The 55,598-nt window shown below is 66.8% G+C and carries 55 protein-coding genes (1 of these 55 running past the window's edge); 21 read left to right on the top strand and 34 right to left on the bottom strand.

What is annotated here, in order from left to right:
* The 18 genes from AC1DW0_RS15695 to AC1DW0_RS15610 form a co-directional block, all read right to left on the bottom strand.
* Positions 1-118, bottom strand: partial view of a pilus assembly protein gene (locus AC1DW0_RS15695; RefSeq protein ID WP_477946778.1) — the beginning only. The gene continues 3,398 nt to the left of window position 1, outside the view; the window shows 118 of its 3,516 coding nt (coding positions 1-118); it begins with the start codon at positions 116-118; the stop codon falls past the left edge of the window.
* Between the two features lie 19 nt (positions 119-137).
* Entirely contained in the window at positions 138-737 is a 600-nt protein-coding gene (locus tag AC1DW0_RS15690) for a hypothetical protein (RefSeq protein WP_056203330.1), read from the bottom strand.
* Positions 738-806: 69 nt separating this feature from the next.
* Positions 807-1,898, bottom strand: a complete 1,092-nt coding sequence (locus AC1DW0_RS15685) for a PilW family protein (RefSeq protein WP_477946997.1) — start codon at positions 1,896-1,898, stop codon at positions 807-809.
* Positions 1,899-1,912: 14 nt separating this feature from the next.
* A complete protein-coding gene (pilV, locus tag AC1DW0_RS15680; RefSeq protein ID WP_056203324.1) occupies positions 1,913-2,320 on the bottom strand; it encodes a type IV pilus modification protein PilV in 408 nt (135 codons plus the stop codon).
* 25 nt (positions 2,321-2,345) lie between these two features.
* Positions 2,346-2,957, bottom strand: a complete 612-nt coding sequence (locus AC1DW0_RS15675) for a GspH/FimT family pseudopilin (protein ID WP_157282067.1) — start codon at positions 2,955-2,957, stop codon at positions 2,346-2,348.
* A gap of 7 nt (positions 2,958-2,964) precedes the next feature.
* Entirely contained in the window at positions 2,965-3,432 is a 468-nt protein-coding gene (locus AC1DW0_RS15670) for a type IV pilin protein (RefSeq protein WP_056203319.1), read from the bottom strand.
* 242 nt (positions 3,433-3,674) lie between these two features.
* Positions 3,675-5,150, bottom strand: a complete 1,476-nt coding sequence (locus tag AC1DW0_RS15665; protein WP_457443061.1) for a glutamate synthase subunit beta — start codon at positions 5,148-5,150, stop codon at positions 3,675-3,677.
* An 11-nt stretch (positions 5,151-5,161) separates the two neighbouring features.
* A complete protein-coding gene (locus AC1DW0_RS15660; protein ID WP_056203634.1) occupies positions 5,162-9,925 on the bottom strand; it encodes a glutamate synthase-related protein in 4,764 nt (1,587 codons plus the stop codon).
* A gap of 129 nt (positions 9,926-10,054) precedes the next feature.
* Positions 10,055-10,780, bottom strand: a complete 726-nt coding sequence (locus tag AC1DW0_RS15655) for an REP-associated tyrosine transposase (protein ID WP_056203306.1) — start codon at positions 10,778-10,780, stop codon at positions 10,055-10,057.
* A gap of 79 nt (positions 10,781-10,859) precedes the next feature.
* Positions 10,860-11,996, bottom strand: coding sequence for a deoxyguanosinetriphosphate triphosphohydrolase (locus tag AC1DW0_RS15650; protein ID WP_457389094.1), 1,137 nt, complete (start codon positions 11,994-11,996; stop codon positions 10,860-10,862).
* A gap of 1 nt (position 11,997) precedes the next feature.
* Positions 11,998-13,092, bottom strand: coding sequence for a 3-dehydroquinate synthase (gene aroB / locus AC1DW0_RS15645; RefSeq protein WP_457443057.1), 1,095 nt, complete (start codon positions 13,090-13,092; stop codon positions 11,998-12,000).
* 57 nt (positions 13,093-13,149) lie between these two features.
* A complete protein-coding gene (locus AC1DW0_RS15640) occupies positions 13,150-13,743 on the bottom strand; it encodes a shikimate kinase (protein WP_056203298.1) in 594 nt (197 codons plus the stop codon).
* The gene (locus tag AC1DW0_RS15635; RefSeq protein WP_157282031.1) at positions 13,709-15,880 is read right to left on the bottom strand and encodes a beta strand repeat-containing protein; all 2,172 of its coding nucleotides are present in this window, start codon (positions 15,878-15,880) and stop codon (positions 13,709-13,711) included. Before AC1DW0_RS15635 ends, AC1DW0_RS15640 begins: the two co-directional genes overlap by 35 nt.
* A gap of 58 nt (positions 15,881-15,938) precedes the next feature.
* Positions 15,939-18,155 (bottom strand): type IV pilus secretin PilQ, encoded by a 2,217-nt coding sequence (locus AC1DW0_RS15630; RefSeq protein ID WP_457350041.1) that lies wholly within the window; start codon positions 18,153-18,155, stop codon positions 15,939-15,941.
* The gene (locus AC1DW0_RS15625) at positions 18,152-18,676 is read right to left on the bottom strand and encodes a pilus assembly protein PilP (RefSeq protein ID WP_457325321.1); all 525 of its coding nucleotides are present in this window, start codon (positions 18,674-18,676) and stop codon (positions 18,152-18,154) included. The genes AC1DW0_RS15630 and AC1DW0_RS15625 overlap by 4 nt, the downstream gene beginning before the upstream one ends.
* On the bottom strand, positions 18,673-19,362 hold the full coding sequence (locus AC1DW0_RS15620) for a type IV pilus inner membrane component PilO (protein ID WP_056203289.1): 690 nt from the start codon (positions 19,360-19,362) through the stop codon (positions 18,673-18,675). The genes AC1DW0_RS15625 and AC1DW0_RS15620 overlap by 4 nt, the downstream gene beginning before the upstream one ends.
* Positions 19,363-19,368: 6 nt before the next feature.
* Complete coding sequence (locus tag AC1DW0_RS15615; RefSeq protein WP_056203287.1) at positions 19,369-19,971, bottom strand: PilN domain-containing protein; 603 nt, start codon at positions 19,969-19,971, stop codon at positions 19,369-19,371.
* Positions 19,968-21,047 carry a pilus assembly protein PilM gene (locus AC1DW0_RS15610; protein ID WP_056203284.1) on the bottom strand — a complete coding sequence of 360 codons (1,080 nt, stop codon included), beginning with the start codon at positions 21,045-21,047 and terminating at the stop codon, positions 19,968-19,970. The genes AC1DW0_RS15615 and AC1DW0_RS15610 overlap by 4 nt, the downstream gene beginning before the upstream one ends.
* Positions 21,048-21,331: 284 nt before the next feature.
* Between AC1DW0_RS15610 and AC1DW0_RS15605 the strand changes: the two genes are divergently transcribed.
* Positions 21,332-23,725 carry a penicillin-binding protein 1A gene (locus AC1DW0_RS15605; protein ID WP_477946771.1) on the top strand — a complete coding sequence of 798 codons (2,394 nt, stop codon included), beginning with the start codon at positions 21,332-21,334 and terminating at the stop codon, positions 23,723-23,725.
* A gap of 4 nt (positions 23,726-23,729) precedes the next feature.
* Here AC1DW0_RS15605 and cyaY read toward each other — a convergent pair whose 3' ends face one another.
* Positions 23,730-24,062: an iron donor protein CyaY gene (gene cyaY / locus AC1DW0_RS15600; protein WP_082532973.1), complete on the bottom strand. Its 333-nt coding sequence runs from the start codon at positions 24,060-24,062 to the stop codon at positions 23,730-23,732.
* 11 nt (positions 24,063-24,073) lie between these two features.
* Between cyaY and lptM the strand changes: the two genes are divergently transcribed.
* The gene (gene lptM, locus AC1DW0_RS15595; protein ID WP_082532972.1) at positions 24,074-24,211 is read left to right on the top strand and encodes an LPS translocon maturation chaperone LptM; all 138 of its coding nucleotides are present in this window, start codon (positions 24,074-24,076) and stop codon (positions 24,209-24,211) included.
* Here the strand turns inward: lptM and AC1DW0_RS15590 are convergent.
* The 6 genes from AC1DW0_RS15590 to AC1DW0_RS15565 form a co-directional block, all read right to left on the bottom strand.
* On the bottom strand, positions 24,208-25,203 hold the full coding sequence (locus tag AC1DW0_RS15590; protein WP_477946769.1) for an ABC transporter ATP-binding protein: 996 nt from the start codon (positions 25,201-25,203) through the stop codon (positions 24,208-24,210). The two genes, lptM and AC1DW0_RS15590, sit on opposite strands and share 4 nt — an antisense overlap.
* The gene (locus AC1DW0_RS15585; protein ID WP_477946767.1) at positions 25,200-26,180 is read right to left on the bottom strand and encodes an ABC transporter ATP-binding protein; all 981 of its coding nucleotides are present in this window, start codon (positions 26,178-26,180) and stop codon (positions 25,200-25,202) included. Before AC1DW0_RS15585 ends, AC1DW0_RS15590 begins: the two co-directional genes overlap by 4 nt.
* Complete coding sequence (locus AC1DW0_RS15580; protein ID WP_056203273.1) at positions 26,177-27,121, bottom strand: ABC transporter permease; 945 nt, start codon at positions 27,119-27,121, stop codon at positions 26,177-26,179. Before AC1DW0_RS15580 ends, AC1DW0_RS15585 begins: the two co-directional genes overlap by 4 nt.
* A 2-nt stretch (positions 27,122-27,123) precedes the next feature.
* The gene (locus tag AC1DW0_RS15575) at positions 27,124-28,101 is read right to left on the bottom strand and encodes an ABC transporter permease (protein ID WP_056203270.1); all 978 of its coding nucleotides are present in this window, start codon (positions 28,099-28,101) and stop codon (positions 27,124-27,126) included.
* 174 nt (positions 28,102-28,275) lie between these two features.
* A complete protein-coding gene (locus AC1DW0_RS15570; protein WP_457350408.1) occupies positions 28,276-29,493 on the bottom strand; it encodes a porin in 1,218 nt (405 codons plus the stop codon).
* 176 nt (positions 29,494-29,669) lie between these two features.
* Positions 29,670-30,707, bottom strand: coding sequence for a porin (locus tag AC1DW0_RS15565; protein WP_056203264.1), 1,038 nt, complete (start codon positions 30,705-30,707; stop codon positions 29,670-29,672).
* A 196-nt stretch (positions 30,708-30,903) separates the two neighbouring features.
* On the opposite strand from AC1DW0_RS15565, the gene coq7 reads away from it, so the two are divergent.
* Entirely contained in the window at positions 30,904-31,566 is a 663-nt protein-coding gene (coq7, locus tag AC1DW0_RS15560) for a 2-polyprenyl-3-methyl-6-methoxy-1,4-benzoquinone monooxygenase (RefSeq protein WP_056203261.1), read from the top strand.
* A gap of 11 nt (positions 31,567-31,577) precedes the next feature.
* Here the strand turns inward: coq7 and AC1DW0_RS15555 are convergent, their stop codons facing one another.
* Positions 31,578-32,009 carry an OsmC family protein gene (locus AC1DW0_RS15555; RefSeq protein WP_477946764.1) on the bottom strand — a complete coding sequence of 144 codons (432 nt, stop codon included), beginning with the start codon at positions 32,007-32,009 and terminating at the stop codon, positions 31,578-31,580.
* 12 nt (positions 32,010-32,021) lie between these two features.
* Positions 32,022-32,201: a hypothetical protein gene (locus AC1DW0_RS15550; protein WP_457326441.1), complete on the bottom strand. Its 180-nt coding sequence runs from the start codon at positions 32,199-32,201 to the stop codon at positions 32,022-32,024.
* A 122-nt stretch (positions 32,202-32,323) separates the two neighbouring features.
* Here AC1DW0_RS15550 and ilvA point away from each other — a divergent pair, with 122 nt between their 5' ends.
* Together ilvA and AC1DW0_RS15540 are read left to right on the top strand one after the other, a co-directional pair.
* A complete protein-coding gene (ilvA, locus tag AC1DW0_RS15545; RefSeq protein WP_157282065.1) occupies positions 32,324-33,844 on the top strand; it encodes a threonine ammonia-lyase, biosynthetic in 1,521 nt (506 codons plus the stop codon).
* A 32-nt stretch (positions 33,845-33,876) separates the two neighbouring features.
* Complete coding sequence (locus AC1DW0_RS15540) at positions 33,877-34,950, top strand: nicotinate-nucleotide--dimethylbenzimidazole phosphoribosyltransferase (RefSeq protein ID WP_457350050.1); 1,074 nt, start codon at positions 33,877-33,879, stop codon at positions 34,948-34,950.
* A 7-nt stretch (positions 34,951-34,957) separates the two neighbouring features.
* On the opposite strand, the gene AC1DW0_RS15535 is transcribed toward AC1DW0_RS15540, so the two are convergent.
* The gene (locus AC1DW0_RS15535; RefSeq protein ID WP_457322911.1) at positions 34,958-35,587 is read right to left on the bottom strand and encodes a hypothetical protein; all 630 of its coding nucleotides are present in this window, start codon (positions 35,585-35,587) and stop codon (positions 34,958-34,960) included.
* A gap of 53 nt (positions 35,588-35,640) precedes the next feature.
* Between AC1DW0_RS15535 and gspG the strand changes: the two genes are divergently transcribed.
* The 11 genes from gspG (at position 35,641) to gspF (ending at position 46,156) form a co-directional block, all read left to right on the top strand.
* A complete protein-coding gene (gene gspG / locus AC1DW0_RS15530) occupies positions 35,641-36,075 on the top strand; it encodes a type II secretion system major pseudopilin GspG (protein ID WP_457322910.1) in 435 nt (144 codons plus the stop codon).
* On the top strand, positions 36,047-36,514 hold the full coding sequence (locus AC1DW0_RS15525) for a pilus assembly FimT family protein (protein ID WP_056203240.1): 468 nt from the start codon (positions 36,047-36,049) through the stop codon (positions 36,512-36,514). Before gspG ends, AC1DW0_RS15525 begins: the two co-directional genes overlap by 29 nt.
* Positions 36,511-36,879 (top strand): type II secretion system minor pseudopilin GspI, encoded by a 369-nt coding sequence (gspI, locus tag AC1DW0_RS15520; protein ID WP_056203235.1) that lies wholly within the window; start codon positions 36,511-36,513, stop codon positions 36,877-36,879. Before AC1DW0_RS15525 ends, gspI begins: the two co-directional genes overlap by 4 nt.
* Entirely contained in the window at positions 36,879-37,502 is a 624-nt protein-coding gene (locus AC1DW0_RS15515) for a PulJ/GspJ family protein (protein WP_056203230.1), read from the top strand. Before gspI ends, AC1DW0_RS15515 begins: the two co-directional genes overlap by 1 nt.
* Positions 37,499-38,488: a type II secretion system minor pseudopilin GspK gene (gene gspK, locus AC1DW0_RS15510; protein WP_056203228.1), complete on the top strand. Its 990-nt coding sequence runs from the start codon at positions 37,499-37,501 to the stop codon at positions 38,486-38,488. The genes AC1DW0_RS15515 and gspK overlap by 4 nt, the downstream gene beginning before the upstream one ends.
* Positions 38,489-38,589: 101 nt before the next feature.
* Entirely contained in the window at positions 38,590-39,837 is a 1,248-nt protein-coding gene (gspL, locus tag AC1DW0_RS15505; RefSeq protein WP_056203225.1) for a type II secretion system protein GspL, read from the top strand.
* Positions 39,837-40,361, top strand: coding sequence for a type II secretion system protein GspM (gene gspM, locus AC1DW0_RS15500; RefSeq protein ID WP_477946761.1), 525 nt, complete (start codon positions 39,837-39,839; stop codon positions 40,359-40,361). Before gspL ends, gspM begins: the two co-directional genes overlap by 1 nt.
* Positions 40,361-41,245: a type II secretion system protein N gene (gene gspN, locus AC1DW0_RS15495; protein ID WP_477946759.1), complete on the top strand. Its 885-nt coding sequence runs from the start codon at positions 40,361-40,363 to the stop codon at positions 41,243-41,245. Before gspM ends, gspN begins: the two co-directional genes overlap by 1 nt.
* Positions 41,246-41,247: 2 nt before the next feature.
* The gene (gene gspD / locus AC1DW0_RS15490) at positions 41,248-43,497 is read left to right on the top strand and encodes a type II secretion system secretin GspD (RefSeq protein WP_457350059.1); all 2,250 of its coding nucleotides are present in this window, start codon (positions 41,248-41,250) and stop codon (positions 43,495-43,497) included.
* Between the two features lie 11 nt (positions 43,498-43,508).
* Positions 43,509-44,933 carry a type II secretion system ATPase GspE gene (gene gspE / locus AC1DW0_RS15485; RefSeq protein WP_056203217.1) on the top strand — a complete coding sequence of 475 codons (1,425 nt, stop codon included), beginning with the start codon at positions 43,509-43,511 and terminating at the stop codon, positions 44,931-44,933.
* An 11-nt stretch (positions 44,934-44,944) separates the two neighbouring features.
* The gene (gspF, locus tag AC1DW0_RS15480) at positions 44,945-46,156 is read left to right on the top strand and encodes a type II secretion system inner membrane protein GspF (RefSeq protein WP_477946757.1); all 1,212 of its coding nucleotides are present in this window, start codon (positions 44,945-44,947) and stop codon (positions 46,154-46,156) included.
* A 163-nt stretch (positions 46,157-46,319) separates the two neighbouring features.
* Here the strand turns inward: gspF and AC1DW0_RS15475 are convergent, their stop codons facing one another.
* The 3 genes from AC1DW0_RS15475 to AC1DW0_RS15465 all read right to left on the bottom strand — a co-directional run bounded on the left by AC1DW0_RS15475 (position 46,320) and on the right by AC1DW0_RS15465 (position 48,605).
* Positions 46,320-46,997: an amino acid ABC transporter permease gene (locus AC1DW0_RS15475; RefSeq protein WP_477946755.1), complete on the bottom strand. Its 678-nt coding sequence runs from the start codon at positions 46,995-46,997 to the stop codon at positions 46,320-46,322.
* Entirely contained in the window at positions 46,994-47,695 is a 702-nt protein-coding gene (locus AC1DW0_RS15470) for an amino acid ABC transporter permease (protein ID WP_457325241.1), read from the bottom strand. The genes AC1DW0_RS15475 and AC1DW0_RS15470 overlap by 4 nt, the downstream gene beginning before the upstream one ends.
* Positions 47,696-47,768: 73 nt before the next feature.
* Positions 47,769-48,605, bottom strand: a complete 837-nt coding sequence (locus AC1DW0_RS15465) for an ABC transporter substrate-binding protein (RefSeq protein ID WP_477946753.1) — start codon at positions 48,603-48,605, stop codon at positions 47,769-47,771.
* 204 nt (positions 48,606-48,809) lie between these two features.
* Here AC1DW0_RS15465 and AC1DW0_RS15460 point away from each other — a divergent pair, with 204 nt between their 5' ends.
* Together AC1DW0_RS15460 and AC1DW0_RS15455 are read left to right on the top strand one after the other, a co-directional pair.
* Complete coding sequence (locus AC1DW0_RS15460) at positions 48,810-50,198, top strand: pyridoxal-phosphate dependent enzyme (RefSeq protein ID WP_477946751.1); 1,389 nt, start codon at positions 48,810-48,812, stop codon at positions 50,196-50,198.
* Entirely contained in the window at positions 50,195-51,367 is a 1,173-nt protein-coding gene (locus AC1DW0_RS15455; protein ID WP_477946749.1) for a trans-sulfuration enzyme family protein, read from the top strand. Before AC1DW0_RS15460 ends, AC1DW0_RS15455 begins: the two co-directional genes overlap by 4 nt.
* Here AC1DW0_RS15455 and AC1DW0_RS15450 read toward each other — a convergent pair.
* Entirely contained in the window at positions 51,364-51,867 is a 504-nt protein-coding gene (locus tag AC1DW0_RS15450; protein ID WP_477946747.1) for a DUF3455 domain-containing protein, read from the bottom strand. The genes AC1DW0_RS15455 and AC1DW0_RS15450 overlap by 4 nt on opposite strands.
* Before the next feature lie 77 nt (positions 51,868-51,944).
* Between AC1DW0_RS15450 and AC1DW0_RS15445 the strand changes: the two genes are divergently transcribed.
* From AC1DW0_RS15445 to AC1DW0_RS15435, 3 genes are all read left to right on the top strand, one after another.
* The gene (locus tag AC1DW0_RS15445) at positions 51,945-52,841 is read left to right on the top strand and encodes a 5'-nucleotidase (protein WP_457325153.1); all 897 of its coding nucleotides are present in this window, start codon (positions 51,945-51,947) and stop codon (positions 52,839-52,841) included.
* 100 nt (positions 52,842-52,941) lie between these two features.
* Positions 52,942-53,181: a hypothetical protein gene (locus AC1DW0_RS15440; RefSeq protein WP_157282021.1), complete on the top strand. Its 240-nt coding sequence runs from the start codon at positions 52,942-52,944 to the stop codon at positions 53,179-53,181.
* Entirely contained in the window at positions 53,169-53,540 is a 372-nt protein-coding gene (locus AC1DW0_RS15435) for a hypothetical protein (protein WP_477946745.1), read from the top strand. Before AC1DW0_RS15440 ends, AC1DW0_RS15435 begins: the two co-directional genes overlap by 13 nt.
* Here the strand turns inward: AC1DW0_RS15435 and AC1DW0_RS15430 are convergent.
* Both AC1DW0_RS15430 and AC1DW0_RS15425 read right to left on the bottom strand, forming a co-directional pair.
* Entirely contained in the window at positions 53,524-54,630 is a 1,107-nt protein-coding gene (locus AC1DW0_RS15430) for a HupE/UreJ family protein (RefSeq protein ID WP_477946743.1), read from the bottom strand. The genes AC1DW0_RS15435 and AC1DW0_RS15430 overlap by 17 nt on opposite strands.
* On the bottom strand, positions 54,627-55,598 hold a 972-nt coding region (locus tag AC1DW0_RS15425), incomplete at its 5' end, for a hypothetical protein (RefSeq protein ID WP_477946741.1). The genes AC1DW0_RS15430 and AC1DW0_RS15425, both read right to left, overlap by 4 nt.

The following is a 55,598-nucleotide window of genomic DNA, read 5'->3' as shown; positions in this document are numbered from 1 at the left end:
CCAGCGGCCGGTCGGCCAGATCGGCGAGCCCGGCGGCGCTGGCCGTCAACGCGGCCAGGAGCAGGGGCAGGCCCCCAACCATCCATCGCAACCCAGGGAGAAAAGAGGTCGTTTTCATGCTTGATCTCCTGCGTGGCTTACAGCTGGACCATGGTTTCGGTGAACGAGACGGTGCCGCGCGCACTGGTGGCGCGCACGACGATGCGGTAGTACTGGGAATTCGTGACGATGGTCTGTGCCTTGCCATCCTTGTAGCTCTGCACGCCCTTGTTGCCCCCGCCCGTGAGCGCCGAACCGGTGGGCACTGCGCAGTCGACTGCCGACGGTGCACCTTCACCCGCGCACAGCCGCGTGATGATGTAGCGCGCCGTATTCGCGCCACCATTGAGGCTGATCTGGGCAGACGGGCTCACACAGGTGCCAAAGCTGCCCGCCGCGTAAAGCGAGCAGGCGCCGCCGCCGGTCCAATCCACCACCGCTCGCGCGTTGCTGGTGGAACCCTGACCAGTCATGTCCAGCGAGTCGCGACTGCTGGCGTAGTAGCCGGCGGCGGCCCGGTCGTTGTGCAGATTCGTGCCGGCATTGGCGTTCAGGTAGGCCACGGCCGATTCAGCGGCCTGGCTGGCCGCCGACGTTGCATCTTGCTTGAACCCGAGGTTGCCAATGACCAGCGAGCTGGTGTCCACCGACCGCACCAGCGCCACCGCGGCCAGAGAGATGACCACGAGGGCGATCAATGCAAATATCAGCGAGATCCCCCGCTGCCGGCGGGTCGCCGTTGTCCTGGTTGCGTGGCAGTCCGTCATTTAATTTTGTCCCCAGATCACGTTGCGCAGGGGTGCCGTCACCTCGAACACCGAGTAGCGGTAGTGCTTCCAGTCCGGCACGCCGCTGACCACCAGGTCCAGGCAATTGCTGCTGCCGCACGTGGTGGCACCGGTGACGGTGGTTGCCTTGCCTACATCCCACTTCGGCGCGGCCACGGTCACTTCGTCCTTCTGGTAGCTGCCGCTGCGAGCGACGAGTGCGAGCCGCACGGCCAGCACCTGCCGCCAGCCGGCGTTGGTGGTGGGCGTCACGTTGTCGTAGGTGTCCACGACGCGGTCGGCGTTGGTGTCCTTGCCATACAGGGCGCGCAGGTAGACGATCTGCGGGAACAGCTCCTGCGACTGCATCCCGCCCGAGGCCAGGTCCAGGGTCTGCTGTTGCAGGTTGTAGTTGGCATCCACCGCGAAGGTGCGCAGCACCAGTTGACCCGCGTTGATCAGCCGATCGCCCGCAAGATAGCCTGCAGCCGGCGCCACCTGCGCGCCGCTGTTCCAGGACGACGCGCCATGCACGACCTGGTTGCTGTTGGCGATCTGCGTCACCTGGTAGGCGCCGCACCAATTGGTGGCGGAGTTGCCGGCGGGCACGGCGATCACGATGTCGCTCACCGAGATCCCCACCGTCGACCGAAGGGTGAATCGATCCGCGGTGATCGGGTGGTTGACGCTCACGATCGCCGGCACGGCATAGGCACGGCTGGACGACATGACCGTGACGCTGTCCGGAGCGCCATTGGCCCCTGCGGCGATCACCACCGGCGTGAGCGTCCAGTTGAAGGCGCCCGTACTCGTATGGTTGGCAACGACCGGGCAGCCGAGCGCGGGCAGATCATCGATGAGGCCGTAGCCGGCCATCTGGATTTCGCGCTGCAGCGTGTACAGCCCCAGGGCGCCATTGACCTGGGCATCGGCACCACCGGTCGTCACGCGCTTCTGCCCTTCGGCGAAGGACAGCACCTGGGCGGTGACCAGCACGACGACCAGGCCCAGCAGCAGCCCGATCATCAGCTCGATGAGTGTCGCGCCGCGCACGGCCGCCCGGCAGGGGGGCAGTTTGGAATTCAAGACCATCACGACAGCGGCCCTCAGTTGATGGACGAGGCCATCGTGAATCGATTGGTCGACTCACCAGCCGCCGTCCAGCGGATCTCGATGGACACCGCCCCCGTGGCCGCCACGGTCACCGTGGACTCGCCGTTGGGGAGTCGGGCCGCCACGCGGGCCTGCCAGTCCTGACAGGCCGCCCCGCAACTGGCCGTGGCGTAGGCGTTGAGGCCGGTGCGGTCGGTCCACATCTCGCCGAGCAACTGCTGGGCGAGGAAGGCCGCCTCGGCCCGGAAGGTGGCGGACGTCTGGGCGCGCGTCATGGCCCCTTGCAGCCCGACGACGCCCAGCACGCCCATCGCGCAGATCAGCAGCGCGACCAGGGCTTCGAGCATCGCAAAGCCGGTGTGCTGGCCGCGGCCAGCCTTCAGGTTCGAGCTTGCTTTCATGCCTTGGACTCCATGGTGCAGCGGGTCAGCATTTGCGCGGATCACTGCTGGCGGTGACCTTGGGCTCGCACATGCGGATGGCGCCGCCGGTCCCGACGACGATGCGCAGCGCGCGGAAGTCATCGCCAGGGACGCTGTTGTCGATGTTCAGCGTGGTCAGCGTGGCCACAGGGGTAAGGTCTACGGGGCGGCCGAAGCCGTTGAACACGACGAACGCAGCGTCACCGCCGGCGGCATCGTCCCCCTGCACCACGACCGATTGGCTGCCGCTGCCGGTGGCATGCTTGTCCAGGATGCGGGGGGCTGTCGTGTCGCTGACCGCGGTCGCGCACTTGCCTGCCGGGTCGTCAAGGCTGACCACCCACGACATGCCGTCCTCTTTAACCGCGCAGCTGTTGTCCATCACCGCCGAGTTGCTCAGGGTGACGAGCGAGAAGCGCACATTGGTGTTGCGCCGCATCGCCTCTGCGCGGGCGCGCTGCAGGCCAGCCTGCAGGGACGTGGCCACGTTGCGGATCTGGGTGTTGCGTATCCAGGCGCTGGCGCTGGGCATCACGGCCATGAGCAGCAACGCCATCAAGGCGACCACCACCACCAGCTCGATCAAGGTAACGCCCCTCAGGGCCGGCCGCTTCATGTTCACCTCAGCACTCGCTGCCCTTGGCGAGCCAGCAGTTCTTGCCGGTCATCGCCGCGCCCTTGAAGGTGGTCGTGGCCTGCACGTTGGCTTCGTTGATGGTGTACACATGCCCCAGCGACACCGTGCCCGTCTTGCCGGTGGCCGTGAGGGTGTAGCCCTGCCCGGAGCTGGTCAGGCCGCAGGCATAGGTGAAGTTCTTGGCGCCGGTGGGAACGAAAGTCTTCCAGCTCGGGGCGGCCGCGGCGTCGACACAGGTCGTGGTCCCGTAGTTGCGGTTGTCCTGGTAGTACTGTTCCATCTTGACCCGGTAGTCCGCCAGCTGCGAGAAGCTTTCGGACAGGGAGCCGCGGCGCACGTAGTCCTTGTATTGCGGGACAGCCACCGCTGCCAGGATGCCCACAATGGCCACCGCGATCATGAGCTCGATCAGCGTGAAGCCACGTTGAACCTGAGGAGACGCGAATTGGGACATGGGCAGTTCCTGTGGAGCGGCGACGAGGCGATGAGCGCCGGGTAGAAGGACCATCAAGTGGTCGTTTCGGGGCATTCTGCGGCAGCGCCGGCGTGAATGTCGTGCAAAACTGCGCACCTCGACACTGCTTCTCGACGGGCGTCCATGCCGCCGCGACGAACGGCATGCCCCCGTAAGTAATTGCTACGGCGCCATGAAAAACGCGACCCGGAGGTCGCGTTGCAGGAGGCGAGGCGGCGTGCTCAGCGCGGCAGCGTCGTCGAACCCATCAGGTATTCATCCACCGCACGCGCGGCCTGGCGGCCTTCGCGGATGGCCCACACCACCAGGCTCTGGCCGCGGCGCATGTCGCCGGCGGCGAAGACCTTGTCGACATTGGTCTTGTAGGCGCTGGCACCTTCGGTCGAGGCCTTGCCGTTGCCACGCGCATCCTTGTCGACGCCGAAGGCCTCCAGGATGGTGGCGACCGGCGACACGAAGCCCATCGCCAGGAAGGCCATGTCGGCCTTGAGGATCTGCTCGCTGCCTTCGACCTCGGTCATCTTGCCGCCCTGCCATTGCAGGCGCACGGTCTTGACGCCGGTCAGCTTGCCCTTCTCACCGATGAATTCCTTGGTGGCGATGGCGAACTCGCGCTCGCAACCTTCTTCATGGCTGGACGAGGTGCGCAGCTTGATCGGCCAGTAGGGCCAGGTCAGCGGGCGGTCTTCCACTTCGGGCGGCTGGGGCAACAGCTCGAACTGCGTGACGCTCTTGGCGCCGTGGCGGTTGCTCGTTCCGACGCAATCGCTGCCGGTGTCGCCGCCACCGATGACGATGACGTGCTTGCCGTCGGCGCGCAACTGGTTCTTCAGCTTGTCGCCGGCGTTGATCTTGTTCTGCTGCGGCAGGAATTCCATCGCGAAGTGCACGCCGGACAGCTCCCGGCCCGGCACGGGCAGGTCGCGCGACTGCTCGGCGCCGCCGGTCAGCACGATGGCGTCGAACTGGCTCTTCAGCTCGTCGGCGCTGATCGTTTCCTTGGCCCAGTTGGTGACCTTGCTGCCTTCGGGCAGGGCGGCGACCATCACGCCCGTGCGGAACTCGACGCCCTCGGCCTTCATCTGCTCGACGCGGCGGTCGATGTGGGACTTCTCCATCTTGAAGTCCGGGATGCCGTAGCGCAGCAGGCCACCGACTCGGTCGTTCTTCTCGAAGACGGTGACGCTATGGCCGACGCGGGCCAGCTGCTGCGCCGCCGCGAGACCGGCCGGGCCGGCGCCGACGACGGCCACCTTCTTGCCGGTCCGCACCTTGGCCGGCTGGGCCGTGACCCAGCCCTCGGCCCAGGCGCGGTCAATGATGGCGTGCTCGATGGACTTGATGCCCACCGCGTCGTCATTGACGTTCAGCGTGCAGGCCGCCTCGCAGGGCGCGGGGCAGATGCGGCCGGTGAACTCGGGGAAGTTGTTGGTGCTGTGCAGCACGACGATGGCGTTCTTCCAGTCCTCCGGCCGGCCCTTGTAGACCAGGTCGTTGAAGTCCGGGATGACGTTGTTGACCGGGCAGCCGCTGTTGCAGAACGGCGTGCCGCAGTCCATGCAGCGCGCGCCCTGCTGCTTCGCCTGCTCGACGTTCAGGCCGATGACGAATTCCTTGTAGTTCTTGACGCGGGCGGGCGCGGGCTCGTAGCCCTCTTCCAGACGCTCGTATTCCATGAAGCCGGTGACTTTTCCCATGCTCCCTCTCCTCAGGCCTTGGCGGTGACGGCTTCAGGCGCCTTGGCCTGAGCGATGGTTTGTGCGGCTTCCTTGGCGGCGTTGATCTCGCCCAGCGCGCGGCGGTATTCGTTCGGGAACACCTTGATGAACTTGCCGCGCGACTCGGCCCAGTGGTCGAGGATGTCGCGGGCGCGCTGGCTGCCGGTCCAGCGGTGGTGGTCTTCCAGCAGCTTCTTCAGGATGGCCTCGTCGGTCTGGGCCTCGCGGTCCACGCCGTCGACACCCTTGGTGCGGTGCCAGATGGCCTTGTCGACGCTGGCTTCCTGCTCCTGCGCCGTAGCGAGCTTCTCCAGCGACACCATGCTGGTGTTGCAGCGCTTGGCGAAGTGGCCGTCCTCATCAAACACGTAGGCGATGCCGCCGCTCATGCCGGCGGCGAAGTTGCGGCCGGTCTTGCCGAGCACGGCGACGGTGCCGCCGGTCATGTACTCGCAGCCATGGTCGCCCGTGCCCTCGACGACGGCCGTGGCGCCCGACAGGCGCACCGCGAAGCGCTCTCCGGCGACGCCACGGAAGAAGGCCTCGCCGCGCGTCGCGCCATACAGCGCGGTGTTGCCGACGATGATGTTCTTGGTCGCGTCGCCGCGGAAGTCGATGCTGGGGCGCACGACGATGCGGCCGCCCGACATGCCCTTGCCGGTGTAGTCGTTGGCGTCACCGATCAGGTAGAAGGTGATGCCATGCGCCAGGAAGGCGCCGAAGCTCTGGCCGCCGGTGCCTTCCATCTGGATGAAGATGGTGTGGTCGGGCAGGCCCTCGGGCTTGCGGCGGATCAGCTCGCCGGACAGGCGTGCACCCACCGAGCGGCGCACGTTGCTGACCTCCTGCATGAACTGCACCTTCTCGCCCTTCTCGAAGGCGGGCAGGCACTTCTCGATCAGCTTGACGTCCAGTGCGCGCTCCAGGCCATGGTCCTGCACATCGTTGTGGATGCGGGCCACGTCAGCGGGCACATTGGGACGGTGGAAGATGCGGGCGAAATCCAGGCCCTTGGCCTTCCAGTGCGAGACGGCCTTCTTGGTGTCCAGCCAATCACTGCGACCAATCAGTTCGTCGAACTTGCGCACGCCCAGCTGGGCCATGATCTGGCGCGCTTCCTCGGCAACGAAGAAGAAGTAGTTGACGACGTGCTCGGGGCGGCCGGTGAACTTCTTGCGCAGCACCGGGTCCTGCGTGGCCACACCTACAGGGCAGGTGTTCAGGTGGCACTTGCGCATCATGATGCAGCCCTCGGCCACCAGCGGTGCGGTGGCGAAGCCGAACTCGTCGGCGCCCAGCAGCGCGCCGATGACGACGTCGCGGCCGGTCTTCATCTGGCCGTCGGCCTGCACGCGCACGCGGCCACGCAGGCGGTTCAGCACCAGGGTCTGCTGCGCTTCGGCCAGGCCCAGCTCCCAGGGCGTGCCGCAGTGCTTGATGGAACTCCACGGCGACGCGCCCGTGCCACCGTCATGGCCGGCGATGACGATGTGGTCGGCCTTGCACTTGGCCACGCCGGTGGCCACCGTGCCCACGCCGACTTCGGACACCAGCTTGACCGACACGTCCGCCTTGGGGTTGACGTTCTTCAGGTCGTGGATGAGCTGGGCCAGGTCCTCGATGGAATAGATGTCGTGGTGGGGCGGCGGGCTGATGAGGCCCACGCCCGGCACCGAGTGGCGCAGCATGCCGATGTACTCGGACACCTTGCCGCCGGGCAGCTGGCCGCCCTCGCCGGGCTTGGCGCCCTGGGCCATCTTGATCTGGATCTGGTCGGCGCTGACCAGGTACTCGGTCGTCACGCCGAAGCGGCCCGAGGCCACCTGCTTGATCTTGGAGCGCAGGCTGTCGTTTTCCTTCAGCTCGTAGTCGACGGCGATGACCTTGCCGTCGATCACGTCGCTGATCTTGGTACCAGCGGTGATCTTGATGCCCTTGAGCTCGTTGCGGTAGCGGGCCGGGTCTTCGCCGCCCTCACCCGTGTTGCTCTTGCCGCCGATGCGGTTCATCGCCACGGCCAGCGTGGCGTGGGCCTCGGTGGAGATGGAGCCCAGCGACATGGCACCGGTGGCGAAGCGCTTGACGATGTCGGCAGCCGACTCGACCTCTTCCAGCGGCACGGCCTTGGTCGGGTCGAACTTGAACTCGAACAGGCCGCGCAGCGTCATGTGGCGCTTGCTCTGATCGTTGATGAGCTGGGCGTAGTCCTTGTAGGTTTCGAACTTGCCCGAGCGCGCCGCGTGCTGCAGCTTGGCGATGGCGTCGGGCGTCCACATATGCTCCTCGCCGCGGGTGCGCCAGGCGTACTCGCCACCGGTCTCCAGCATGCTGTCCAGCAGTGGGTCGTCGCTGAAGGCCGCCTCGTGCATGCGGATGGCCTCTTCGGCCACCTCGAACACGCCGATGCCGCCGACCTGCGTGGCGGTGCCGCGGAAGTACTTCTCGACGAAGTCAGGCTTCAGGCCGATGGCCTCGAAGATCTGCGCGCCGCAGTAGGACATATAGGTCGAGATGCCCATCTTGGACATGATCTTGGACAGACCCTTGCCCACGGCCTTGATGTAGTTGTAGCGGGCCTGTTCGGCGGTCAGCTTGGGCGGCAGCTCGTCCTTCATGGCCTCGAGCGTTTCCAGCGCGAGGTAGGGGTGGACGGCTTCGGCGCCATACCCGGCCAGCACGGCGAAGTGGTGCACCTCGCGGGCGGTGCCGGTCTCGACAACCAGGCCGGCCGTCGTGCGCAGGCCTTCACGCACCAGGTGGTGGTGGACGGCGGACAGGGCCAGCAGCGCTGGAATCGCGATGCGGTCCTGGCTCAGATGGCGGTCCGTGATGATGAGGATGTTGTGACCGGTCTTGATGGCGTCAACCGCCGAGGCGCACAGCGAGGCGAGCTGCGCTTCCACGCCGGCGCGGCCCCAGTCACGCGGGTAAGTGATGTCCAGCTCACTGGGCTTGAACTTGCCGTTGGTGGGTTTCTCGATGCCGCGCAGGCGCGCCATGTCGTCGAAGTCGAGGATGGGCTGGCTGACTTCCAGGCGCATCGGCGGGTTGATGGCGTTGATGTCCAGCAGGTTCGGCTTCGGGCCGATGAAGCTGTTCAGCGACATCACGATGTTCTCGCGGATCGGGTCGATCGGCGGGTTCGTGACCTGGGCAAAGAGCTGCTTGAAGTAGTTGTAGAGCGGCTTGTTCTTGCCCGACAGCACCGCGAGCGGCGAGTCGTTGCCCATGGAGCCGATGCCCTCCTCGCCATTGGCGGCCATGGGAGCGAGCAGGAACTTGATGTCTTCCTGCGTGGTGCCGAAGGCCTGCTGGCGGTCCAGCAACGTCGTCGTGAAGCCGGGGCGGGCCGTGTCGGGCACGGCGATGTCGTCCAGCTTGACGCGAACGTTCTCGATCCACTGGCGGTACGGGCGTGCGTTGGCGAACTGGTTCTTCAGTTCCTCGTCGTCGACGATGCGGCCCTGCTCCAGGTCGATGAGGAACATCTTGCCGGGCTGCAGGCGCCACTTCTTGACGATCTTGGCCTCGGGGATGGGCAGCACGCCGGACTCGGAGGCCATGACGACGAGGTCGTCGTCGGTGATGCAATAACGAGCAGGCCGCAGACCGTTTCTGTCCAGCGCGGCACAGACCTGGCGGCCGTCGGTGAAGGCCATAGCGGCAGGGCCGTCCCACGGCTCCATCATGGCGGCGTGGTATTCGTAGAAGGCACGGCGGCGCTCGTCCATGCCTTCGTGCTGCTCCCAGGCTTCCGGGATCATCATCATGGCCGCGTGGGCGAGCGGGTAGCCGCTCATCGTCAGCAGCTCGATGGCGTTGTCAAAGGTGGCCGTGTCGGACTGGTGCTCGAAGCTGATGGGGTAGAGCTTCTTCAGGTCGTCGCCCAGCACCGGCGACTTCATGACGCCTTCGCGGGCGCGCATCCAGTTGAAGTTGCCCTTGACCGTGTTGATCTCGCCGTTGTGGCAGACCATGCGGTAGGGGTGGGCCAGCGGCCACTCGGGGAAGGTGTTGGTCGAGAAGCGCTGGTGCACTAGCGCGATGGCCGAGACGACGCGCGGGTCGGCCAGGTCCAGGTAGTACTTGCCGACCTGGTCGGCCAGCAGCAGACCCTTGTAGATGACCGTGCGGCAGCTCATGCTGGGCACGTAGTACTCGCGGCTGTGCGTGAGCTTCAAGGCCTGGATGGCGCTGGAGGCCGTCTTGCGGATGACGTAGAGCTTCCGCTCCAGCGCGTCGGGGACGATGATGTCAGTGCCACGGCCGATGAAGATCTGGCGGATCACCGGCTCCTTCTCGCGCACCGTGGGCGACATGGGCATGTCACGGTCCACCGGCACGTCGCGCCAGCCGATCAGCACCTGGCCTTCGGCCTTGATGGCACGGGCCAATTCCTGTTCGCAGGCCAGGCGGGAGGCAGCTTCCTTGGGCAGGAAGATCATGCCGACGCCGTACTCGCCGGGCGGCGGCAGGTTGATGCCCTGCTTGGCCATCTCGGCGCGGTAGTACTCGTCCGGGATCTGGATCAGGATGCCGGCACCGTCGCCCATCAGCTTGTCGGCACCCACTGCACCGCGGTGGTCCAGGTTCTCGAGGATCTTCAGGCCCTGCTGGACGATGTGGTGCGCCTTGTGGCCTTTGATGTGTGCCACGAACCCGAGGCCGCAGGCGTCTTTCTCATTGCCCGGCCGGTAGAGCCCGTGCTCGGCTAGGTCTTGGATCTCGGCTTGAATCTGCGCGGCGTGGCTCATAGCGCCCTCCTGGAACACAACAGGGCGGGAGCGTAATGCAGTGCAGCATTTGCGGCAACTTGATTAAATTAGGGTCAGAGTCAATTAATTACCCATCGACGTGGTGAAGTTAAATAAATGGGGCCATAGTCACGCCACTCCGGTTGGCTTGGTTTCCGACGATGCCAGTGGCGTTTTGCGCGGCCGTCCGCGCGGCCGTTTGAGTGCGACTTTCGGGTGGGTGTCGCCCAGCGCCTTCAGGAATGTTGCGCCGCCCACTGGCCGCCCCCGCAACACGGCCTCAGTGAACTGCGCTTGCTCCTGCAGGGTGACACCCTGGTCCATCAACTCGCGATAGGCATGCTCGCGCTCGAAGGGTGTGTTGCCCAGTGACCAATACAGTTCATGCTCCGTGACCAGCGCGCTGCGGTTCAGGCCGAGGTGGTGAGCGGCGCTGGACCAGGGCCATTGCGCCGCGTCCTGGCACAGCCCTGCACGCACCGGATTCAATTCGATGTAGCGGATGCAGGCCAGCAGATGCCGTTCGCCCTCGACCAAGCCTGCCCTGAACCGACCTTCCCAGAGCGTGCCGCTGCGCTGATGACGGGTGTTGAACCAGGCCACGTAGCGGCGGCCGAGCGCTTGCATCATGCGACTGAGAGCGTCCGCAGCGGGCGGCGTCAGCAGCAGGTGAAGGTGGTTGTCCATCAGCACGTAGGCATGGACGGCCACCCCATACTGAGCCGCGACCTCGGTCAATGTGACCAGCATCTGCTGGCGGTCGTGATCGCTGAAGAAGATGGCCTGGCGGTTGTTGCCGCGCAGGATGACGTGGTGAGGCTGACCCGGCAGGATCAATCGAGGTAGACGGGCCATGAATGCATCCTTGTCGGCACAACGGCCTCGGCAGGAGCAGCCAGAATAATCGACTCCGACCCCATTTTGCGGAGTGACGTCAGAAGAGCGTCTTGCCCGTCAACCGCTGATGCTCGCGAATGGCGAACCGGTCGGTCATGCCGGCAATGTAGTCAGCACAGGCTCGTTCACGATCGGCGCGCTCGGCGAAGTCCGCCGGCATCTGCGTCGCATCGGACGAATAGGCCGCAAAGAGGTCGCGCAGCACCTGCTCGGCGCGGCTGCGCGTGGATTGCACCTGCGGGTGGCGGTAGAGGTTGGCGAAGAGGAAGCGCTTGAGCGCCGTGCTCTTGATGCGCATCTCCGGGCTGAAGCGCAGCAAGGGCTTTTCAGCCCGGCGCACAGCATCGACGTCGCTGGGTGCCGCTTCGTCCAGCGCCGCACGCGTGGCGTCGATGATGTCGTAGACCTGAGCCGACAGCATGCGGCGGATGGTCTCGAACAGCAGGCGCTTGCCGGCCAGGCCCGGATGCGCATCCAGCGACGCCCGCCAATGCTCCCGCACCAGCTCGACATCCAGCAGTTGCTCCAGCTCGATCAGGCCCGAGCGCACGCCATCGTCAACGTCGTGCGCGTTGTAGGCCACCTCGTCGGCCAGATTGCAGAGCTGGGCCTCCAGGCTGGGCTGGCCGCCATGCAGGAAGCGGGTCGCGATGCCGTCAGGTTCAACGGCCTCGATGAGTTCGGCATGCCGTCGCGAACAGTGCTTGAGGATGCCCTCGCGCGTCTCGAAGCACAGGTTGAGGCCGTCGAAATCCGGATAGCGCTGCTCCAACTGATCGACGACACGCAGTGATTGCAGGTTGTGCTCGAAGCCGCCATGGGCGCGCATGCACTCGTCCAGCACGTCCTGGCCCGCATGGCCGAACGGCGTGTGACCGAGGTCATGGGCCAGGGCCACGGCCTCGACCAGGTCTTCGTCCAGGCCCAGGCTGCGTGCGATGGACCGGCCGAGCTGGGCCACTTCCAGAGAATGTGTCAGCCGCGTCCGGAACAGATCGCCCTCGTGGTTGAGGAAGACCTGGGTCTTGTAGACGAGGCGGCGAAACGCCGTGCTGTGGATGATGCGGTCGCGGTCGCGCTGAAATTCGCTGCGCGTGGGTGCGGCTGGCTCGGGCAGGCGGCGGCCGCGGCTGCGCGCCGGGTCAGCGGCGTAGGCCGGACGCGGCGTCGACATCTCAGGCCGCTCCGTACGCTGCCAGTGTTTCCACGATGCGTGCGTCTGGCACCGAGTGCAGGCCGGCTCGGCCGAGCGCCTCGATGAGGACGAAGCGGATCTCACCCGCCTCGGCCTTCTTGTCCACGCGCATCAGCGACAGATAGCGTTCGGCGCCCAGCTTGGGTGGTTGCACCGGCAGCCCTGCCCTCTCGATCAGGCTGCGCAGGCGCTCGACGAAGCCGGCCGGCATCAGCCCCATGCGCTGCGACAGGTCGGCCGCCAGCACCATGCCGCAGGCGACGGCTTCGCCATGCAGCCACGCACCATAGCCGAGGCCCGCTTCGATGGCATGGCCGATGGTGTGGCCGAAGTTCAGGATGGCGCGCAGGCCCTGCTCGCGCTCGTCCTGGCCCACCACGTCGGCCTTGATCTCGCAACTGCGCCGCACCGCATAGCCGAGCACGGCCTTGTCACGCGCCAGCATCGCGTCGAGGTTGTCCTCGATCCAGCACAGGAAACCGGCGTCAGCGATCGGGCCGTACTTGATCACCTCGGCCAGGCCAGCGCGCAATTCGCGGTCCGGCAGGCTGTCCAGGGTGTCCAGGTCGGCGATGACGCGCGCGGGCTGGTAGAAGGCGCCGAGCATGTTCTTGCCCAACGGATGGTTGATCGCCGTCTTGCCGCCCACCGACGAGTCGACCTGAGCCAGCAATGTGGTGGGCACCTGTACGAAGGGCACGCCGCGCATGTAGATGGCCGCCGCGAAACCGGTCATGTCACCGATGACGCCGCCGCCCAGCGCGAACAACACGGTCTTGCGGTCCAGGGCCTGGCCGAGCAGGTGGTCGCAGATGCGGTTCAGGCTGTCCCAATCCTTGTGTTGCTCGCCATCCGACAATACGACCAGATCGACGCGACCGTAGACCGCCAGCAGGCGTTCACGCAGGCGAGCGGCGTACAGCGGCGCCACGGTCTCGTTGCTGACAATGACAGCCGTCGCTGCCTTGGGCAGTTGCTGCCAGCTGGCAGGCGCGTCCAGCAGGCCTGAACCGATGCGGATCTCGTAGTTGCGGTCGTCAGGGAGCTGAATGCGGACGGTATCGGTGGCAGGCATGCGGCCAAGTGTAAGAGGCACCTCGCAAGCGGCCCTCCGCCTCCCGTCAAGGCGCCGTCAAAGCGGTTCGGCCCCCACGGTGGCCGCGACGCGGGTCGGGTCCAGTAGGCCCGCCAGCTCCAGCTGCATCAGCGCCATGTTGACGAGGGCATGCACCGAAGGTCGCGCGCTTTCCAGCACATAGTGCGCGCAGCGGCGGTAGAGCGGGTCGCGCTGGTGGTGGAGTTCGCGCAGCTTGGCCAGCGGGTCGCGCACCTGTAGCAGCGGCCGCGTCGTGTCATGGCGCAGACGCCGGAACAGGTCCTCGGGCGTGGAGCGAAGGTAGAGCACCGTCGCACCGCCATGCAGCAGTTCGCGATTGCGCTCTCTCAGCACCGCGCCGCCGCCGGTGGCCAGCACGCGGTCGCCGGGACGTGCGATCAGCTCGGCGATGACCTCGGTCTCAAGGTCCCGAAAAGCGTCCTCACCATGGCGCTCGAAGAACAGCTTGATGCTGCCGCCGATGCGCTGCTCGATTTCATGGTCCGAATCGACAAAAGGCACGCCAATTTGGCGTGCCAGTTGTTTGCCGACGGTGGACTTGCCACCGCCAGGCATGCCCACAAGGGCGATCACGTCACTTCGCGCTGGCGCAGCTGTTGCTGGTGCCATAAGGGCTGACCACGAACGCCGGCGCCGATTCGCTGGAAAGGTCTGCTGCAGCGACCGGCAGTCGTGCGTAGGTGTACAGGTAGTCAACTACGCTTGCCGCGTAGGTCTTGCCTTGAGCGACGCCCTCGGCCACAAGCGCGGAGTAAGACTTGGACGACAGGGACACCGGCACACCAATCGGGTAGTAAGCAGGTGGGCTGAGGACACCCGCAGCCGTGACCGTGATCTTGTAGTCGACCCAAGTACCTAGACTCTTCGGATACTCGAGCTGAAGCACAGCGACGCCGTTTGCATCCGTCCTGGTGGCGCCCACCAGCGTGATCGCGACATCGGACTTGCGTGGATCCAACTGCTTGTTGCCATTCACGTCCTCACCGCCATCGACGACACCGTTCCGATTCAAATCCTCGTTGGGACAAATGGCGTTGAGCTGGCCCACGGTAAACCCCCCGGTACCAATGACGGCCACATAGTCGCCTTGAGGTGTCAGCTCCCAGCGCTTCTTCCCGGCGTTGTATTCCCAGAACCCCTTCGAATAGCTACCCAGATCCAACGACGGGGTGATCTGAACGTCGGCCTTGGGATTGCCAGCTGAATCTACAACGAGCACGACGTACTTTTTCACATACGTCAGACCACCGCCACCGTCACCGATCGAGTTGTCCGTGCCGATCGAGATCGACACCGGATTCGATACGATGGTCAGCGTCGTGGTCAGCAACTGGCCGCCCGCAGCGACGCAACTGCCAGCCGTGGCGCCGGGCGCGAAGTCGCTGACCTTCCAGCAGGCTTGAATGGTCACGCCGTTCGTCGGGCTGCTGACGGCGCCAGGGGCATAAGTCGTCGAAGCGGTACCCGAAGCATCTGACAGAACGGAGTTTGCCCCAGAGCCAATCTTGCCGGTCCCGTTGTCGCCCGCTGCCGCGAACAGCACGCGGACATTGGAGATGGGCGCATTGCTGCCATCGCGGAAGATGGCACTGACAGTCACCTGGTTGTTGGTGGAGGACGTGTTGACGGTGACGACATCGGCAGACAGGTTCAGTGCCGTCGCGACAGGCGTGGAGCCAGCCACTGGCACCGTCGTGCTGCCGCCTGCGACGGGAATCGTCACGAGCGACTCGCGCCCGCCGGCTACCGCCTTGATCGTCAGATTGGTTCCCGGGGCGTTGGGTGTGGTGTAGGTGAACGTATAGGCGCCATTCAAGTCCGTCGTCCCCGTGGCACTCGTCACGCCGTTGCCGCTGACATTGATAGTCACGCCCGGCATCGGATTGCTGTTCACGTCAGACAGCGTGTATTGGACGGTACCGGCGGCGCCCACCGTCGCAACGGCCGGCACCGGGCTGGCTTGCGAGAAGTTTGCCCCAATGACCTGGAACGCAGCGGTGCGCGTCAAGTTGCCGCTTGTCGCAACGACTGTGATGGTGCGATTCGAGCGGTCCTGCCCGATGTTGACCGTACCGGTTACCTGCCCACTGGCATTTGTAGTGCTGGAGGGTGCGATGAGGAAGGCGCTGGCGTCTGTCACCGACAACTGCACGGGAATGCCCAGCAAGGCGTTTCTATTGCTGTCCACCGCCGTAGCCGTGGCCGTGATCGTTGCGCTGCCCGAGTTGTTGATATTGCTCGCGCTCAGCGTCAACGTCAGGTCATTGGCCTGAGGATTATTGGTCGAAGACTGCTGGACGACATTGAAGGTCACCGCCCGCGTAATAGTGCCCGAGGTCACGGTCAGGGTCACGGGGCGAACCGAAGTGTCGGAGCCCTGGGTGATCGTGGCCGTCAGCTGACCGCTGGCATTGGTCGCTGTCGCGTTATTTGTCGACACCACTGCATTGGCGTTGATTGAAACGGTAACCGGCACGTTGCCGACCGCGGCGCGGTTGGTGTCGATGGACGTCACCGTCGCCGTGATGGAGTCGGACCCCGTGTTCGTCAACGTGGCCTTGTTCAGCACGACGACGAGGTCGGCCGCCACGGCGCTCGCCGCGCCCGACGGGGTGGATGCCGGGGGATCGAAGACCGGTGTTCCGGCGCTTCCACCGCCACCGCCACAGGCCGTGAGCGCTGCAGCGAGCACACCACCCAACAACGCGCGAACCGCAGTCCGGCTCCAAACATCAAACTTCAACATCTCTGCTCACTCCCGTGTGTAGCCAGCGCAGCTGACACATCGTCAATTCGGTGAATCCTCAGCGCACCGTTGACCGCTCACTGACCACCTTGGGCGTCAGGAAGATCAACAGCTCGGTCTTCGAGGTCGTGCGGGTCTTGTTCTTGAACAGGTTGCCCAGGAAAGGCACATCGCCCAGCAGCGGTACCTTGTTGACGGTCTCGCCCTCGTCCTGGGTGTAGATGCCGCCGATGACGACCGTACCGCCGTTCTCGACCAGCACCTGCGTCTGAACATGCTTGGTATTGATCGCATAGCCCTGGGGCGTCAAAGTACCGCGGCTGTCCTTGTTGACGTCCACGTTCAGGATGACGCTGCCTTCAGGCGTGATCTGCGGCGTGACCTCCAGCTTGAGGTTGGCCTTGCGGAACTGCACGGAGGTGGCGCCGCTCGCGGTGGCCACCTGATAGGGCAGCTCCTCGCCCTGCTCGATGAGGGCCTTGACCTGGTCGGCCGTGATGACGCGCGGGCTGGACACGACCTTGCCCTTGCCGTCGGATTCAAGCGCCGACAGCTCAAGGTTCAGGAAGCGGTTGGCGGTGGCACTGAACAGCGACAGCGCGACCTGGGTTGCCGTGCCGCCGCTGAACGCGTCGGACGACACGTTCGCCGGCAGGTTGACGAACTGGGTGTTGTTGTAATTGGCCGTGACCCCTTGGTTGGTCTGTGAGCCGATGCCGTTGTAGTTGCCGCCAACGGTCACGTAGTTGCCGCCACCGACGCTATAGCCCGGGATGCCTCCCTGCTGCCCGCGCAGGTCGTTCGCGCCGAGCTTGACGCCCAACGAGCGCCCGAACTTGTCGTTGGCTTCGACGATGCGTGCCTCGATCAGCACCTGGCGCACCGGGATGTCGATCTTGGCAATCATGGCCTGGATCTCTTCGAGCTTGCTCGGCACGTCCGAGACGAAGAGCTGGTTGGTACGAGGCTCGAAGATGACACTGCCGCGCGTCGAAAGAATGCGGGTGCCGGTACCACTGTTGCTGCCGCTGCTACTGCTGCTGCTGCCACCGCTGGAACCGCCACTGCCGGAGGACGTGATGCCCTGACCGGTCAAGCCCCTGGCAAGGTCCTCGGCCTTCACATAGTTGAGCTGGAAGGACTGGGTTCGCAGCGGTTCGAGCTGGGCGATGGCGGCCTTGGCCTCAAGGTCCAGCCTCTCCTTGGTGGCGAGCTCTTCCTTGGGCGCGATCCACAGCACATTGCCGGACTTCCTCAGGCCCAGGCCCTTGGCCTGCATGATGATGTCCAGCGCTTGATCCCAGGGCACGTCCTTCAGGCGCAGCGTGACGCTGCCGGTCACGGTATCGCTGGTGACGACGTTGAAGTTGGTGAAGTCGGCAATGACCTGCAACAGTGCCCGGACTTCGATGTTCTGGAAGTTCAGCGACAGCTTGTCACCCGCGTAGCCGGGCCCCTGGGTCAGCTTGTTCGGATCGACCTTCTGCGGCCTGACTTCCAGGACGAACTGGTTGTCGCTCTGGTAGGCGCTGTGTTCCCAGCTGCCCTTGGGTTCGACCAGCATGCGCACCCGATCGCCGACCTGGCTCGTGGTGATGGTTTGCACAGGGGTGCCGAAATCGGTCACGTCGATCTTGCGACGCAGGTTCTCCGGCAGGCTGGAACGCAGGAACTCGACCACCAGGCCATGGCCCTGCTGCTGGATGTCGACGCCGACCTGGTTGCTGGGCAGGTTGACGATGACGCGGCCCGCATCGTCCGCGCCGCGACGGAAGTCGATATCGCGCAGCGGCTGAGGTGCGGCGTTCAGGCTCTGTGCGAAATGGACCGGTTCGCCGGGAGCTTGGGCCTGGGGCAAGGGCTGCGCAGGCGCCGGGTCGAGCACGATGACCAGTGCACTGCCTTCCAGCTTGGCCGTGTAGCCCGATGCATGGCGCAGGTTCAGCACGATGCGGGAGCGTTCGCCCGCCTGCGCCACATTGGCCGAGCGCAGATTTCCCTGGTTGATGTCGATCTGGTTGCGACCGACACCGTTCGTGACGCCCGGTAGATCGATGGCGATGCGCGGCGGTGCCTGGATCGTGAAGCCGGTCGGCAGGGCCGGCAAGGGCTCGCTCAGTTCGATCCGCACGACCTCCACACCCGCCTGCTGGCTGGTATTGATCGAGCGTATCTGCGTCTGTGCCCAAGCCGCCGGCGCGGCCAGCAACGTGAGTGCGAATCCCACCAACCAGCCACGGCCCATCGACTTATTCTCCTGCGGTGTCTTGTTCATCGTCCCTTCTCCTGTAGCTGGAGGGTACTGGTGCGCTCGATCCACTCGCCCGCAGCGTCCTGGACGACTTCTCGCAACGTGATCTCGGTCTCGCTGATCTTGGTGATGCGGCCGAAGTTCTGGCCGAGGTAGTCCCCGGCCTTGACTTGATACAACAGGTTGTCGACGCGCAACAGCGCGTAGCGACGGTTGTCGCGCGTCAGGCTGCCCACCATGGCCATGCCGTCCAGCGGATAGGCCTCCAGCGGCTCCTTGCGACGGCTGATTTCGGCCGTCAGCAGGGAATTCGGCTGGGCGGCTTCCTGCTTGATCGCGACGCTGAGCTTCTGCGGGCTGTAGGGATCCACGCCGGCCGCTGACTCATACGGCTGGGGCAGGAATTTCTTGGGCGGCAGCAGCGGCGTGACGGTGGTCTTGGCTTCCTTGCGCTCCTGCTCCATCCATTGGCGCAGCTCATCCATGTCGCCGCCACAACCAGCCAGCGGCAGCAGCACGGCGAGGGGCATCAGCAGACGCTTCATTTCTTGCCTCCCGCCGTCTTGGTCGCGGCCTTCTTCTGCTCGGCGACTTCGGTGGCATCCAGGTAGCGATAGGTGCGTGCCGTGGCTTCCATGCTGAGGGGACCGTTCGCGTCGCGCGGGCCGGCGGGTGCCACGACCACGAGGTTGTGCAAGGTGACGATGCGCGACAGATTCGACACGTCGGCCGCAAAGGCGCCGATGTCGTGATAGCGGCCCGACACCTTGACCGCGATCGGCAGCTCGGCGTAATAGTCCTTGATCAGCACCTGGCCGGGCCGGAACAGCTCGAACTGTAGGCCGCGCCCGACGCCCGCGCTGCTGATATCGGACAGCAGGGAATCGATTTCCGCCTTGCCGGGCAACTGCTTTTCAAGCTGGGTCACGTATTCCTCGACCTGGCTCTTCTGCTTGCGCAACTCGGGCAGGTTGACGGCCTGGCCCAGCTTGTTGTGATAGTCCTGGCGCAGCTGCGGTTCGCGGTCCCGTTCTGCCTCCAGGCCCGCCTGTACGTCGGACAGCACGAAGACATAGCCGGCGATGGCAACGGCCAGCATCACGACCAGCGAGGCTGCGAGCTTGGGCAGCAGCGGCCACTGGCCGGGCTCCTTGGGATTGAGGCCCTGGAATTGGCTCGCGACATCGGCGAACCAGGCGTTCAGGTCGAACTTGGATGTGGAGGTGGCCATGGGCGATCAGCTCTTCTTCGGCGCTGCGGCACCCGGCGCAGCCTCGCGCGGCGGGGTCTTGATCGAGACCTTCATCGAGAAGTCCAGCAGGCGCCGCTGGTCACGCGTGTTGGTCGTGACATTGGCCAGCTTGACTTCGATGAGATCCGGCTTCTCCAGCCATTCCGAGCTGCGCGACACGTTGCGCAGGAATTCGGACACGCGCTCGTTCGTCTGGGCAATGCCGCTGATGGTGACGAGCTTGGCGTCCTGCTTGATGGCCGTCAGATAGATGCCTTCGGGCGCGAGCCGGGCCAGATCATTGAGCAGTTGCACAGGCGTGTTGCGATCGGTCTGCAGGTCCTCGACGGCACGCTGGCGTGCCTTCAGCGACTCGATTTCGGCCTTCAGATCGGCGATGTCCTTGATCTGGGCCTCCAGCCGCGCAATCTCGCTCTGGATGTACTGGTTGTGCGACTGCTGCTCCGCAGTCAGGAACTGCAGCATCAAGTAGGCCGCCACCACCAGGCCGGCGCCGACCAGGCCAGCAAAGCCCAGGCCGGCGAAGAAGGCAGCCTTGCGCCGCTTGCGCCGCTCTTCGCGATACGGCAGCAGGTTGATCAGGATCACTGGAAGAACCTCCGCATCGCGAGGCCGCAGGCGGTCAGATAGGACGGCGCCTCACGACGCAGCTTGGGCTCGCGCACGGCCGAGCCCATGGCCATGTTCTCGAAGGGATTGACCACCATGCAGGCGAAGCCCGTCAGGTCCGTCACTCGCTCCTTCAGACCGGGCAGAGTGGCCGTGCCGCCGGCCAGCATCACGTAGTGCACCTTGTGATGCGGCGTGCTGGTGAAGAAATACTGCAGCGCCCGACCGATTTCCTGAGACAGGCTGTCGACGAAGGGGTTGAGCACGCTGCTCTCGTAATCCTCGGGCAGTTCGTTGGCGAGCTTCTTCTGCTCGGCCTCTTCGAAGGAGAAACCGTACTGCCTTGAGATGAGCTGTGTGAGCTGGGATCCGCCAAAAGACTGGTCCCGGTCGTAAAGCAGCTCGTCGTCGCGCAGCACCTTGAGGCTGGTGGTGTCGGCGCCGATCTCGAACAGCGCCACGAGCGCGTCCTTGCCTTCGTTGGGCAAGGCGGCAATGAGGCGGCCCATGGCCATGCGCGAGGCGTGGGACTCAATGTCCAGCACCACGGGACGCAGGCCTGCCGCTTCAGCTAGGCCCTGGCGGTCCTGCACGCGATCCTTGCGCGAGGCGGCGATCAGCACCTCGACATCGCCCACCGACGTGGGGCTGGGGCCGATGACGCAGAAGTCCAGGCTGACCTCGTCCAGCGAGAACGGGATGTACTGGTTGGCCTCGGCCTCGACCTGCAATTCGAGTTCTTCCTCGCGCAAGCCGGCGGGCAACATGATCTTCTTGGTGATGACGGCCGACTGCGGCATGGCCAGGGCGGCGTCGCGGGTCCTGCTGCCGCTGCGCGCAACGACACGGCGGACCGCGTCGGCTACCTCGTCGAACTTCTCGATCTGGCCGTCAGCAATCCAGCCCTTCTCGAAGGGCTCGCTGGCAAAACGCTCGAGCACGAATTCACCGCTCTTGGTCTGGCTCAGCTCCACCAGCTTGACGCTGGATGAACTGATATCCAGGCCAATCAGGGGGGGGTGCTTGCGACCCAAAAGTGCGTCAAGTATTCCCATGCCCTTTGTTCCCGACACGCGAGTTACGTATCGGACTATTAATAAGTTACTTGAATGCTAGCAGCAAAGCCGTTGACGCCGAACGGAAATTCGGCGCGAGCTGGTAACGCCACGTTGCTAAACATACACGATTCAACCAACTTGCAAGCTACTGAAAAACACATGTGAAGCGGTCGTTTGGCACACGGTTTGATGCGTGCGCGGGTATACAAGGATGCCGAGGCGGCGCTTCCTATAATCCGCCGCCTCCTCCCAACGCGCCCGCGGGCGCGCCCCGCCGGCTCATGATCGACAAGCCCCGCTCTGCTGCACCCAGTCCTTCGCCCGCCGGCACACCCACCTCCCGTCCCGTCTCCGGCCTGAGCTCCCGCCTCGGTCGCTGGGCCTTGTGGGCTCTGGGCGTCGTGGCAGGCGGCATCGCGGCCGTGTGCCTGCTGCTGGCCTTGGGTCTGGCCCTGGCCTATCCCAACCTGCCCGACATCAGTGGTCTGACGGACTATCGACCCAAGCTGCCCATGCGCGTGCTGTCCACTGACGGTGTGCTGCTGGGCGAGTTTGGCGAGGAGCGCCGCAACTACCTGCCAATCCGCGAGATTCCCAAGGTCATGCAGGAGGCCGTGCTAGCTATCGAGGACGCACGCTTCTATCAGCATGGCGGCGTCGACTACCTGGGCATCATCCGCGCGGGCCTGGCCAATGTGGGCGAGTCGCGCAGCCAGGGCGCATCGACCATCACGATGCAGGTGGCGCGCAACTTCTACCTTTCCACGGAAAAGACCTTCACGCGCAAGATCTACGAGATTCTGCTGGCGCTGAAGATCGAGTCGGCGCTGTCCAAGGAAAAGATCCTCGAGATCTACATGAACCAGATCTTCCTGGGCCACCGCGCGCATGGCTTCGCAGCAGCCAGCGAGATCTACTTCGGCAAGACGTTGGACAAGCTCAGCATCGCCGAGGCTGCGATGCTGGCCGGCCTGCCCAAGGCGCCGTCGGCCTACAACCCCATCAACAACCCGCGCCGCGCCAACATCCGCCAGCAATACATCATCGAGCGGATGTATGAGACGGGCTACATCACCGAGGAGCAGCGTGATGAGGCCAAGGCCGAGAAGCTGCGCATCCGCCCGGTGCAGGAGTCGGTATCGCATGCCGAGTTCGTCGCCGAGGCGGCGCGCCAGCTGATCTTCAGCCAGTATGGCGACGAAGCCTATTCGCGAGGGCTGAACGTCTATCTGACGCTGAACAGCGCCGAGCAGAACACGGCCTACCGCGCGCTGCGCCGTGGCATCCTCGACTACGAGAAGCGCCAGGTCTACCGCGGCCCCGAGGCCTATGCCGATCTGCCGAGCGACGCCAAGGAACTGGACGCGCGCATCGCGCTGGTGCTGGCCGACCACCCTGCCAATGACGAGCTGCTTGCCGCCGTCGTGCTGGAGGCCGATCCCAAGAAGGTGACGGCGGTGCTGCAAAGCGGCGACGTGATCGCCATCATCGGCGAAGGTCTCAAGCCTGCCACCTCCGGCCTGTCCGACAAGGGCAATCCCAAGACCCGCATCCGCCGAGGCGCCGTCATCCGCGTCGTCAAGGGCGCCAAGCAGAAGGACGGCGGCGAGTGGACCGTCACCCAACTGCCCGAGGTCGAGGGCGCCTTCGTGTCCCTGGACCCGAAGACCGGCCAGGTGCACGCCATGGTCGGCGGCTTCGACTACAACAAGAACAAGTTCAACCATGTGACCCAGGCCTGGCGTCAACCGGGTTCGAGCTTCAAGCCCTTCATCTACTCGGCGGCGCTGGAGAAGGGCTTCACGCCGGCCACCATCGTCAACGATGCGCCGCTGTTCTTCGACGCCGGCACGACCGGCAGCCAGCCCTGGGAGCCCAAGAACTACGACGGCAAGTTCGAAGGCCCGATGCCGCTGCGCACGGCGCTGGCCAAATCCAAGAACATGGTCTCCATTCGCGTGCTGCACTCCATCGGCGTGCGCTACGCGCAGGACTGGATCACGCGCTTCGGCTTCGAGGCCGAGAAGCACCCCGCCTATCTGACCATGGCCCTGGGCGCCGGCTCGGTGACGCCCATGCAGATGGCCCAGGGCTATGCGGTGTTCGCCAACGGCGGCTATCGCGTCAGCCCGCAGCTCATCGCCAGGATCACCGACAACAAGGGCCGGCTGCTCTACGAAGCCCTGCCCGTCACGCTGAGCGACGACACCCGCGCCATCGAGCCACGCAACGCCTTCCTGATGAGCAGCCTGCTGCAGGAGGTCACGCGCAGCGGCACGGCGGCCCGCGCCCAGGCGACGCTGAAGCGCCCCGACATCTATGGCAAGACCGGCACGACCAATGATTCGATGGATGCCTGGTTCGCCGGTTACCAGAAGGATCTCGTCGCCATCGTGTGGATCGGCTATGACCAGCCGCGCAAGCTCGGCGACCGCGAGACGGGCGGAGGCTTGAGCCTGCCGGTCTGGATCGAGTACATGGGCTTTGCACTGAAGAGCAAGCCAGTCGACGAGATCACGCCGCCGGAAGGCATCGTCAACGTCAATGGCGAGTGGTTCTACGAGGAATACACAACCGGCAACGGCGTGCGTGAACTGTCCAGCGAACCCGCGGCGGTACCTGGCGCGGCGACCGAGGACGAGAAGAAGTCCATCCTGGACCTCTTCAAGAGATAGCGGCTCAGGTGCTGAACGCCAGCGCCTGGCCTGCCTGCTCGCTTGCGCAGCGCGACAGGCGCGCGAGGAATTCCTGGTCTTCGCGGTCCACCCATTGCGAGCCGTCCCACTTGAAGTGATAGCCGCCCGAGCGCGCCGCAAGCCAGATCTCCTGCAGCGGGGGCTGGGTGTTCAGCACGATCTTGCTGCCTCCGGGCATGCTCAGCTCCAGCAGGCCACCGGTGCGATGGGTGTCGATGTCCACCACGTCGGCCTCGAGCCAGGCATCGATCTGCTCCTCGATGCGAGCGAGCAGGGCGTGGGCCTTGGCGTGGTAATCGGCGTCGGACAGGGGCATAAACTGGGCGGATGAAGAAGACTGCCGCCAGTTTAGGTGTCCTGCTGATCACCCTTACCGCCCTCATGGGTTGTGGGCAGAAGGGGCCGCTGACCCTGCCCAAGCCGGCCGGCGCGGCCTCTGCTCCGGCGTCTGGCCCTGCGCGCTAGTCCCGGCCTTCTTCCACCGCGTGGCAGGCCACGCGCACGCCCTTGATCTCCAGCAGCGCCGGCCGCTCGGCCTTGCAGCGCACATTGGCCAGCGGGCAGCGTGGGTGGAAACTGCAGCCGCTCGGCGGATTCAGCGGGTTGGGCACCTCGCCCTGCACCGGCGTGCGGGCGCGGCCAGTCATGTGGATGTCGGGAATCGCGTCCAGCAGCATGCGCGTGTAGGGATGGCGCGGCCGCGCGAACAGCTCGGCCTTGTCGGCCACTTCGACCAGGCGGCCGAGGTACATGACGCCGACCTGGTCGGCCACATGGCGAACCACAGCCAGGTTGTGCGAGATGAAGAGGTAGGTCAGGCCGCGTTCGCGCTGAAGATCCTTCATGATGTTGAGGACCTGAGCCTGCACAGACACGTCCAGCGCAGAAGTCGGCTCATCGCAGACAAGGAATTCCGGTTGCGTCGCGAGCGCACGGGCGATGGAGATGCGCTGACGCTGGCCGCCAGAGAACTGGTGCGGGAATTTCTCGGCATCGGCCGGATTCAAGCCGACCGAACTGAGCAGTTCACCGACGCGCTGCCTGGCCTCCGCGTCGCCCGGGATCAGGCCGTGCTCGCGCAGCGGCTCGGCGACGATATCCAGCACCTTCCAGCGCGGGTTCAGGGACGCATAGGGATCCTGGAAGATCATCTGCATGCGCCGGCGCAGCTTCAGGGCGCCGGCACCGGCCAGCGTCTTGGCGATGTCCTCGCCGTCGAAGCTGACCGCGCCGCGCGTCGTCGCGTACAGCCCAACCAGCAGGCGTGCGACCGTGCTCTTGCCGCAGCCACTCTCGCCGACGAGAGCCAGCGTCTTGCCGCGCTCGATGCTGAAGGACACGCCGTCCACCGCATGCACAAAGGCCCTGGGCTTGCGCTCGACGACGCGGTTCAGCCAGGGAGGTGAAACGTCAAAGATCTTGGCAAGGTCCCGTACCTCGACGAGGGGCGTGCTCATCGCGGCACCTCCACGGTGACAGGCCGCCAGCATGCCGCAGTCGTCGCGCCAACCTGGACCAGTTCGGGCCGCTCGGCACGGCAACGCTCGACAACGCGAGGGCAGCGCGGGTTGAAGGCGCATCCCGGTGGGATTGCTGTGAGACGCGGCATCGAGCCATCGATCTGCAGCAGGCGTTCGCGATCCTCGTCCATCGCCGGGATGGACCCCATCAGCCCGACGGTATAGGGGTGGGCCGGGTGGTGGATGACGTCGGCCACCGGGCCGATCTCGGCGATGCGGCCGGCGTACATGACGGCGACGCGGTCGCAGGTTTCGGCGATGACGCCCATGTCGTGGGTGACCAGCATGACGGCCGCGCCCTGCTCGCGGCAGACCTTCCTCAGCAGCGCAATGATCTGCGCCTGGATTGAGACGTCCAGCGCCGTGGTCGGCTCGTCGGCGACGATGAGCTTGGGGTTGGCCGCCAGGGCCAGCGCGATGACGACACGCTGGCGCATGCCGCCGGAAAACTGGTGCGGGAAGTGATCGACCCGAGCCTCGGGCGCCGGAATGCCGGTGGACGCCAGCAGTTCGACGGCCCGGGCCCGGGCCTGGGCGGCGCTCAAATCAAGGTGGGTCGTGATCGTCTCGGTGAGTTGCCGGCCAACTGTGTAGAGCGGATTCAGCGACGTCAGCGGATCCTGGAAGACAGCGCCGATCTCCTTGCCGCGGATACGGCGCATCTGCTCGTAAGGCAGGTTGTCGATGCGCCGGCCCGCGAGCCTGATCTCGCCGGCGGCGATGCAGCCCGGCGGGTCAAGCAGGCCAATGATGGCCGCACCGGTCAGCGACTTGCCGGCGCCGGATTCGCCGACGACGCCAAGGATCTCACCGGGAGCGATCGAGAAAGAGATGTCGTCCAGCGCCAACAACGTGCCGCGGCGGGTCGGGAACTCCACCCGCAGGTGGCTGACTTCAAGCAAAGGGACAGTCATCGCAGACGGGGGTTGAGCGCGTCACGCAGCCAGTCGCCCAGCAGGTTCACACTGAGCGTGATCAGCACCAGCGTCAGGCTGGGCCAGGCGGTGATCCACCATTCGCCCGAGAACAGGTAGTCATTGCCATTGCGGATCAGCGTACCCAGGGACGGGCTGGTCGCCGGCACGCCGACGCCGAGAAAGGACAGGGTCGCCTCGGTAATGATGGCCGACGCGATCTGGATGGTGGCCAACACCAGCACCGGCCCGAGCACATTGGGCAGCACATGGCGACGCATGATGCGCAGCGAGCCGACGCCGATGACGCGAGCGGCCTGCACGTACTCCTTGTTGCGCTCCACCAGCGTCGAGCCGCGCACGGTGCGTGCGTACTGCACCCAGCCCGTCAGCGCAATCGCCAGCACGAGGACGACGAAGGCCAGCATGTCGGGAGCGTGCGGGAAGAGGCTGCGGCCGACGCCGCTGATCATCAGCGCGACGAGGATGGACGGGAAGGACAGCATCACATCGCAGATGCGCATGATGAAGGCGTCCGTGCGGCCGCCAACGAAGCCCGCCAGCAGGCCCAGGCTGACGCCGATCAGGATGGACAGCAGCACCGAGGCGATGCCGACGAGCAGCGAGATGCGCGCGCCGTACATCAGCGCGGACAGAATGTCGCGGCCCTGGCCGTCCGTGCCGAGCCGGTACCTGGCTTCGCCGCCATCGACCCAGGCCGGCGGCTTGAGCGAGTCCATCAGTTCCAGCGTCGCCAGGTCGAAAGGGTTGTGCGGCGCCACAAGCTCCGCAAACAGCGCGCAGACAAGGCAGACCAGCGCAATGGCGGCGGCCAGCATCGCGACCGGCGAGTTCCGAAAGGAATGCCAGACGTCGCCGTCGAAGAAGCCGCGCAGCGCGGATGCCGACGGGGTGGAGTTGGGATTGGCGTCGACTGCCATGGTCAATGTGCTTTGCCCTCAACGCGCAGGCGCGGATCGACGGCGAAATAGAGGAGGTCAACGCCCAGATTGATGACGACGAAGATCAGCGAGATCAGGCAGAGATAGGCGGCCATCACGGGGATGTCGGCGAACTGCACGGCCTGGATGAAGAGCAGGCCCATGCCGGGCCACTGGAAGACCTGCTCGGTGATGATGGCAAAGGCAATCAATGAGCCGAGTTGCAGGCCGGTGATCGTGATGACGGGCACCAGCGTGTTCTTCAATGCATGGCCGAAGTAGACGCTGCGGTCCGTCAGGCCGCGGGCGCGGGCAAAGCGGATGTAGTCGGTGCGCAGCACCTCCAACATCTCGGCGCGCACGAGCCGCATGATCAGCGTCAGTTGGAAGGCCGACAGCGTGAAGGCCGGCAAGACGAGGTGCAGCAGGCCGTCGCGCGTCAGCAGGCCCGAAGTCCACGCTCCAAGGGCAACGACTTCGCCGCGGCCGAAGCTCGGCAGCCATTTGAGTTCGACCGCGAAGATCCAGATCAGCACGATGCCGATGACGAAATTGGGCAGGCTGACACCGAACAGCGTGCCCGTCATCAGCAGTTGCGCGCTTGCCTTGCCGCGGCGCAGCGCCGCATAGACGCCCAGCGGAATGCCCAGGCCGAGCGCAATCAGGCCGGCGACGAGAGCGAGCTCCAGCGTCGCCGGGAAGCGTTCGACGATGAGGCTTGAAACCTTGCGGCCCTGGCGCAGGCTGATGCCGAATTCGCCCTGGGCCGCGTTGACCGCGAAGCGCGCGAATTGCACGGGAAAGGGCTGATCCAGGCCCAGATCCTTGCGCAAGGCGATGCGCTGCTCCTCGGTCGCATCCTGGCCCAGCAGATTCGTGACCGGGTCGCCCACGTACTGAAACAGCATGAAGGCGATGAAGGCGACCGTCAGCATGACGACGAGAGCCTGGACAAGGCGGCGAAGGATGAAGACCAGCATGAAGACTTTGAAGCGAGCGCGTCTTTGCGCGGCGCGAAGGCGGGATCATGGCGAAGTGCGGGGGCCGGGGCTTCCCGGGAAAGCCCTAGCTCCGCGAGCCTGAGCCGCCAATGAAAACGGGCCGCTTTCGCGGCCCGTCGAGACGCCTCGCGAGGCCGAAGCCCCGCATCGGCATCAGAAGCGGTGACGCAGACCGACCATCGCGCCGCCACGCTTGCCAGCGCCGTTCAGGAACAGCACCTCGCCCTTGAGCTTGGTGTAGTCCATTTCCAGGTAGGCGTCGGTGCGCTTGGAGAACGCGTAGTCGAGGACGACGGCGAAGAAGTTAGCCTTGGACTTGGTGTTGGCGTTCGTCGAGAAACCGCCAGGCGCCGCTGCAAAGGCCGCACTGAACGGGCCCAGGTTCTGGACCGTGCCGTAGTGCGTTTGTTCGGTCAGCCAGGCATTGGCGCCGATGTTCAGCTGAGGCGTCAACTGATAGGTCGCGCCGAACATGATCATGGTGCGCTTCTTGATGTCAGCCGCATCGCCATTGAAGATGTTCGCGCCCAAGATACCGCCGGTATAGGCTGTACGCGTCGCCAGGGCGATATTGGCCGGGCCGCCGGCGGCGGTCGAGGCCGCGAAAGCTGCGGGGCTGCTCAGGCTCAACAGCGTGAAGGGGTTTTCGAACTTGTTCTCGCCCCACGACGCATGCAGGTAGAGCGGGCCATTCGTGTACGAGCCGCCGAGGACGGTCGCCTTGATCTTCTTGCCGGTCTGCTCGGTCGCTTGCAGATATGCGGCGCCCGCGCCGAACTTACCGTCGTTGTAGCGAACCAAGCCGCCGACGGTCTTGTTCGGGAAAGCCGCGGCAGCGCCCGATTGACCTTCACCGGCGCTCACCTGGACTTCGGCATAGAAGCTGCCAAACTGGGCCAGGTACTTGACCATGTTGTCCTGACGCGCGGCCATGGACATGCCGATTTCGGGCTTGTACGCCTCGATATACGGCGAGTAGCGGAAGGATGCGAAGGTCGACGTGTAGACGTCGAACAGGATGTTGTATTGACGGCCGAGGCGGATCTGGCCCAGGTCACTGGACTGCAGGCCAACCCAGGCTTGACGCCAGAAATCGGAAGTAGAGGCGGCAGCGCCGGTATCCGAACTGAGGCGATGCTCCATGTTCACCAGAGCCTTGAGACCGCCGCCCATGTCTTCCACGACATTCACGCCCAGACGGCTTTGCGACATGCCGCCAGGGATCAACTGCTTTGGTGCAGCTCCAGGATTGACGTTGGTGGTGTAACGCGCGGCAGCGTCCACGATGCCGTACAGGGTCACGGTGGACTGGGCCCAAGCGGAAGAGGTGCAAGCGGCCAGAGCGGCAACTGCCAGAGTGGCTTTTTTCATCAAGGTTGTCTCCTGCGAAGAAAAGTGAACTTTTTGATTCTCAGTGATGCGCCCTGCCATAACGCGAGCTCTGTTGTTGATTTCCCACAGCAATTCCCCTGTCCCGCATGGGACAAAAGAAAAGCCGCCCGAAGGCGGCTTGGCTGATTTCGCTGCGGCCGAGAGGCCGCTCGACATCAGAAGCTGTGACGAACGCCGACGTCGTAGCCGGTGGACTTCAGGCCGTTGGAGGTCGCTGCGGGAGCGCCGCCGACGGCGAAGCGCGCAGCGCCGCTGTTCTTCAGCTGCGAGAACGTCGTGTACAGCGCGGTACGCTTGGACAGGTTGTAGATGTAGCCAGCCGCGAACAGCTTCGCATCGCCGATGGCGGTGTAGCCCGCGACGGCCGTCTCGGCGCCAGCATTGGCCTTGGCGTCCGTGAACGAGGCCCACAGTTGACCCTGGCCAAGCGGTGCCGTCACGGCAGCCGTCAGGATCTGCTGCTTGCGCGACAGGTACTTGGACTCCGTGTAGGACAGCGACGGGCGAATCACGCCGAAGTCGTAGGCTGCACCGATCGAGGTCAGCTTGAACTTGCTGCTGTCACCCGCGTTGGACGTGCTGGCATAGGCGCCCGACACGTGCAGGGGACCCTGCTTATAGCCCAGACGAACGGACTGGCCCTTGTTCGTGTCCACGCCTTCACCAGCCGAGATGTCCACACCGCCGTAGAAGCCGCCGAGATTGGCCGGCAGGGAATACGAGACGAGGTTGTCAGCACGGCCGAAAGACGTACCGTTGCCGCTGCCCAGGTTGCTGTACAGCACGCTGACGCTGCCCAGGCCGGTGAATGCGGACGGGTCGAAGTCTTCGACGTGCAGGCGCGAGACGGTCTTGTTGCGGCCGAGGCGCACTTCACCGAAGTCGCCGCTCAGGCTGACCGTGGCGCGGCGACCCCAGAAGGCGCTACCGCCACCAGCGACACCGGTGTCGGTATCGACTTGGGATTCCAGCCAGAAGCCAGCCTTCAGGCCGCCGCCCAGATCTTCGGTGCCACGCACGCCGAAACGGCTGGTGTTCAGACCGCTGGAGTCCAACTTCTTCACCGTGAGACCGCCGGTCTTGACGTACTTCAGGTCGGCATCAATGACGCCAAACAGAGTGACGGACGATTGCGCGACGGCAGCGCCGCCGGTCAGACCGAGGACGGCCAAGGCAATCAGAGCTTTCTTCATTCGATACTCCTAGGTATTCATCCGAGTCGCCGAGCGAACAGGCCACAGCGACTTACCTCCTATGAGGAAGTGCGCGTATTCCACTACAGGTTTGAGATGCTGGGGAATTCACGGATATGAAATTATGTGTTGTCGTTGCCGATCCACAACGCCGCCCCAGATTCACCATTTCTTCATCGAAACATTGCTTAACTGAATGCAACCTCGAGCAAGCAATTCACATCGTCGTGATCTGGACTTTCGGGACAGGTTGATCAGCGCGCTCGACGCCGGGCTTCGCACCGTGTTCGTGCCCACCCGCGCCACCCGCCAGTCGCCGTCGGCGGCCCAGTCGCCGGTCGAGTTGGATGCGGCAGACCAGCAGCACGCGGCAGCGCTGATGCGCGTCAATCACGTCGGTGAAATCTGCGCCCAGGCGCTTTACCAGTCACAGGCGCTGTTCAGCCGCAACGAGCAGCTGCGGCGGCACTTCGAACAAGCCGCCCAGGAAGAACTGGATCACCTCGCCTGGACGGCCGACCGGATCGCCGAACTGGATGGCCATACCAGCCACCTCGCGCCGCTCTGGTGGGCCGGTGCCTTCGCCTGGGGCAGCCTGGCTGGGCTGGCCGGCGATCAATGGAGCCTTGGCTTCGTCGTCGAAACGGAGCGCCAGGTCGAAGCCCACTTGGCCTCGCATCTTCAACGCCTGCCTGAGGCCGACGCGCCATCCCGCGCCATCGTCGACCAAATGCGGCGCGAGGAAGCCGAGCATGCCGACGCGGCCGTTGCCGCCGGCGCGCGGCCATTGCCCGCGCCCATTGCGGAGCTGATGCGCGCGGCAGCCAAGGTCATGACGACCGTGGCTCACCACATCTGATCAGACCTGGCTCAAACTTCAGTGACCTCGAAAGAGGTACTGATGGCCGAGGTCTTGGCCAGCATGGCTGTCGCCGAGCAGTATTTCTCGTGCGACAGCGCCACTGCGCGCTCGACGATCTCAGGCTTCAGCCCCTTGCCGCTGACGATGAAGTGAAAGTGGATGGCCGTGAAGACCTTGGGATCGCTGGTGGCGCGCTCGGCCTTCAGCGCGACCTTGCAGCCACGCACATCATGGCGGCCGCGCTTGAGGATGAGCACCACGTCATAGGCCGTGCAGCCGCCCGTACCCGCCAGCACGGTTTCCATGGGCCGCGGCGCCAGGTTGCGCCCGCCACCGTCCGGCGCGCCGTCCATGCTCAGCACATGACCGCTACCGGTCTCGGCCACGAAGCTCATGCCACTCGGGCCCTCAGGACCCAGCCAACTGACGGTGCATTCCATGGTCATCTAGAGTCAAAGCTCCAATTCGTTCACGAAAAATATTGCAGCGCAGCATAACTCGGCGCTAAACTGCCACTCAAGCGAAAACGTTTTCGCACCGATTGTCTCCTCCACCGCCTCCATGGTGGATTCAACCCGAGCTTGCAAAAGCTCGGGTTTTTTTTCGCCGAAGGCAGGCAAGCGGCGCCGCATGAGGGTCTCCCCTATCATGCGGCGCCGCAACAAGACACCATGGAGAGACGATGAGCGCCCCCTCGCGCCGACGCCAGCCCCCCGCCAAGGCGCCGTCCAGCACGTCATCTCAGGTGCCCGCGATGCTGCCGCCCGGCAGCAGCTATCTGCAGCGAATCCTGAACGCCCGGGTCTACGAAGTCGCCCGCGAGACCCATCTCCACGCCGCCGCCAAGCTATCCAAGCGTCTGTCCAACAAGGTCTGGCTCAAGCGCGAGGACGAGCAGGACGTCTTCAGCTTCAAGCTGCGCGGTGCCTATAACAAGATGGCGCATCTGTCGGCCGAACAACGCGCGGCCGGCGTCATCTGCGCTTCGGCAGGCAACCACGCCCAGGGCGTGGCGCTGTCGGCGAAAAAGCTCGGCTGCCGCGCCGTCATCGTGATGCCGGTGACCACGCCCCAGGTCAAGGTCGAGGCAGTGCGCGGCCACGGCGGCGAAGTCGTGCTGTTCGGCGAGAGCTTCACCGACGCCTATGGTCACGCCAAGGAACTGGAGAGCGCGCAAGGCCTGACCTTCGTCCACCCCTTTGACGACCCCGACGTCATCGCCGGCCAGGGCACCATCGCCATGGAGCTGCTGCGCCAGCATCCCGGCCCCATCGACGCGATCTTCGTCGCCATCGGCGGCGGCGGCCTCATCTCCGGCGTTGCTGCCTACGTCAAAGCGCTGCGTCCGGAGATCAAGATCATCGGCGTGCAGACCACCGACTCTGACGCCATGCTGCGCTCGGTGAAGGCCGGCAAGCGCGTGACGCTCAGTGACGTCGGCCTGTTCGCCGACGGTACCGCCGTCAAGCTGGTGGGCGAGGAAACCTTCCGCATCGCCCGCGAGCTGGTTGACGACTACATCGTCGTCGACACCGACGCCGTTTGCGCGGCCATCAAGGATGTCTTCGAGGACACGCGTTCCATTCTTGAGCCCTCAGGGGCGATGAGCGTCGCCGCCGTCAAGCAATACGCCGCGACGACTGGCGCCAAGGGCGAAACGCTGGTCGCCATCACCTGCGGCGCCAACATGAACTTCGACCGCCTGCGCTTCGTCGCCGAGCGGGCCGAGGTCGGCGAGCACCGCGAGGCGTTGTTTGCCGTCACCATCCCCGAGGCGCGCGGCAGCTTCAAGCGCTTCTGCGAGTTGCTCGGCCCGCGCAGCGTCACCGAGTTCAACTACCGCATCGCCGGCGCGGACGTCGCCCATATCTTCGTCGGCATCGCCATCTCCAAGCCCGACGACGCTGCCAAGCTGGCCCGAACCTTCAGCAAGGCCGGCTTCGAGACGCTGGACCTGACCAACGACGAACTCGCGAAGCAGCACATCCGCCACATGGTGGGTGGGCGCAGCGAACTGGCACGCGACGAGCGCCTCTATCGCTTCGTCTTTCCAGAACGGCCGGGCGCGCTGATGCGCTTCCTGTCCAGCATGCACCCCGACTGGAACATCAGCCTTTTCCACTACCGCAACCAGGGTGCGGACTACGGCCGCATCCTTGTCGGCATCCAGGTTCCCAGGGGCGATGCGGCGGCTTTGCGAGAGTTCCTCAACGGCTTGAACTACCCCTTCGAAGACGAAACCTCCAATCCGGTCTATCGCTTGTTCCTCGGTTGAGTTGAAATGCGGGGTCTGACAACGCCTGCGCCATGACCGTTGCCCAACAGTCGCTGATCTCCCCCACCGCCAATCCCGAGCTGGAAAAAGCCCTGCGTGACCGCGTCGATCGACGCTCGGCCATCGCTGGCGGCCTCGGCGAACTGGAACCACTGGCCGTCCGCCTCGGGCTCGTGCAGAACAGCCTGACGCCGCGCTTTCGCGACCCGGTGCTCGGTCTTTTCGCTTCCGATCACGGCATCGTCGTCGACGGCGTCGGCGCCCAATGGGGCCGTGCCACCAGGGACCAGGTGCAGATGGCCCTGCATGCCCAGTTGCCGGTGTCAGTCTTTGCCCGGCTGCAGGGCCTGCACCTGACCGTCGTCGACTGCGGCGTCGCCGAGAACCTGCCCCCTCACGCCCGGCTGCTGGCGCGCAAGGTCGCCCATGGCACGCGCAACGCGCGCACCGCGCATGCGATGAGCGTCGAGCAGGCCCACGCCGGCGTGCGCGTCGGCATGGAGATCGCCGACAACCTGCCCGGCAATGTGCTGGCCTGCGCCTCCATGGGCCAGGGCTCGCCCGAATGCGCCGCCCTGGTGCTGGCGCGGCTGTCCGACCAACCGGTGCGCGACTTCATCGTCTCTGGCCCGACCATGCGCCAGGACGATCTCGTCCATCTGCTCGACGTGCTGCAAGGCGCCCTGGCCCGCCATCGCGACGCCAAGGACCCCATGGACATCATCGCGGCCTTCGGTGGCCACGAGATCGCCGTCATGGTTGGCGCCATGCTCGTCGCGGCCAGCAAGCGCAGCCTCATCATCGTGGACGGCATCGCCGCCTGCGCGGCCCTCAAGCTCGCGTCGCTGATCTGCGCGCCGGTGACCGACTACGCGGTGTTCTGCCGCAGCCATGTGCACCGCGGCCTGGATGAAGCGCTGGCCCTGTTCCATGCCTCCGCCTTGCTTGAACTGGGCATGGACAGCGCCGACGGCACCGGCGCGGCCCTGGCCTGGCCGATGATCCGCGCCGCCGCCGCTCTGCTGACCGATCTGCACGAGGTCGCCGAAGCCCGCGTCGCGGCCCGCCCCGACCCCGGCGCCCACGTCCCGACGCTGGGCGCCTAACGCCAGGTCAGCGCTGCTGCTCCTCGCGCGTCGGCGGCGAGGCCTGATTTGCCGGCGCCGCGCCATAGGTGGCCGGCACGGGCGGCGGCACATTGGCGCGCCGCGGCAGGCCCCGTTCATTGGGCGCGGCATTGGGATTGCCGTTCGGATTGCCGCCCAGCACCACCGGAGATGGCGCAGCCGGCGGCAGCGCGCCCGTGGCCGCAGCGGCCGGCGGGCTGATCTGCAAGACCTGGCTGGGCGCCTGGCCGATGCGGCCCAGGCTGGCGCTGCGCACGTCCACGCGCAGCAGGCGCAACTCGCCGTCGACCACTGCGCCGACGCGCACCGTGCGCGCCACGCCGTCCACCTCGATCAGCGCGACGCCCTCGCCGGCCTCGGCCGCCTTCGCGTTCTTGGGCGCAACGACACCGAGCAGGCGCAACCGCGTCGATGCCGCGACCTCGGGCTCGGGCACGGCCTCGGGCGCCGTCACGCCGAGCAGCCGGCTCAGGTCGACCGCCCCCCCACGACCCTCACCGGCCGGCAGCACCGAAGCCGGCATGGGCAGCGGCCGTGCGAGCAGTTGCAGGCTCCAGTAAGCCACCGAGCCGCCGAGCAGCAGCCACACCGTAAACGCCATCGTTCGAGCAAGCATGGCCCATTATGATGGCCCGCTCACCGCAGCTCAGCGCTTCCACGCCCCCAGACATGCGTCGCTCCTCCCTCACCGGCTCCGTTGCCCGCGGCTTCACGCTGATCGAACTGTTGGTCGTGCTCGTCATCATCGGCGTGCTCGCGGCCCTCGTCGTGCCCAACGTGCTGGACCGCGCCGAAGACGCCCGCGTCACCGCCGCCCGCACCGACGTCAACAACCTGATGCAGGCGCTCAAGATCTACAAGCTGGACAACCAGCGCTATCCGAGCTCGGAGCAGGGCCTGGACGCCCTCGTGCACAAGCCCACGGCCGGCAACCCGCCGCCGAACTGGAAGCCCTATCTCGACAAGCTGCCCAACGACCCCTGGGGCCACCCCTACCAGTACGCCAATCCCGGCGTGAAGGGCGAGGTTGATATCTACAGCTTTGGCGCCGACGGCCGCGCCGGCGGCGAGGGCCGTGACGCGGACATCGGTTCCTGGCAGTAAGCCCAGGGGCTTCACGCTCATCGAGCTGCTGGTCGTCGTCGCACTGATCGCGATCACCAGCGCCACGATCACGCTGGCCCTGCGCGACCCCGCCGAGTTGCAGCTGCAGCGCGAAGCCCAGCGCCTGGCCGCGCTGCTTGAGACGGCGCGTGCCGAGAGCCGCGCGTCGGGCCTGGACGTGCGCTGGATCCCCAAGGGCATCAAGACCGGTGACGACTTCCGCTTCGAAGGCCTGCCCCGCACCATCCAGCTGCCGACGCGCTGGCTCGGCGAGCCGGTGGCCGTGCTGATCGAGAACGCGACCGCCACCAACCCTGGCCTGAGGCTCGGCCCCGAACCCGTCATCCCCGCCCAGCGCCTGCGCCTGCAGCTCGGCAGCCAGCAACTCGTGCTGGCCACCGACGGCCTGGCCGCCTTCGACATCGTCACGCCGCAATGAATCCCGTGCATGACCAGCGCGGCTTCACGTTGATCGAGGTCCTCGTCGCCCTGGTCATCGTCGCCATTGCGCTGGGCGCCGGCATCAAGGCTGCCGGGGCATTGACCAACAACGCCGAGCGCCTGGCCCAGGTCAGCGCTGGCCAATGGTGCGCCGAGAACCTGTTGACCGAATTGCGCTTGACCCAGCAGTTTCCCGACATCGGCGAATCGCCCTTCAGCTGCGAGCAGCTCGGCCGCAGCTATGGCGGCAAGCTCAGGGTCAGCCCGACGCCCAACCCACTGTTCCGCCGCGTCGACGCCGACGTCACCGACGACCAGGGCCGCCCCGTGCTCAGCCTGAGCACCATCATGGGCAAGTTCTGATGAAGGTGCGCGGCTTCACCCTCGTCGAGGTGCTCGTCGCCCTGGTCGTCATGGCGACCATGGCGGCCATGGCTTGGCGCGGCATCGACGCCCTCGTGAGAAGCCGCGAGATCGCCCAGGCCCACCTGGCCCAGACCGCCCGGCTGCAGACCGTGCTGGCGCAGTGGGAGGTCGACCTGCACGCCTTGCAGGACAGCCACAGCACCGTGCAACCCATCGCTTTCGACGGCGGCAACCTCGTGCTGACCCGCCAGGCGCCGACCGGTTTGCAGGTCGTCGTCTGGACCCTGCGCGAAGGCAGCCTATGGCGATGGGAAAGCCCGGCGCAGCGTACCGTGCAGGACCTCGAAGACCAGCGCCAGCGCGGCCTGCAGCAACTGGACCAGCGCAACCCGGCCCTGCGCGCATTCGACGGCGTGGCCGGCTGGCAGTTCTATTGCTACTGGGGCAATGCCTGGAGCAACTGCCAGTCCACCGGCGGCAACGGCAACGACAACGCCGGCCCCGTCAACCCCAAGACGCCGACCCAGCCGCCCGCCGGCCTGCGCGTGGCCATGCAGTTCGCCGAGGGCAGCGGCCTGACTGGCACGCTGACGCGCGAGCTGGAAGTGACCGTTCGATGAAGACTCGTCAGAGCGGCGCCGCCTTGCTGACGGCCATGATCATCGTCACGCTGATTGCCAGCCTCGCCGCCGGCATGGTCTGGCAGCAGTACCGCGCAGTGCAGATCGAAGCCGCCGACCGCGCCCGCGCGCAGAGCGCCTGGATCCTGCAGGGCGCGCTGGACTGGGCCCGCCTGATTCTGAAAGAGGACGCCCGAGGCAACAGCCAGCAGCGGAAGAAGATCGACCACCTCGGCGAGCCCTGGGCCGTGCCGCTGGCCGAGGCGCGGCTGTCCACCTTCCTGGCTGCCGACCGAACGGCGGCCAGCGACGACGACGGCCCCGAGGCCTTCCTGTCCGGCACCATCGAGGACGCGCAGAGCCGCTACAACCTGCGCGCACTGCTCGGCGGTGCAAAGGTGCCGGAGTTGGAGCAGCGCGTGCTGGAGCGGCTGTGCAGCCAGGTCAACGCGGCGCCCGGCGCGGCTGCCGTCATCGTCACCGGCCTGCGGAGCGCTTTCCCGGCGCCGGCCAGCGCCGCCAGCGGGCCCGGTGCGCCTGCGAGCGATGCGGCCATCAGCGAGTCCGGCCCCCTGCAGCCGGCCGGCCTGGACCAGCTCGCCTGGCTGGGCCTGGACGCCGACACCCTCAAGCGCCTGCAGCCCTATGTGGTGCTGCTGCCCAAGCCCACGCCGGTCAACTTGAACACCGCGCCGCGCGAAGTCATCGCAGCGCTGTTCGAGGGCGTCGACCTCGCCTCGGCCGAGCGCCTGGTGCAGGGCCGCAAGGCCCAGCCGCTACAGAACGTCGACGACGCCAAGAATTTCCTGCCCGCCGCTGTCGACCTCAGCGGCAACCGGGCGTCGGTGGATTCGTCCTACTTCATCGTCACCGGCCGGCTGCGCCTTGACGAGCGTCAGCTCGAACAGCGCTCGCTGATCTTTCGCAACAACCTGAGCATGGACGTCCTCGCCCGCGAGCGCATCAACCAGCTGCTGGATCAGTGATTCCTTGAACTCGAACCCGGCTACAGACTTTCACCGGCGGCTTGGCGCCCGGGCCGGGAAGGCAGCCGCCCCTCCTAGAATGCGCCGCCCCTGATCTCCCAATGAGCACCCTGCTGCTGTTCCTGCCCCCACGGACGCGCCTGCGCGCCCTGGGCAAAGCCGCGTCCGCCGCGGCCGAGCTGCCGCGCGCCAACGCGGTGCGCGAGTACGACTACGCACTGACGCCGGATGGCCGCCAGATCACCGCCGAGGGCCGTGCCGCGCCGGGTGGCTTGCCGGCGGCGGACAGCGTCATCGCCGTCGTCAACGAGTCCGATGTGGCCTGGCGCCGTGTCGAACTGCCGCGCGCCGGCCGCCAGATGCGCGCTGCCCTCGCCGGCAAGCTTGAGGAGGCCCTGCTCGACGAGCCCGACACCCTGCACTTTGCGGTCGAGCCCGACGCCCTGGGCGGCGACACGGCCTGGATCGCCGTCACGTCGCGCCCCTGGCTGGCCGAGCATCTGGCCCAGCTCGAAGCGGCCCATATCTTCATCGATCGCGTCGCACCGCTGTCCTGGCCCGACGAATTGCCGCGCGGCCATTTCTTTGAAGCCAATGGCGCCGGCGTCGCCCTGCGCTGGAGCCATGTCGACGGCGTCGCCACCCTGCCGCTGGAAGGCGGCCTGGCGCGCCAGCTCTTCCCGCCTGGCCTCGTGCATGCCGCGCAGTGGACGGCCACGCCAGCTGTGGCGACAGTGGCCGAGCGCTGGCTGGGCACGACGGTCACCGTGCAGACGCCGACGCAGCGGGGGCTGGCCGTCGTCGACAACGCCTGGGATTTCCGCCAGTTCGACCTCGCGCCCCGCGCCCGTGGCGTGCGCGCCCTGCGCCTTCTCAGCCGCGGGCTGATGCGCAAGCCCTGGCAGCCGGTGCGCTACGGCCTCGCCGGCCTGGCCATCGTTCAGCTGCTGGGCCTCAACCTGTGGGCCTGGCACCAGCATCGCGAGGTGGCGGCGCGACGCGAGGCGGTCACGACAACGCTGACCGGCGCCTTCCCGCAGGTGCGTGCCATCCTCGACGCGCCGGTGCAGATGCAAAAGCAGCTCGACCTGCTGCGCGCCAGCGCCGGCAGCGTCGGCGAGCAGGACCTCGAAGCCCTGCTCGCGGCCGCTGCCATGGCCTGGCCGGCCGACCGCCCGCCAACTGATGCGCTGGCCTTCGAGCCCGGCCGCCTCACCGTGTCGGCACAGGGCTGGGCCCAGCCCCAGATCGACAATTTCCGCAACCAGCTGCGCAGCGAAGGCTGGCAGCTGGACGCCAGCGAGGGCAAGCTGACCATCAGCCGCACCAACGCGCAAGGACGCCCCTGATGGCCCGCTTCAATTCCAGCGCCGGCGACGGCCTCTCCGCCCAACTCGGCCAGGCCAAGGCCCAGGCGCTCGCGCACTGGCAAGCCCTGGGCGAACGCGAACGCTTAGCCGTGGGTGCCATCGGCCTGCTGCTCGGCCTGCTGCTGGCCTGGAGCGTGCTGCTCGCGCCGGCCCTGCGAACGCTGAAGACAGCGCCCGCCGAACTGGACCGGCTGGAGCTGCAACTGCAGCAGATGCAGGCCCAGGCGCAGGAGGCCCAGGCACTGCGCGCGGCGCCGCCGGTGCCGCCCGACCAGGCCCAGGCCGCATTGAAGGCCTCCGTCGAACACCTGGGCGCCGCAGCCCGCCTGAACCTGACGGGCGACCGCGCCGTCGTCACGCTCACCGGCGTCGCACCCGAGCTGCTGCAGGGCTGGCTGGGCGAGGTGCGCTCGGCAGCGCGGGCCCGGCCCGTCGAAGCTCAGTTGACGCGCGGCCCCAAGGGCTATGCCGGCACGCTGGTGCTGAGCCTGGGAGGCGCCTGATGGCCTTGTTCAAGAAGCGCAGCGGCCACACGACGCAGCAAATGTCGGACTCGGTGCTGGGCAGCGGCAGCTATGGCGGCCGTGCGGTGCGCCACCGCACGCCCCGGCGCTGGGCCGTGGGCGGCGCCCTGATCGGCATCCTCGCCGCGCTCATCGTCTTTGCGCCGGCGAGCTGGCTGGCACGCGCGCTGGCCTCGGCCAGCAACGACCACCTGCTCATCGTTGACACGCGCGGCAGCGTCTGGAATGGCTCAGGCGTGCTGGTGCTGACCGGTGGCACCGGCAGCCGTGATGCCTCGGCCCTGCCCGGCCGGCTGTACTGGCGCATGGCCGTCAAAGGCCTGGGCCTGCAGCTCGCGGCGCGCCAGGACTGCTGCATCAACGGCGACCTGCTGCTGGGCGTCAAGCCGGGCCTGGGCCGCATGGAGATCAGCGTCGACAACCAGACCGACTGGCTGGCCCGCCTGCCCGCCGGCCTGCTGGCGGGCCTGGGCACGCCGTGGAACACGCTGCAGTTGGGTGGCTCGCTGCGCCTGTCGGCCCGCGAGCTGAGGCTCGAATCGGTGCAGGGCCGCTGGCGCCAGTTCGGCGAGCTGCAGCTGGACCTGCTCAACCTGTCCTCGCGCGTGTCCACGGTTGCGCCACTGGGCAGCTACCGTTTCACCGTGACGGCCGACACCGCCAATCCCGGCGTCAGCACGCTGCGACTGTCCACGCTGGAGGGCGCGCTGCAGCTTTCGGGCGTCGGCACACTGAACAGCGGTGGCAAGAGCCGCTTCACTGGTGAGGCCGGCGCCGCGCCGGGCCGCGAGGAAGCACTGAACAATCTGCTGAACATCATCGGGCGCCGCCAAGGGGCCCGCTCCGTCCTGACGATCGGATGATCATGAATTTCCAACGCACCGCCGTCGCTTCGGCTACCGCGCTCTCCGTGCTGCTGACGTCCGCAGGCAGCGCGTTCGCCCAGCCCGACAGCGCCACAGTGCAGCGCGGCCGGCCAGGCTCGGGCAAAGGCCCCGCCGTACGCGCCAGCTCGCCGGTCACACTGAACTTCGTCAACGCCGACATCGAGGCCGTCACCCGCGCCATCGGCGTCATGCTGGACCGCCAGATCATCATCGACCCGCGCGTCAAGGGCACGATCACGGTCTACAGCGAGCAGCCGGTGTCGGTGCGCGAGGCTTACCTCAACTACCTCGCAGCGCTGCGCGGCCTGGGCTTCACCGTCGTCGAGACGGCCGGCCTCTTGAAGGTACTGCCCGAGCCCGACGCCAAGCTGCAGGCCGGCTCGGTGGCCGTCGAGACCAGCGCAGTGCGTGGCGACCAGATCCTGACGCAGATCTTCCGCATCCAGCACGAGAACGCGAACAACCTCGTCGCCGTGCTGCGCCCGCTGATCAGCCCCAACAACACCATCAATGCCAACCCGGGCAATAACAGCCTGATCATCACCGACTACGCCGACAACCTGCAGCGCATCGCCAAGATCATCGCGGCGATGGACACGCCGGGCACCAGCGACATCGAGATCGTGCCGCTGAAGAACGCCGTCGCCGCCGACCTGGCACCGCTGGTGCAGCGCCTGGCCGATGGCGGTGCGGCCGTCGGCGGGGCCGTGCCCGGCCAGAGCAGCAGCGCCGTCAACGTGCTGGTCGACCCGCGCTCCAACGGCCTCATCCTGCGCGCCAGCAACCCGGCCCGCCTGGCCGCGGTGCGTTCGATGGTCGACAAGCTCGACCAGCCCAGCGGCGATGGCGGCGGCAACAATATCCGCGTCGTCTACCTGAAGAACGCCGACGCCACCAAGCTGGCCACCGTGCTGCGTGCGGCCTTCGGCGCCGCCTCGTCGGGCAGCAGCAGTGGCGGCAGTTCCTCGGGCACATCCAGCCTCAGCGGCAGCGGCTCGCTGACTGGCGCCTCGCCCTCGCTGACCGGCGGCAACGCCGCCAACAGCAACACCGGCGGCATGAGCTCGACCGCCGCGACGACGCCGCTGACGCAGTCAGCCGGCCCGTCCACCGGCGGCTTCGTGCAGGCCGACCCGTCGACCAACTCGCTGATCATCACGGCTGCCGAGCCGCTGTACCGGCAGGTGCGCGCCGTCATCGAGCAGCTCGATTCGCGCCGCGCCCAGATCTACGTCGAGTCGCTGATCGTCAAGATCGACAACACCAAGGCCGCCCAGTTCGGCGTGCAGTGGCAGAACCTGTTCGGCAACAAGGGCGACAGCACCATCACCGGCGCCGGCACCAATTTCGGCTCGGGCCTGGCCAACATCATCAACGGCACGGTGGCCGTCGCCGGTGGCCGCTCCACCGTGGGTCCGGCGCTGAGTTCAGGCTCGGCGCCCACCGGCCTGAACATCGGCGTTCTGAAAAAGGTCGGCGACTTCTACACCCTCGGCGCCGTGGCCAATTTCTTCGAAAGCCAGAGCGGCGCCAACGTGCTGTCCACGCCCAACCTCGTGGCGCTGGACAACGAGGAAGCGCGCATCGTCATCGGCCAGAACGTGCCCTTCGTGACGGGCTCCTACGCCAGCGGCACGACGACCGGTGGCACCGTCAACCCGTTCACGACCGTGGACCGCAAGGACGTGGGCCTGACGCTGAAGATCAAGAGCCAGATCGGCGAAGGCGGCACGGTGCGCATGGTGGTCTACCAGGAGAATTCTTCCGTGGTGCCCGGCTCCAACAGCACCACCGGCCCGACACTGGACAAGAGCGCCATCGAGACCAGCGTCGTCGTCGACGACGGCGACATCATCGTGCTCGGCGGTCTGCTGAAGGACGAGTACACCGACGGCGACGACGGCGTGCCGGGCCTGTCCAAGATCCCACTGATCGGCAACCTCTTCAGCAGCAAGAGCCGCAAGCGCGTGAAGACCAACCTGATGGTCTTCCTGCGCCCCGTCGTCATGCGCAACGCCGACAGCGCCAACCAGCTGACGCTGGACCGCTACGAAAGCATCCGCGGCGTGCAGCAGCTCAGCCAGCCGCAGAAGAGCCTCGTGCTGCCGGACACCGGCGCGCCGGTGCTGCCCGAGCCCAAGACTTCGCCGCCGAACAAGGCGCTGCCGCAACCGTCGCTGCAGCCACCGCCACAGCAGCAGCAATCGCCGCAGCAATCGCCACAGTAAGCGATCGATCCATGGCCGCCACCCGCCACCCCCTGCCCTACGCCTTCGCCAAGGCCAACACCGTGCTGCTGGAGGACGACGGCAGCACGCTGACGCTGTGGGCGCCGCCCGAGGTCGGCTGGGCCACGCTGTCCGAGGTGCAGCGCCAGTACGCGGTGGACCGGCTCGAATCCGAAGCCGTTACGTCGCTGGCCGAGCGCATCAACGCGGCCTACGCTGGCAGCGAGAGCAGCGCGGCCGTCGTCGTCGGCGAGGTCGAGAGCGCGGTGGACCTGTCGCGCATGATGCAGGACCTGCCGGCGGTGGAAGACCTGCTCGAAGCGGCCAACGACGCGCCCATCATCCGCATGCTGAACGCCCTGCTGACCCAGGCGGCCAAGGACGGCGCGAGCGACATCCACATCGAACCCTATGAGCGCGCCTCGTCGGTGCGCTTTCGCGTCGACGGCACGCTGCGCGAAGTGGTGCAGCCCAACCGTGGCCTGCACGCCGCGCTGATCTCGCGGCTGAAGATCATGGCCGAGCTCGACATCGCCGAGAAGCGCCTGCCGCAGGACGGCCGCATCTCGCTGCGCATCGGCGGCCGCGCCATCGACGTGCGCGTGTCCACCCTGCCCTCGGCGCACGGCGAACGCGCGGTGCTGCGCCTGCTGGACAAGAGCGAATCCAAGTTCACGCTCGAAGGCCTGGGCATGGACGGCAACGTGCTGACCGCCTTCAAGAAGCTGGTGCAGCAGCCCCACGGCATCGTCCTGGTCACCGGCCCGACCGGCTCGGGCAAGACGACCTCGCTGTACGCCTCGCTGCAGACCGTCGACACCAGCACGACCAATGTGCTGACCGTCGAGGACCCGATCGAGTACGAGCTGCCCGGCATCGGCCAGACCCAGGTCAACAGCAAGATCGACCTGACCTTCGCCAAGGCCCTGCGCGCCATCCTGCGCCAGGACCCGGACGTCATCATGATCGGCGAAATCCGCGACTACGAGACCGCGCAGATTGCCATCCAGGCCTCGCTGACCGGCCACTTGGTGCTGGCCACGCTGCACACGAACGACGCGCCCAGCGCCGTCACGCGCCTGACCGACATGGGTGTCGAGCCCTTCCTGCTGAGCAGCTCGCTGCTCGGCGTGCTGGCCCAGCGCCTGGTGCGGCGGCTGTGCCCCGTCTGCAAGCGCCAGGACGACCATGACCGCTGGCACCCCGTCGGCTGCGATGCCTGCGGTCACACGGGCTACAAGGGCCGCACAGGCGTGTATGAGCTGATGGTGGCCGACGAAGCCGTGCGCAGCCTCATCCACAACCGAGCGCCGGAGAGCCAGCTGCAGGCCGCCGCCGAGGCCAACGGCCTGCGCTCCATGCGCGAGGACGGTGAAAGGTTGATCGACGCCGGTGTGACGTCGCTCGAAGAAGTGCTGCGCGTGACGCGCGAATAGGCTGACCCAACGTGCCGGCCTACAAATACGAAGCCCTCACCGACGCCGGCCGCCAGAGCAGCGGCCTGATCGAGGCCGACAACCCGCGTGCGGCGCGTGCCATGGTGCGTGCGCAAGGCCTGACGCCACTGTCGATCGAGATGGTGCAACAGCACGGCACCCAGGAAGGCAGCCGCTTCACCCGCCGCGTCTTCAGCACGACGGCGCTGGCCGTCTGGACGCGCCAGCTCGCCGGCCTGGTCGGCTCCAGCCTGCCCATCGAGCGTGCGCTGACGGCCCTGGCCGACGAGAGCGAGGACACCAAGCAGCGCGAGCTGATCTCGCAATTGAAGGCCGAGGTCAATGCCGGCTCGACTTTCGCGCGGGCGCTGGGCCTGGCGCCGCGCGAGTTCGACGAGGTCTATCGCGGCGTCGTGGCTGCCGGCGAACAGAGCGGCGCGCTGGGCCAGGTGCTGGAGAAGCTCGCCGACGACCTCGAGGAGCGCCAGGACCTGAAGGCCAAGCTCATCGGCGCCATGGCCTACCCGGCCATCGTCTCCTTCATCTCGGTGCTGATCGTCATCTTCCTCGTCACCTACGTGGTGCCGCAGATCGCGACCGTGTTCACCAGCTCTAAGCGCGCCCTGCCCGCGTTGACGGTCGCGATGCTCGCCGTCAGCGACTTCGTGCGCAGCTGGGGCTGGGCCATGCTCGCCGTCCTCGTCGCCGGCGGCGTGGCGCTGCGCTTCGCGTTGAAGGCGCCGGCCTTCCGGCTGCGCTTCGACGCGGGCATCCTCGGCCTGCCCCTGGTCGGGCGACTGGCGCGCGGCTACAACGCCGCTCGCTTTGCCGGCACGCTGGCCATGCTGGCCGGTGCCGGCGTGCCCATCCTGAAGGCGCTGCAGGCGGCGGCCGAGACCCTGTCCAACCGCGCCATGCAGGCCGATGCGCTGGACGCCCTCGTGCAGGTTCGCGAAGGCGCGCCGCTCGGCTCGGCCCTGGCCGGCAAGAAGCGCTTTCCCGGCATCCTGGCGATGTTCGCCCGCCTGGGCGAGCAGACGGGCCAACTGCCCGAGATGCTGAGCCGCGCGGCGCGCCAGTTGGGCGTCGAGGTGCAGCGCCGCTCGATGGCAGCAGCCACGCTGCTGGAGCCGCTGCTCATCGTGGCGATGGGCGCGGTGGTGCTGCTGATCGTGCTGGCGGTGTTGCTGCCGATCATTCAGTTGAACACCTGGGTGAAATAGACCACCCCCTACCGCAGCGAAGCTGCGGCCCCCTCAAGGAGGCTGAGCCCGGACACAAACAGTCCTGAGGACTGTTTGTGCCTGGCGAAGGACAAGGCCTCTGGCCTTGGCAACCGTCAGTGGCCCGGCAAAGCCGGTTCCACGACGGTCGCTGGGTAAGGCACTACACGGCCGCGAGGCGTCGTTCGGCGAGCTTGGCGATGCGCGTCAACCCGAAGCACATGACGAAGTAGCACCCCGCCAGCGTCAGATAGATCTCCACCGGCTTGACCAGCACCTGGGCGTTGATCTGGTTGGCGATGAAGGACAGCTCGGAGAGGCCGATGATGGTGCCCAGCGACGTCTCCTTGATGGTTGCGACGAACTGGTTGATCAGCGAGGGCAGCATGTGGCGCAAGGCCTGGGGCAGCAGCACCGAATGCAGCGCCTGGCCGCGCGTCATGCCCAGCGACATTGACGCCTGCAGCTGGCCCCTCGGCAGGGCCTGCAGGCCGGCGTGGACGATTTCTGCAAGATAGGCGGCGTCGAAGACGATCAGCGCGACCAGCATGGTGCTGAACTGGTCGGTCTTGTGGCCGGTCACCGTGGGCAGGAAGAAATAGGCCCAGAACACCACCATCAGCAGCGGCGTGCCACGCACCACCCAGACCCAGCCGGTCACCGGCAGGCGCAGCCAGCGATTCGGGCTGAAGCGGGCCAGGCCCAGCAGGATGCCCAGCGGCAGCGCGAGCACCAGGCCCAGTGTGGCGAGGATCACGGTCAGCGCCAGGCCGCCCAGCGGCCCGTGCGGGTACTGGCCGACGAGGAAGTAGAGCCAGTAGGTGTCGACGAGTTCACTCATCGCCGTGCCCCCTGCGGCGATACGCGGTGCAGCGCCCATTGCGCCAGGCCGGTCAGCACCAGTGACACCGACAGATAGGCCACCGTGACGAGGGCAAAGGTCTCGAAGCCGCGAAAGCTCGCCGACTCGACGCGCTGGGCCTGCGTCATCAGCTCGGCCGCGCCGATGACGGTGGCGATGCTGGTGTTCTTCCAGAGGTTGAGCGTCTGTGACAGCAGCGGTGGCAGCGTGATGCGCAGGGCCTGCGGCAGCACCACCAGGCGCATGCCGGCCAGGAAGCTGAAGCCCAGGGCCATCGCCGCGTCCAGCTGCGCGCCCGGCACGGCCCGCACGCCGGAGCGGATGTCCTCGCTCATGTAGGCGGCCGTGTACAGCGTCAGCGCGGCCCAGGCGCTGAAGACCTCGATATTGCCGGCGTAGACCTTTTCCTTGATGCCGGCGGGCAGCAGCTCCGGCACGCCAAAGTACCAGAACAGCATGTGTACCAGCAGCGGCACGCAGCGCACGGCCTCGACATAGCCTTCTCCGATGACGCGCAACGCGCGCCACGGTGACAGGCGCAGCAACGCGATGAAGACAGCCAAAGGCAGCGCGGTCAGCAGCGTCAGGCCGGTCAGCAGCAGCGACAGGCGCAGGCCTTGCAGCAGCCAGGTGAGGTAGTCGCCCTGCAGCAGCGGGGCAAAGGAAAGGACGGGCATTGGGGGGCTCACCAGAAACGAGGCAGCCGCCGGCCCTCGTGAGGCGGCGGCTGCAATCAGACAGACCGACGAATCAGCTTTCGACCTTGTCGCTGTCGATCTTGAAGGTGCGCTTGGGGAACTTCAGACGTGTGTCCGGGCCATACCACTTGACGAACAGCTTGTCGGCCTCGCCACCCTTCTCCAGGCCGGTCAGCGCGGCATCGACCTCGGCCTTCAGGCGCTTCTCGCCCTTGCGAATGCCGATGGCCAGGGGCTCGACGCTGATGTTCTGTTCCAGGATGCGGTACTGCGCCGACGCCGCGCCGAGCTTGGCGTGCTGATCCAGCAGCGAGACCTCATCGTTGACAAAGGCCACACCCTTGCCCTGCTGCAGCGCCTGGAAGGCCTGCGGGCCGGTGTCGAAAGTGACGACGTCGACCTGAGGTACGGCCTTGCGAATATTGGGCTCCTGCGTGCCGCCTTTGATGGTGACGACCTTCTTGCCGGCGAGCGCGGCTACGTTCTGGATGCCGCTATCGGCTTTGACGAGCACCTTCTGGCCGGTGACGAAGGTGGTCAGCGAGAAGTCGATGACGGCCTCGCGCTCCTTGTTGTGCGTGAGGGAGGCAGCCAGCAGGTCGACATGGCCTTGCTGTAGCTCGGGGATGCGCGCAGCGACGGCGAGCTGCTTGATCTGCAGCTTCACGCCCAGCCGGGTGGCGATGGCGCGGGCCAGATCGACCTCGTAGCCAATGATTTCGCGCGTCTTGGGGTCGATGAAGCTGTTGGGCTCGTCGGTGCCGAGCACGCCGACCACGAGCTCGCCCTTCTTCTTGATGTCGTCGAGCTGGTCGGCGTGGGCGACCTGCACTGCAAAGAGGCCGGCAGCGACCAAGGCCTGGGTGATTACGCGGCGGGAGAGAGTCATCTGGATTCCTGGAGAACAAGTGGTCGCATGCTAGGAATTACATAAGCCGCCGTGAACGATGCTTTTCGCATTTGCTTGTGCGGCGGGGCGCGGTCGAAAACCGCACAAGCTCATGCGAAAAACGGGATTGCGCGCGAAGCCTCCCTTCGTATCCTGCGAGGTCTAGCCCAAATTGGCCGCGCCCGACCCGCGGCCCGACTCGTCATGAACGCTCGACTCCCGCTCGAGGCCCGGCCCGCCGTGCTGGACCTCATCGGCAACACGCCGCTGTTGCCCGTGCTGCGCCTGGACACCGGCCCCTGCCAGCTCTTCCTCAAGCTCGAATCCCAGAACCCCGGCGGCTCCATCAAGGACCGCATCGGCCTGGCCATGATCGAGACGGCCGAGCGCGAGGGCTTGCTCAAACCCGGTGGCACGGTGGTGGAAGCCACCGCCGGCAATACCGGCCTGGGCCTGGCCCTGGTGGCGCGTGCCAAGGGCTACCAGGTGGCGCTGGTGGTGCCCGACAAGATGTCCGCCGAGAAAGTGCTGCAACTCAAGGCTCTCGGTGCCCGCGTGCATCTGACACGCTCCGACGTCGGCAAGGGCCACCCGGCCTACTACCAGGACGTGGCCGCCCGCCTAGTGCGCGAAATCCCCGGCGCCTGGTATGCCGACCAGTTCAACAACCCCGCCAACCCGCTGGCCCACGAGACGACGACGGCGCCCGAGATCTGGCAGCAGATGGGCCATGACGTCGACGCCATCGTCTGTGGCGTCGGCTCGGGCGGCACCATCACCGGCCTCGGTCGTTTCTTCCAGCGCGTGCGCCCCGGCATCGAGATGGTGCTGGCCGATCCGGTCGGCTCCATCCTGAAGGACTACATCGACACCGGCAAATTCGGTGACGCCGGCTCGTGGGCGGTGGAGGGCATCGGCGAGGACTTCATCCCGCCCATTGCCGACCTGGGGCCCGTGCGCACCGCCTACAGCATCAGCGACACCGACAGCTTCGCCACCGCACGCGAGCTCTACCGCGCCGAAGGCATCCTGGCCGGCTCGTCCACCGGCACGCTGCTGGCCGCTGCGCTGCGCTACTGCCGCGAACAGACCACGCCGAAGCGCGTCGTCACCTTCGTCTGCGACACCGGCACGCGCTACCTGTCCAAGGTCTACAACGACCATTGGATGTTCGACCAGGGCCTGCTGACGCGCCCGCGTCTGGGCGACCTGCGTGACCTGATCTCGCGGCCGGTGACCAGCGGCGGCGTCGTGTCGGTCGGGCCGGACGACACGCTGCAGACCGCCTTCTCGCGCATGCGCCAGGCCGATGTGTCGCAGCTGCCGGTGCTCGATGGCGACCGCCTCGTCGGGCTGCTGGACGAGTCCGACCTGCTGGCGCGCCTGCATGCCGACGCGGCCGCGTTTGGCGCCCTGGTGCAGAGCGCGATGAACACCGACGTCATCACGCTGGCGCCCAGTGCGTCGCTCACCGAGCTGAACGAGCAACTGCGCCGCGGCCTCGTCGCCGTCATCGCCGACGACGCCGGCTTCCACGGCCTGGTCACCCGCTTCGATCTCATCAACCATCTGCGCAAGGAGGTCGCGCGATGAGCGACCAACAACTGGACTTCAACACCCGCGTCATCCACGCCGGTCAGTCACCCGACGCCGTCACCGGCGCCGTCATGCCGCCCATCTCGGTCAGCTCCACCTACCGCCAACATGGCCCCGGCGAGCACACCGGCTATGAGTACGGCCGCACCCACAACCCGACCCGCCAGGCCTGGGAGCGCGCCGTCGCCGACCTCGAAGGCGGCGCCCAGGCCTATGCCTTCGCATCCGGGCTGGCGGCCATGGCCACGGTGCTCGACACCCTGCCCGCTGGCGCCCATATCGTCGCCGGTGACGACCTCTACGGCGGCAGCTATCGCCTGTTCGAGCGGGTGCGCAAGCACAGCGCCGGCCTGCGCGTGACCTATGTGGACAGCCGCGACACCGAGGCCGTGCGCGCTGCGTTGCAGCCTGACACCCAGCTGATCTGGATCGAGACGCCCAGCAACCCGCTGCTGCGCCTGAGCGACCTGGCAGCCATAGCCCGCGTCGCCCGCGAGCACGGCGCGCTGGCCGTGGCGGACAACACTTTCGCCAGCCCCTGGGCCCAGCGCCCGCTGGAACTGGGCTTCGACCTCGTCGTGCACTCGGCGACCAAATACCTCAACGGCCACAGCGACGTCATCGGCGGCATTGCGGTCGTGGGTGGAGAGCCGCGCCAGGCCGAGCTGCGCGAGAAGCTCGAGTTTCTGCACAACGCCGTCGGCTCGGTGGCCGGGCCCTTCGACAGCTTCCTCGCGCTGCGTGGCCTCAAGACGCTGGCATTGCGCATGGAGAGGCACAACGCCAGCGCCGCCGAATTGGCGACCTGGCTGGCCGCGCAGCCCCAGGTCGAGCGTGTGCTCTACCCCGGCCTGGAAAGCCACCCGCAGCACGCCCTGGCCAAGCGCCAGATGCGCGGCGGCGGCGGCATGATCAGCGTCGCGCTGAAGGCCGACCTGGCCGGTGCGCGCCGCTTTCTGCAGCGCGTAGAGCTGTTCACGCTGGCCGAGAGCCTGGGTGGCGTAGAGAGCCTGATCTCGCTGCCCGCCTTGATGACCCACGCCTCCATTCCGCCCGAGACGCGGGCGCGGCTGGGCATCACGGACTCGCTGGTGCGCCTGTCCGTAGGCATCGAGGCCACGGACGACCTGCGGCGCGACCTCGCCACCGCGCTGGCCGTGATCTAGCGGTAGAAGTAGTAGGTCGCCGTGTAGGTGACGCGCACGACCTGGCCTGGCGCCGTGCAGGCCTCGGCGGGCGCGACGCCACCGACCGTCGTGACGCGCTGGACGCTCTTCGTCGTGCTGAAGACGCCGCTGCCGCCATTGCTCTTGGCCGCGAGCAGCAGCCAGGGGATGGCCTTCGCGTCCGGGCCCGGGTCGCGGGCCTTGACCTCGCCGACGACCGTGCTGCCATCCAGCCCCTCCCAGGTCGGACCGGCGTAATGCTTGCCCAGCGGCCGCCCCGCGCGGTCGGCCAGCGTGGCCTCGGGCGCCTTGAAGACCCAGGCGGTGCCGCTGCCATCGGCCTTGGCCTGGCATTCGTAGATCTGCCAGCCCTGGGCCAACGCCTCGAGCTGCAGCACCTGCCCGGCAGGGGGCTGCAACGCGGCAGGCACTTGAGGCGGCACCGGCTTGCTGGCGCAGGCGGCGAGGATGGGCAGCATGGCAAGGGCAGCAGCGCGCATGGGCAAGTCTTTCGAGTTGAAAACGCGGCGAGTCTAGGAAGGCGTGGCCCGGGCGTCGAGCCCTATCATCGACCGCCATGCCAGCCACGCTCTCCGGTCAACTCGTCGTCGCTATCTCGTCACGCGCCCTCTTCGACTTCGAGGCCGAGAACGAGGTCTTCGAGGCCGGCGACGACCATGCCTACATGGCCCTGCAGCAGCAGCGCCTGGACGAACCGGCGCCGCCCGGCGTGGCCTTCTCGCTGGTGGAGAAACTGCTGGCCTTCAACGCCGGCGGTACGCCCCAGGTGGAGGTCGTCGTGCTGTCGCGCAACGACCCGATCTCGGGCATGCGCGTGTTCCGCTCGGCCAAGCACTACGGCCTGCCCATCGAGCGCGGCGTGTTCACGCGTGGCGCCTCGCCCTGGCGCTACCTGAAGCCGCTGTCGGCCCAGCTCTTTTTGTCCACCAACGAGGCCGATGTGCGCCAAGCCCTCGGCGCCGGCGTGGCCGCAGCGCGCGTGATGCCGCTGGCGGCGCGGGCCTCGGCAGCGCATCCCAAGGAATTGCGCATTGCCTTCGACGGCGACGCGGTGCTGTTCTCCGACGAAGCGGAGCAGGTGTTCCAGCGCGACGGCCTGGCGGCCTTTCGCGAGCATGAACTGCAGCGCGCCCACCTGCCGCTACAGGCCGGGCCCTTCAAGCCGATGCTGGAGGCGCTGCACCGGCTGCAGCATTCACACGCCAACGGCATGAAGGTACGCACGGCCCTCGTCACTGCGCGCAGCGCACCGGCTCACGAGCGCGCCATCCGCACGCTGATGGATTGGCAGATCGAGGTCGACGAGGCCATGTTTCTCGGCGGCCTGGCCAAGGGGGAATTCCTGCGCGAGTTCGAGCCCGACTTCTTCTTCGACGATCAGGTCGGCCATGTCACGAGTGCGGCCGCCCACGTGCCCGCGGGTCACGTGACCGCCGGCATCGCCGCAGGCTGACCTCCTCCCCCTAGCTTGTGCATGCCGGCGTGACCGGGTCGCGCGGATTTGCGCGTCTGTGCATGTAGGGGCCGCTTGTGTGTGCCCCGGGGAGCATGCCGTGCCAAATCTTTGGATTCCTCATGCGAGCCGCCCGGCTTGCGGCCTGCCGCGTCTGCGGCGCCAGCCGCCACAGGTCTTCGGCTTCTACTGGGAGATGCTGCACGACCGCTCCGGCGACGTCGTGGGCGATGGCTTCAGCCGCTGCGCCTTCCCGCAGTTGCTGATGCGCCCGGGCTACAGCTACCGCATCACACCGCTGCGCAGCGACCTGCGCCAGGAGGCTGTATGGCCGTCCTGATCAGCGCACTGCTGGACACCGACGCGATGGCCTTTGCCACCGAGCCTGCCATGCTGGGCGTCAGCGCGCGGCTGGAGCAGGCACTGACCACGCACCTGGACGACGCCGCCGGCAGTGTCGACATCCCGCTCCAAGCCCTCGTCGGCGATGCCGACAGCCTCATCATGGCCCAGATGCTGTTGGCCCAGCTGCCGCCCGGGCTGGCTTGCCTGGGTGCGCGGGATACGGCTGACGGGATGCACGAAGGCGACGATGCGCTGTCGACTTGCGCATCGGGCCGCGGCATACAGGCGGTGTTCTACCGCTTCGACCTGGCGTTGCTGCGCAGCCGCCTGCGGCCGCTCAAGGCAGCAGGCTGAGCCCGAAGCTGCGCTCGACACACCAGAGCAGGGCCAGCGCGGCGACAGCGCTGGATCCACCGGGCACGATCCAGCGCCGGTAGATGGTCGCCGAGCGCAGCATCAGGGCCAGTGGCAGCAGCAGCGCGACGACGGCAAGCTGTCCCAGCTCGACGCCGAGGTTGAAGCCCAGCAGCGGCAGCACCAGTTCGCTGCCGCGCAGGCCCAGGTCCTTCAGCGGCCCGGCAAAGCCGACGCCGTGCACGAGGCCGAAGAGGCCGACCATGCTCCAGCGCGGCCCAGGCACAAAGGGCCGCAGGTTGTCGAGCGCGGCGAGCAGCACGGTCAGCGCGATCAGCGATTCGACGACGGTGGTCGGCGGGTCGATGGCGCCGCTGGCCGCCAGCGCCAGGGTGATGGAGTGGGCCAGAGTGAAGGCGGTGACAAGCTTGAGCGTCTCGGCCAGCGCGGCGCGGCCGCTGGCACGGGGCGCCCAGCCCTTGCCCTCGCGCCGCCAGACGGCGACCAGCAGCAGCGTGACGAGGAAAAGCACATGGTCCAGCCCGCTGGCGATATGGACCATGCCCTCGACGACGAAGCCACCGAAGCCGCGGCTGTCCAGTGCCAGACGTTGTGGGCCGGCGCCGGGCGTCAGCACCAGCGGCTCGCCCGCCGCGCCGACGAGGCGGGCCAGGCCACGGTGGGCGGTGTCGGTGCTGGCAAAGAGGCTGTAGTCGATGTCGAGCTCATGCACGGCGGCGCGGCAGAGCCAGTGGCTGATGAGCACGGCGTGCATGCCGTCGCTGTGCTGGTCAAGCTGGGGCTTGGGACGGTCCTGCGGCGTGCAGGCCGCGCCATCGGCGGTGAAGCGCAGGCCGGCCATGGCCAGCGCTTCGATGTCGGGCCAGCGCTGGCGCACCTCGCCCCAGCTCAAGTTGCCGTCGCCATCGGCGTCCAGCGCCAGGTCGCGGTCCAGGTCGCGCAAGGCGATGTCCAGGCGCTGTTCGACCGCCGCACCTTCGACGCGGTAGACGAGATAGGCCTCGCTGGCCTGGTGGGCCTGGGCCACACCGCACAGCAGCAGCGCCAGCCACAACAAACAACGGATCACGGCGCGAAGCTCCGGTCAAAACGCCGATCAAGAGCGGCAAGGCGTGCATCCTGCCAGCCCTTGCCGCGCAGCACGCGCGCCAGTTCCTCACGCGTCGCATCGCCATCGCGCCCAGCGGCGAGGGCAGCGCGCAGCAGCAGCACCGCATCAACAGGCTCGCGTTGCATGGCCCAGTTCAGCTGAGCCAGGCGCAGGGCCTCGCGTGGCTGCTGCTCGACATCGAGGGCAAAGCGGGCCTGCTCGCGCGCATGCTTGCCCGATTCGCGGCGGTCGGCGGCGGCAAGGCGCTCGCGCATCAGGGCGGTCCGCGCCGACGCATCGCGGCCGAGCTGGCGCAAGGCGATGACCTGGCGCAACAGCAATGCATCGGCCTCGGCATCGGGGCTGCGTTCGACCAGCACGAGGGCCTCGGCCGCGCGCTGGCGGGCCAGCAGCCAGTCGGCCAGCGCGGCGCGCGTGTAGACCTCGTCCTCGCCGGCCAGCGCGGCACGGTAAAGGGCAGGCGCGGTGGCTTCGTTGCCGAGGCGTTCCGCCAGCTCGGCACGCATCAGTGCAAGCCAGGGCGCGATGGACCGGCCCGGGCTGAGCTGGGCCAGCGTTTGTGCCGCCGCTTGGCCCTGTCCCGACAGGCTGGCCAGCTCGGCCAGACAGGCAGTTGCCGGCAGTGCGGCCAGGGGTTGAAGCTGTTCGCACAAGGCGCGAGCCTCGGTTAGTTCGGCGCGCAGCTGATGCAACGCGGCCGCGTCGAGCAGGGCCTGGGCGCGATGCTCCGGCGCGAGATCTTCGCGCGCCAACAGGCGGTGCAGCTCGGCCAGGGCAGGCTCGAACTCGTGCCGCGCCTGCAGAACGCGGGCGCGCAGCAGCACGGCATCGGCGGGTGCATCGGCCTGGCGCCACCACGGCGCCAGCGCGGCCTGTGCCGCGCCGAGCTCGCGCGGGTCGCCATGCACGCGGGCGCGCTGCAGCGC

The sequence above is a fragment of the Roseateles sp. P4_D2 genome, assembly GCF_056401875.1.
This window is presented reverse-complemented; position numbering and strand designations above follow the sequence as displayed.

What these genes read in the sequence shown, in the direction of transcription:
- AC1DW0_RS15580 (WP_056203273.1), bottom strand. Translation starts at nt 27,121, where the DNA reads ATGGCAGTCGACGCCAATCCCAACTCCACCCCGTCGGCATCCGCGCTG.
- coq7 (WP_056203261.1), top strand. Translation starts at nt 30,904, where the DNA reads ATGCAACCTCGAGCAAGCAATTCACATCGTCGTGATCTGGACTTTCGG.
- AC1DW0_RS15675 (WP_157282067.1), bottom strand. Translation starts at nt 2,957, where the DNA reads ATGAAGCGGCCGGCCCTGAGGGGCGTTACCTTGATCGAGCTGGTGGTG.
- AC1DW0_RS15635 (WP_157282031.1), bottom strand. Translation starts at nt 15,880, where the DNA reads ATGTTGAAGTTTGATGTTTGGAGCCGGACTGCGGTTCGCGCGTTGTTG.
- AC1DW0_RS15670 (WP_056203319.1), bottom strand. Translation starts at nt 3,432, where the DNA reads ATGTCCCAATTCGCGTCTCCTCAGGTTCAACGTGGCTTCACGCTGATC.
- AC1DW0_RS15550 (WP_457326441.1), bottom strand. Translation starts at nt 32,201, where the DNA reads ATGCGGCGCCGCTTGCCTGCCTTCGGCGAAAAAAAACCCGAGCTTTTG.
- lptM (WP_082532972.1), top strand. Translation starts at nt 24,074, where the DNA reads ATGAAGAAGACTGCCGCCAGTTTAGGTGTCCTGCTGATCACCCTTACC.
- cyaY (WP_082532973.1), bottom strand. Translation starts at nt 24,062, where the DNA reads ATGCCCCTGTCCGACGCCGATTACCACGCCAAGGCCCACGCCCTGCTC.
- gspE (WP_056203217.1), top strand. Translation starts at nt 43,509, where the DNA reads ATGGCCGCCACCCGCCACCCCCTGCCCTACGCCTTCGCCAAGGCCAAC.
- AC1DW0_RS15450 (WP_477946747.1), bottom strand. Translation starts at nt 51,867, where the DNA reads ATGCGCGCTGCTGCCCTTGCCATGCTGCCCATCCTCGCCGCCTGCGCC.
- gspM (WP_477946761.1), top strand. Translation starts at nt 39,837, where the DNA reads ATGGCCCGCTTCAATTCCAGCGCCGGCGACGGCCTCTCCGCCCAACTC.
- aroB (WP_457443057.1), bottom strand. Translation starts at nt 13,092, where the DNA reads ATGCCTGCCACCGATACCGTCCGCATTCAGCTCCCTGACGACCGCAAC.
- gspN (WP_477946759.1), top strand. Translation starts at nt 40,361, where the DNA reads ATGGCCTTGTTCAAGAAGCGCAGCGGCCACACGACGCAGCAAATGTCG.
- AC1DW0_RS15665 (WP_457443061.1), bottom strand. Translation starts at nt 5,150, where the DNA reads ATGGGAAAAGTCACCGGCTTCATGGAATACGAGCGTCTGGAAGAGGGC.
- AC1DW0_RS15625 (WP_457325321.1), bottom strand. Translation starts at nt 18,676, where the DNA reads ATGAAGCGTCTGCTGATGCCCCTCGCCGTGCTGCTGCCGCTGGCTGGT.
- AC1DW0_RS15555 (WP_477946764.1), bottom strand. Translation starts at nt 32,009, where the DNA reads ATGGAATGCACCGTCAGTTGGCTGGGTCCTGAGGGCCCGAGTGGCATG.
- AC1DW0_RS15435 (WP_477946745.1), top strand. Translation starts at nt 53,169, where the DNA reads ATGGCCGTCCTGATCAGCGCACTGCTGGACACCGACGCGATGGCCTTT.
- gspK (WP_056203228.1), top strand. Translation starts at nt 37,499, where the DNA reads ATGAAGACTCGTCAGAGCGGCGCCGCCTTGCTGACGGCCATGATCATC.
- AC1DW0_RS15590 (WP_477946769.1), bottom strand. Translation starts at nt 25,203, where the DNA reads ATGAGCACGCCCCTCGTCGAGGTACGGGACCTTGCCAAGATCTTTGAC.
- AC1DW0_RS15610 (WP_056203284.1), bottom strand. Translation starts at nt 21,047, where the DNA reads ATGGGAATACTTGACGCACTTTTGGGTCGCAAGCACCCCCCCCTGATT.
- ilvA (WP_157282065.1), top strand. Translation starts at nt 32,324, where the DNA reads ATGCTGCCGCCCGGCAGCAGCTATCTGCAGCGAATCCTGAACGCCCGG.
- AC1DW0_RS15630 (WP_457350041.1), bottom strand. Translation starts at nt 18,155, where the DNA reads ATGAACAAGACACCGCAGGAGAATAAGTCGATGGGCCGTGGCTGGTTG.
- AC1DW0_RS15445 (WP_457325153.1), top strand. Translation starts at nt 51,945, where the DNA reads ATGCCAGCCACGCTCTCCGGTCAACTCGTCGTCGCTATCTCGTCACGC.
- AC1DW0_RS15535 (WP_457322911.1), bottom strand. Translation starts at nt 35,587, where the DNA reads ATGCTTGCTCGAACGATGGCGTTTACGGTGTGGCTGCTGCTCGGCGGC.
- AC1DW0_RS15650 (WP_457389094.1), bottom strand. Translation starts at nt 11,996, where the DNA reads ATGTCGACGCCGCGTCCGGCCTACGCCGCTGACCCGGCGCGCAGCCGC.
- AC1DW0_RS15460 (WP_477946751.1), top strand. Translation starts at nt 48,810, where the DNA reads ATGAACGCTCGACTCCCGCTCGAGGCCCGGCCCGCCGTGCTGGACCTC.
- AC1DW0_RS15540 (WP_457350050.1), top strand. Translation starts at nt 33,877, where the DNA reads ATGACCGTTGCCCAACAGTCGCTGATCTCCCCCACCGCCAATCCCGAG.
- gspL (WP_056203225.1), top strand. Translation starts at nt 38,590, where the DNA reads ATGAGCACCCTGCTGCTGTTCCTGCCCCCACGGACGCGCCTGCGCGCC.
- AC1DW0_RS15565 (WP_056203264.1), bottom strand. Translation starts at nt 30,707, where the DNA reads ATGAAGAAAGCTCTGATTGCCTTGGCCGTCCTCGGTCTGACCGGCGGC.
- AC1DW0_RS15585 (WP_477946767.1), bottom strand. Translation starts at nt 26,180, where the DNA reads ATGACTGTCCCTTTGCTTGAAGTCAGCCACCTGCGGGTGGAGTTCCCG.
- AC1DW0_RS15575 (WP_056203270.1), bottom strand. Translation starts at nt 28,101, where the DNA reads ATGCTGGTCTTCATCCTTCGCCGCCTTGTCCAGGCTCTCGTCGTCATG.
- gspI (WP_056203235.1), top strand. Translation starts at nt 36,511, where the DNA reads ATGAATCCCGTGCATGACCAGCGCGGCTTCACGTTGATCGAGGTCCTC.
- AC1DW0_RS15655 (WP_056203306.1), bottom strand. Translation starts at nt 10,780, where the DNA reads ATGGCCCGTCTACCTCGATTGATCCTGCCGGGTCAGCCTCACCACGTC.
- AC1DW0_RS15455 (WP_477946749.1), top strand. Translation starts at nt 50,195, where the DNA reads ATGAGCGACCAACAACTGGACTTCAACACCCGCGTCATCCACGCCGGT.
- AC1DW0_RS15470 (WP_457325241.1), bottom strand. Translation starts at nt 47,695, where the DNA reads ATGCCCGTCCTTTCCTTTGCCCCGCTGCTGCAGGGCGACTACCTCACC.
- AC1DW0_RS15640 (WP_056203298.1), bottom strand. Translation starts at nt 13,743, where the DNA reads ATGGCACCAGCAACAGCTGCGCCAGCGCGAAGTGACGTGATCGCCCTT.
- gspG (WP_457322910.1), top strand. Translation starts at nt 35,641, where the DNA reads ATGCGTCGCTCCTCCCTCACCGGCTCCGTTGCCCGCGGCTTCACGCTG.
- AC1DW0_RS15465 (WP_477946753.1), bottom strand. Translation starts at nt 48,605, where the DNA reads ATGACTCTCTCCCGCCGCGTAATCACCCAGGCCTTGGTCGCTGCCGGC.
- AC1DW0_RS15515 (WP_056203230.1), top strand. Translation starts at nt 36,879, where the DNA reads ATGAAGGTGCGCGGCTTCACCCTCGTCGAGGTGCTCGTCGCCCTGGTC.
- AC1DW0_RS15660 (WP_056203634.1), bottom strand. Translation starts at nt 9,925, where the DNA reads ATGAGCCACGCCGCGCAGATTCAAGCCGAGATCCAAGACCTAGCCGAG.
- AC1DW0_RS15605 (WP_477946771.1), top strand. Translation starts at nt 21,332, where the DNA reads ATGATCGACAAGCCCCGCTCTGCTGCACCCAGTCCTTCGCCCGCCGGC.
- AC1DW0_RS15570 (WP_457350408.1), bottom strand. Translation starts at nt 29,493, where the DNA reads ATGAAAAAAGCCACTCTGGCAGTTGCCGCTCTGGCCGCTTGCACCTCT.
- AC1DW0_RS15475 (WP_477946755.1), bottom strand. Translation starts at nt 46,997, where the DNA reads ATGAGTGAACTCGTCGACACCTACTGGCTCTACTTCCTCGTCGGCCAG.
- gspD (WP_457350059.1), top strand. Translation starts at nt 41,248, where the DNA reads ATGAATTTCCAACGCACCGCCGTCGCTTCGGCTACCGCGCTCTCCGTG.
- pilV (WP_056203324.1), bottom strand. Translation starts at nt 2,320, where the DNA reads ATGAAAGCAAGCTCGAACCTGAAGGCTGGCCGCGGCCAGCACACCGGC.
- AC1DW0_RS15685 (WP_477946997.1), bottom strand. Translation starts at nt 1,898, where the DNA reads ATGGTCTTGAATTCCAAACTGCCCCCCTGCCGGGCGGCCGTGCGCGGC.
- AC1DW0_RS15620 (WP_056203289.1), bottom strand. Translation starts at nt 19,362, where the DNA reads ATGGCCACCTCCACATCCAAGTTCGACCTGAACGCCTGGTTCGCCGAT.